The sequence below is a fragment of the Shewanella sp. SG44-2 genome, from assembly GCF_014164215.1.
Classification (GTDB): domain Bacteria; phylum Pseudomonadota; class Gammaproteobacteria; order Enterobacterales; family Shewanellaceae; genus Shewanella; species Shewanella frigidimarina.
Window position 1 is genome coordinate 1 of record NZ_JACJEU010000023.1, and the last position, 57,671, is coordinate 57,671.

The following is a 57,671-nucleotide window of genomic DNA, read 5'->3' on the forward strand; positions in this document are numbered from 1 at the left end:
AGCCAACGAATGCATTCATACCTTGACTACCAAAGTCCCAATGAATTTGAGCGTATGGATAAGCAGATAAAAGAAGTCGCTTAACGAACTTAACTAGGGTGACCTAATTCAGTTGACCAGGTCAATATCTAACCTTAACGCTTGTTTTGTTTTGTTTTGAGGTTAGTTAGCAAAACAGTAGGCGGTTTGATAATCGTTTATTATGCGGAGTAAAGGTTAAATGGACTTGAGCCCTAATATTGTCGATTTCAGCACGATAATTAGAATCTATATTGTTATATTTCAATAATATGCAGCACACTTCAAAGTTGAATCTTGCATGCATTATTTGATTGTCACAATAGATCTTTTTATACTTGCCCATATTTACATACAGTATGGTTAACCGTATGTAATAAGAGTATATTGCTTGGTCGGCGTCATCAACATTATCAATGGCGTATATGGATATAGATGGTAGCTAAGGAATGCTCATGTCGATTGAAATCGTTGGATTATTAATTTTCATTTTGTTGTTAGCTATCGCTTTGTTGCTGTTTGTTAACTTAAACCGATACCGTCAGCAGCAAACTAAAAAGATGATGTTAGATACCTATGAGCTTATCCTTGATCAAGTTGATGCTTATATTTATTTAAAAGACACTCAATGCAAATATGTTTATGCGAATCAACTGACGCTAGATTACTTTGGCGTGACGCTTGAAAAGCTAAAGGGCACTTCCGATAGGGATTACTTTCCCGCGAATGTTGTAGATATATTGCACGTGAATGACACTAAAGTGCTTAATTCTCAAAGCAAACTATCTGACGATATTATTGTTGATACCCCAGCCTCGCTAATTGTATATCACGAAGTTAAACAACCCTTATATAACCACAAAGGCACATTAATTGGCCTTATTGGTATTTCTACCGATATTACTGCTGCTTATCATTTACGTTCAAAATTAGAGCGGCTTGCTAATACCGATCCGTTAACAGGTTTGTTTAATCGTCGTTCATTTACGTCTTTTTGCGAACATGAGTTTTTTCGTGCTACTCGCTATTTTCAACCATTCTCGTTAATGATTATTGATATTGATTTATTCAAAAAAGTGAATGATACCTATGGCCATTTAGTGGGGGATGAGGTGATTAAGCGTGTTGCCAATATATGCAATGAACATGTTAGGGAGGCAGATGTATTGGCTCGGATTGGCGGTGAAGAGTTTGCTATTTTATTACCCGATACTGATATTGACTCTGCTTATGTTCTGGCTGAACGGTTAAGAGAAGCTCAGCAACAGTACGAAGAACAAAAAACTCCTTCGATAACCATTAGTATTGGCGTTGCAACCTTACGTTCTCAGGATAAAGCATTCTTAGAGATATTTAAGCGGGCAGATAAAGCGTTGTATTCATCAAAAAATGTCGGTCGCAATAGTGTCAATGTCGCGTAATGGCAAGTTCTTGATGACCATTTCAGTCAGCTGGCAAAGCGGGATTTAATAGCGTTTTATTTTTTTCAAACAATGCGGCGGCATCACGTAATCGGTTATTGACCTTAAAAATTGTTAATTTAAGTTGCGCGCAATTAGTTATCGTGATTATCATGTAGTTAAGCAAAACAAATTGAATCCAAATTTTTGCAACATTTTGTGCGTTAGAACTCAATATAGTTAGGCAGTTTTCGTCTAAATTGATCCAGTTGTTGTTTTAGATCGTCGAGTTCAGACATTTCAATACCGCATTGTTCAAGAATACATAGATGGATTTTTTCTGCCTGGGGCTGAAGTTGATGACCTTTTTCGGTTAATTGCATGCACAAGGTCCGTTCATCTAAGGGCTCGCGAATGCGCTTTAGCAGGCCATCGGTTTCGAGCCGTTTTATGACCGGTGTTAATGCACCAGATTGCTGCCCAAGCTTGCTGGCTAAGGTTTTTAAACTTAACCCATCTTGCTCCCAGAGGACTAACATCACCAAATACTGGGTGTAAGTTAGCCCGATAGAGTCGAGTAATGGTTTGTACAGTTGGGTAATCGCCAATGACGTTGAATAAACAGCAAAACAGAACTGATTTTCGAGTAATAGATGTTTGTTTTTATTCATATCAGTCGCTTAGCTCGCAAAGTTGTTGATCATATTTGAATTGATCAACTTAAGTAAAAAGAACGTATTATTTGGCCTTGGTTGGTTATGGTAACAGTGTTTGGCTTATATCAGTATTACAGCTATCAATAGCTTTTAACAACCGAGGTCATATTGTCTTCTCCAGCACCATTTTATGGTGCCTATGTTATTTCAAGGACACAAGATGAACACTCAAAATCGTCGTATAGTACTCGCTAGCCGCCCTCAAGGTGAGCCAGTTGCTAATAATTTTCGCTTAGAAACCGTCAACAAACCAGTACCAGCTGAAGGTGAGGTGTTATTGCGCGCAGTGTATTTATCACTTGATCCTTACATGCGTGGCCGTATGAATGACGCTAAATCATATGCTGATCCTGTTGCTATTGATGATGTGATGGTGGGCGCATCGGTATCTCAAGTGGAAGTGTCTAATCATCCTGACTACAAAGTGGGTGAGTGGGTATTATCATTTGGTGGCTGGCAAGATTACGTAGTATCCAATGGTGAAGGGCTGATGAAATTGGGCGATAACCCAAGCCATCCTTCTTATGCGTTGGGTATTATGGGCATGCCAGGTTTTACTGCCTATATGGGATTATTAGATATTGGCGTGCCTAAAGCGGGCGAAACCATTGTGGTTGCCGCGGCTACTGGGCCTGTTGGCGCAACGGTTGGCCAAATTGCTAAGTTGAAAGGTTGTCGAGTTGTTGGTATTGCTGGTGGTGAAGAAAAATGTCGCTACGCAAAAGAAGTATTAGGCTTTGATGAATGTATTGACCATAAAGCGGCTGATTTTGCGCAGCAACTGACAGCCCATTGTGATAACGGCATTGATGTGTATTTTGAAAACGTTGGCGGCAAAGTGTTTGATGCGGTTTTACCGTTATTAAATACCGGTGCTCGAGTGCCAGTGTGTGGATTAATTTCGCAGTATAACGCGACTTCGTTACCGGATGGTCCTGATCGTTTGTCATTACTGATGGGCACTTTGCTGGTTAAGCGCATTAAGATGCAAGGCTTTATTATTTTTGACGATTATGGCGACCGCTATCCAGAGTTTGCCAAAGATATGGGCCAATGGCTTGGCGAAGGTAAGATTCAATATCGTGAACAAATTGTCGATGGTCTTGAAAATATGGCCGCAGCCTTTATTGGGCTACTAAAGGGCGAAAATTTCGGCAAGGTTGTGATTAAAGTAAACAATCCTCTGTAATCTAATTGATTACAGTTAAACAAACAGTATTTAAGGAATCATCATGAAAGTATTAATGGTATTAACGTCACACGATAAATTAGGCGACACAGGTGAGAAAACCGGTTTTTGGTTGGAAGAATTAGCGGCGCCATACTACACATTTACTGATAAAGGTGTTGAGGTTGTTTTGGCTTCACCTAAAGGTGGTTTACCACCATTAGATCCGAAAAGTGATGAAGCTGATTTTCAAACTGACTCAACACGCCGTTTTGCCACCGATGCTACAGCGCAGGCGTTACTAGCCAATACTCATACTTTGGCATCAGTTAATGTAGCAGATTATAACGCGGTATTTTATCCAGGCGGTCATGGTCCATTATGGGATTTAACTAATGATAAAGACTCTATTGCGTTAATTGAGCAGTGCTACAAAACAGATAAACTTTTAGGTTTAGTATGTCATGCACCAGCTGCACTTAAGTACCCTAAAAAGCCAGACGGAACCCCACTTGTTGCGGGTAAAAATGTCACTGGTTTTACTAATGGTGAAGAAGAAGCAGTACAGTTAACTAACGTTGTACCGTTTTTGGTTGAAGATATGCTACAGCAAAATGGTGCAACCTACTCTAAGGGTGACGACTGGCATCCGTATGCGGTAGTTGACGGTAAACTCGTTACCGGTCAAAACCCTGCATCGTCTGAGCTAGTGGCTGAGAAAATGTTAGCTTTATTAAGCTAATAAGCTGCTTGGTTAAGTGGTTGCACTTAACGTTAACTCGAAATAACAGAATAAGTTGATTGATAAAAGCAAACCCAGTGAGTTGTTGATTGGGTTTGTTTTTTATTCACTAACAGTACCAGGATGGCTTAATGATTAAACTACATCATTTAAATAAATCACGTTCAAAACGCATAATTTGGTTATTAGAAGAATTGGGAGTGGACTATGAGCTGGTTGCGTATCAGCGTGATGCAACCACATTTTTAGCGCCAGAATCGTTAAAAGCGGTTCATCCATTAGGTAAATCACCAGTATTAGAAGCGAGCGGTTATACCATTGCTGAGTCGGGCGCGATTACCGAGTATTTAATTCAAACCTATGGCGCTGATAAACTGATGCCAGCAATAGGCACAGCAGATTATATCGATTACTTACAATGGATGCATTTTGCTGAAAGCTCGGCTGCTTTGCCATTATTACTGAAAATCTTTGTTAAAATGGATGGTGCAGAAACTCGCTTTATCGGTGGATATGCCGATGCAGAAACGGCAAAAGTCATCAGCTATGTTAATGACCGTTTAGACGGTAAGTCATATTTAGTCGGTAACCGTCTTAGCGGTGCAGATATTATGATGTCGTTTATTGCAGAGCTTGTTGGCCAAAATGGTGAGTTTGACAAGTATCCTAATATTGCGAAGTACTATCAACAGCTAATGAGCCATGCATCATTTAAAAAAGCCATGCAGATAGAAGCTGAACACGATCGATAATGATTAGATTGTATTAGCCTTAAAAAGACGAACTGAGTTCGTCTTTTTTCATTTAGGTGTGAGTATAGATAATCATCTCAAGTCTATTCTTTGTGATGTATTTTTTGTTAATTAATAAGACTTTTATATCATAATGAATGGCTGTATTTGGTTAAAGTTTGTTCGCCATCATACTAAGGTGTTAGTATGGAGATCGTGTTAGTGTGTAAAAAAAGGCTAGATTATGTCTACTTTATCTGATGAAGAGCTCGCTTATTTTAGCGGTGTATTCTCGCCGGAAGATGACAGTACCGATAATACTTTATCGAGACATTCATTAAGTGTTGCGACCGAAATACCCCAAGTGCTTGCTCATATTTTGGGGAATGCCAAATTAACCCTATTAGCTGAAATTAGTTATTACCGTTTATGGTTTCCATTAATCTTAAAGCAAGATGAGCTTGGGCAATTTTTGCCAGAGTTGGGCATTCCTGAAGTCATTGATATGCGCGGCGGTGAACGTAGCTGGCGGCTCAATAATGTCAAAAATATAAAAGTCATTGATAACGATACGGCTAAATTTGTTGAGGTACTCTCTTTATCGAGTTCAGGCATGACTATTAAAGTACCGCAAGAACTTAACGCCAAAGTGCCACGCTTAACACAGCTTATTTTACCTAATGGTGTGCATCTCGATATGGTGTTTGAACCGGTACGAACTGAAAACGGGGTCATGGCAGCAAAAATTAGTGCAGAAGGTGAGTCTCGTGAAATATTGCGCCAATTTTTGTTTAGCGAACACAAAGCAAAGTATGCACACCTTTACAAAAAAATTAACTGTTAACCATAAAGTCTTTGGCCAACATGGTTTTAACGGCATTGATAAATTCATCATCACTTTTTGCCTGTATTAGTTGGCACAACTCATCGCCTACAGTGGTAAATCGATAATAAGTAAATAATAAGTGCTGATGTTTAGGTTTTAGCGACAAAGTTGCATTACACATGGTTAACTGAATATGTTCATTACTGTTTAAGAGTCCGGTTTCAAACTCGCTTTTATGTAAAATCCCCGCATCAACTAAGGTTAAAATGCTCGAATAAGGTAAGCCGAATTGAGACAGGCCGAAGTTTGTTTGAGTATGCTTACGAAAATATTGTTTCATCCCACCGTTAATACGATAACTACTGAGTAATTTAAATCTGGGCTCGGTATTGATTTTAACCGACATACCTAAGGCTTTTTCAAATATCAGTGCTTCTCGAAACGTCAGTTGCAGTAATACCGCTAAAGTCCGCAGGCTAAAATTACCTGGATTGACAATTTCACTGGCTAAAATTCTGGCCCACAAATCTTGCATCTTACGGTTATGAATTTGTTCAGCCATTTGAAAAAATTGGTAACGCCAATCAGGATCTAATTCGACACCTGTTACATCAGATGGCGTGTAATTAATAGCTAATGCAAAAATGCTTTCAAGGTTGGTCTGATACTGGCTGAGTTGCTTGCGTTGACGGTATTCTGCACGCTCTGCAACGGATGCTGTTGAAGGACGATAATCCTCTTCGCTGGCTAAACCGATAATGCGCCCAAGTAATAAGGTTTTTTTGCGCGCGGACACTTGAGTATTGTCATCTTGCGTTGTCGTCACATCAATATCAGTCATCAGTACCCCCTTTTTGCATTACACTTGCACCATGTTTGTATGGTATGACATCTGTGCTAAATCGTTTAGCGTTTTGTCATTAACGGTGACCATAGAGCTTCTTTACCGGGCTCTGGATGACGCGGCACATTGAACGCTAATGCGAGTGAACATATCGCAAATCCAGTGCCTATGAAGAATACTGCTTTAGGCGAACTGAGCCATAAAATGCCTAATAAAACAGGGATAATTACCGCAGCAATATGGTTAATGGTAAAGCTGACCGACATGGTTGATGCAATATCTTGTTTATCAGCAATTTTTTGAAAATAGGTTTTCATCGCAATCGCCATAGCAAAAAGCAGGTGATCAATCACATACAGTCCAGCCGCAATATTGGCGTCGCTGACATAAGCGTAACTACTAAAAATAATCACTAAGCCAACGTATTCGATAATTAATGCGTTACGTTCACCCATTTTTCCAATAAAGCGACCAATGGTAGGGGCAAAGAGTAAGTTAACGACATAGTTAATTAAGAATAAAGCGGTGATTTCAGACACCGAATAGCCAAATTTTTCAACCATCATGAAGCCAGCAAACACCATAAAAATTTGCCTGCGCGCTCCAGAGAAAAAGGTTAGCAAGTAATAAAGCCAGTAGCGTTTTCTCAGAATTAAGTGTTTGTGCTGAATGGAGCCTATGGCAAAACGAGGAAAATACACTGCCATAATGAACACCATGACTAATCCACATCCGCCAATAATGCTATACATCCAAATGTAGTCCAGGCTCAACCAACTCATTATTAACCAAATTGAACCATAGCCAACAAGTGCTGCAGCGGAGCGCCACGCTAACGCTTTGCCCATAAAGCCAGGTGCATCGGCTTTATCTACCCACTGTAACGTAAGCGATTGATTGATTGTTTCAAAATAATGAAACCCAATCGACATGAGTATCGTTGTTAAATACAACCCGATGACATCAGGAAACCAGCCGGTAATCCCCACTCCAATGCACAATAGTGCCAAGGATGTTAAGGCAAAGGTTTGCTCTTTGATTAGCAGCAATACAAACACCGCGGTAAAAGCTAAAAATCCAGGTACCTCTCTTAAACTCTGCAGTAATCCAATTTCAGCGCCCGTGAATGCGGCGCGTTCAATAACAAAGTTATTTAACAAGGCCTGCCAAACCGCAAACACCATGGACATTACAAAAGTCATCCATAGCAGCAGATGTTGTGGGTTAGTGCGTTCAATAAAGGCGGATTTACCACTGAATAAGGCCGTATCACTGCTGTTTGGCATTGAAAATACTCGGTTTATAGGAAGTTTTTAGATTGTTGTTTTCCATAGTGACATAAAACGGTTTGTTAAGTGAAATGTAATTTAGTGTAAATTAAATTGCTAATCTTAATGTAAATTATAATGCGAATCGTTATCAATTATTATATGGTTGTTGCGTTTTTAGAGGGAGCATTAACGTGACGTGTCGGAGAAACAGATGAATAGAAAGTTAACCTTGTTGGCAGTATCTGTGGCAAGTGTATTGGGTTTGAGCGTAATACCTAATGCTCAAGCTGCAACGAATACAGAAACATTAGCCAAAGCCATTGCTAAGCAAGAAGCTGAAATTACGATATTAAAACAGCAGCTTGCCACATTGGCCGCCGAGCAAAAACAACAACAGCAGCAAAACAAACAAGTGGCGACTCAAGTTGACACTGTGGTGCAACAAACCACTAAAGCGCAAGACCGTTTAAGCCGTTTTAGCTTTAACTCATATGGCAGCGCTGTTTACACCAGTGATGAATATTTCGATAACGTACAAGATACATCCGCAGAGCGACGTAGTCGTACTGATTTAGAGCGGATTGTGACCGAGTTTGGTTATCAGTTCACTGATGATTGGAGTATGGAAGTTGAAATTGAGTATGAGCACGGTGGCACTGGCACCTCACTAGAATATGACGGCTTTGATGAATTTGGTGAGTTTGAATCCGAAGTTGAAGCGGGTGGCGAAGTGGTGGTTGAAAAAGCGGAAATTCGTTACCGTCCATCAAAAGCCTTTGGGGTGAAATTCGGTAACATTCACTTGCCTATTGGCTTGTCGAGCATGTTACACAAACCTAATCAATATCTAACAGTGCAACGTCACAAGAGTGAAGCAGCGATGATGCCGACCGTTTGGAACGAAAACGGTATTGGTGTTTACGGAGAGATTGCCGATTTTCATTATCAGGCACAAGTTGTCAGTGGGTTAAACTCTGAGTATTTCCGCACTTATGATTGGGTGGCATCAGGCCATCAAAAACGCTTTGAAGAAGTGAATGCTGACGACCTAGCATTTGCTGGTCGTATTGATTATGGGAATTTCAAAACCGGCAGTGCAGTCGGCGTGGCTTATTACTACGGTAATACCAGTGGTAATCGCCATAAGAGTAACAAACTCGATGTTGATGGTGCTCTTAGCATTGTGTCTGTTGCCGGAGCCTTTGTTGAAGGTCCATGGATCCTCCGCGGTCAATATTTATATGGCTCGTTAGACAATGCTGACGCTATTACCCAGGCTAACAAAACCACCCCAGGTTTACGTCCAGGTAATTTTGCCCAACTGGGTTCAGAGTCGCAGTCGTTCTTTGTCGAGGCGGGCGTCAAACTTGATGAATGGTTTGATATTCCGATGACCGTGTTTGCCAATATCGATTATTCCAATCCACTTATGGCCGTTGAAACGGGCACCGCAACCAAGCGTTATGAAAATACTTGGAGCAGTGTAGGTATTAACTATTTCCCGATACCTGAGATTGTGATTAAAGCCGAAGGTGGTCTTCATCAAGTGGCTGTTGCCAGTATTCCTGACACCAATTTCTTTGCTTTAGGTGTGGGATATCAGTTCTCGCTATAAGCGAATTTAATTTTTTGACTTATTTTTTACATGGAGTTTTATTATGCGTTTTAACTACACTGCAATCTCACTAGCACTAGTGGCAACATTATCCGCGTGTGGCGGTTCAGGCTCGGATGACACTAGCACCCCGACAACCCCAACTACACCTACAACCGGTTTTAGTTTTGTCGCGACAGAAATGATCACTAACTTAACCGATGATGTGATTGTGGCTGGTTATGCTGATTTAGCGGCAAAAGGTGATGCCTTATTATTGGCAACCCAAACCTTACTTACTTCAACGGTACAAGCCGATTTAGTGGCGGCACAAAATGCGTGGAAGTCGGCTCGTCAACCTTGGGAACAAGGGGAGTCGCATATCTTTGGCCCAGTAGACTCATTGAGTATCGACCCGCATTTAGACAGCTGGCCGTTAAACACCACTGACTTACAAACCCAGTTAGCCAACAGTAATGGTTTTGATGCCGACACCATTAAAGGTTGGAATGATGACGTTCAAGGTTTTCATACAATGGAATATCTGTTGTTTGGCGATGGTGTTAACAGCAACACAAAGTTGATTGCAGATCTTAGCACCAAAGAACGTGAGTATTTAATCGCCTTAGCGGAAGTGTTCCGCGAATACACCACTCAATTAGACGATGCTTGGCAAGTGAGCCATAACCCACAAGATGCTAACGCCAAACCTTATGCCGAGTTGCTTAAAACTCCTGGCGATGCCACTAACACTATTTACTCTTCTCAGTTGGCGGTTATTGAAGAATTGATCAACGGCATGATTGGTATTGTCGATGAAGTGGGTAACGGTAAAATTGCCGATCCATTCGGAGAGTCATTAACTACGGCAGACACCTCTAAGGTGGAGTCGCAGTATTCGTGGAACTCACTAACCGACTTTTCAAATAACATCATTGGCGTGCGTAACGTTTATCAAGGTGAGTTTACGGGTGGTGCCGATAAGCAAGGCTTAATTGATTTTGTAACAGCAGCTGATGCGACTTTAGCTACGCGTGTCGCCAGCGAAATTGATGATGCCATTTTAAAAATCCAAGCCATTTCGGGTAGCACTAGCATGCCGTTCCGCCAAGCGATTCTCGATGCTGATGGCCGTGCTAGAACCCAAGTCGCCGTGGATGCATTAACAAAGTTACAAACGACGCTGCAGTCAGATGTGCTGCCTTTATTATCTGATTGGAACTCATAATTTAGCTGTTACCGTCTCAATAAGGCCATGGAACGACCTTATTGAGAGGGTTAGTGTGACCCAAAAAATAGAGACTCAACTCATAACAAGGTCGCATTACTGCTACATAAACTCAATTTCAGTGTGAATGTGTGAGACAAAGATGAACAAATTATTACGACAACCTTATTGGTTTGTAGCATTACTGGGGCTTAGCCTTAGTGCTTGTGGTGGCAGCGGCGATGATGAAACCTCGCCAGCACCCATTGATCCGGTAGTGACTTATCCTAGCTATACCTCAATTGTTGCTTTAGGTGGTGACACCACGACATTCGATGCCAGTAACTCTGGCCATGGCTTTTCAACGCCATCGTTAAATTTAACGGCAGATGAACTCGCGTTACATTTACGAGGTGATACCAACTTTGAAGTCTCGTTTACTACAGCGCCGAATGATCAACACCCTGAGCTTGATGGTTTAGGCCCTGTATTTAATAACGCTGACTGTAATTCTTGCCATCAACGCGATGGTCGAAATTCCACTCCCTTTTTGGCCGCAGATGAAACTCGGGTAAAACTGGGTTCGGCAGCGGGTATTTTCTTACGTATCAGCAAAGCTCCTGCTGAACCTTGTACGGTAGGAACTGCAGATAATAATTACTGTGCGCCGATTAAAGTGCCAGATTTTGGTGACCAGCTATTTCATCGCGGAGTGTTAAAAGCGCGCCCTGATTGGCAAGACAATGCATTTGTTGGTCAAGCAGATGTGTATTTGTCTTATGAGCGCCATGATGAAGTGTATGCAGATGGACGTACCATTAGTTTGAAGAAGCCGATTTTTGCGGTCGAAAATCCATATGATGCACCAGGCGAAACCAAACAAAGTGCCAATATAACTTCAAATCTATTACAAGATGATGTGTTAATGGGTTGGCGTAACGGCATGCCTGTGTTTGGTTTAGGGTTGCTAGAAGCAATACCTGAGGCAAGTATTCTCGCCAATGTTGATGCTGATGACAGCAATAAGGATGATATTTCTGGACGGGCTAATTGGGTATTTGATGCCATAAAAGCACAAAATGGTGACAGTACACCCGTGTCTTTAGGTCGCTTTGGTTGGAAAGCCAACACTCCAAGTGTGCGGGTACAATCGTTAGGTGCATTACGTGGTGATATTGGTATTACTAACTCGTTATTTCCTGATGAAAGTATTGTTGGCACCAGTTTACATGATTCATATTTAACACGAACTGGGTTTGTTGATACTGGTGAAGATGTTAATGGTGCGCCTGAGGCCAGTGCAGAGTTCAGTGATTCAGTGGTATTTTATGCCGAAACATTAGCGGTGCCAGCCAGACGTAATGTTGATAAAACTGCAGTGCGTGAAGGCGCTCGGTTATTTGAGCAACTTAATTGCAGCAGTTGTCATACGCCGTCGTTTGTGACCAAAACCTCAGGTGATATTGGCGGATTACCGATGAGCGAAAGCTTAAAAGGCCAAACTATTTATCCATTTAGTGACATGTTGTTGCACGATATGGGTGAAGGACTGGCAGATGGTCGTCCAGACTTTTTAGCCGACGGTAACGAATGGCGTACTCGACCATTGTGGGGCATAGGCTTAACCCAAACGGTTAATCCCCAAGCCGGATTTTTACATGACGGCCGCGCAGCAACCTTGGAAGAAGCCATTTTGTGGCATGACGGAGAATCTAAAACGTCTAAACAAGACTTTATGGCATTAACTCAAACAGAGCGTGATCAAGTTATCGCCTTTTTACAGTCGTTGTAAATTGCTGTAAAGCTCAATAGACCCTAGCCATTTATGGCTAGGGTATTTTTTTGCGCGGCAGTTCACATTGCATTACGGTAGTTCATATTGCGGTAATTATGGATGATGATGACGTGATCTGTTTCATGTAAATTTTCGCGCCAGTGGTCTAAGATACTGTATTACTTTTAAATGATTTCATTCGAGGTCAGCATGAGCCAAATTTTACTGATCCATTCAAGTGTCCATGGTTACACTCAAAAAATATGTGAATATTTACAGCGTCAACTGATTGAGCAAGATCAACTGGTCACGGTAGCATCCTTAGCGGAAGCTCCCGATTTGGCCCTATTTGATAAAGTGTACATTGGCGCCAGCATTCGTCATGGCAAACATCGCCCAGCCCTGTATCAATTTATTGAAGATCATCGTGCGGAATTGGACAGCAAACCCAGTGGTTTTTTCTCGGTGAGTTTAGTGGCGCGCAAACCCAATAAAAACACGCCGAAAACTAACAGCTATATGCAACAGTTTTTAAGTCAAAGCCCTTGGCAGCCAACGTTATTACAGGTGTTTGGCGGTAATTTAGATTACCAAGGTTATGGTGCCATGGATCGGAATATTATTCGGTTTATTATGTGGCTAACCAAAGGGCCGACAGACCCTAATACCAAAGTTGAGTTTACCGATTGGCAAAAAGTTGATGAGTTTGCTCAGCAAATAATAGAGGCATAATTAATGGTACTAAAGCCGTTGTGGCAGCGTATTGAAGCAGTATTGCATCCATTGATGATATTGATGTCGTTGTTATTAATTTGCACCAGCCCATGGATATTAATTGGACGTCAATTAAGTCCTCGCGCCAGTGTTTGGGATGTATTTCATGTTTATGGTGGCTTGTTTACTGCACTGTTAGCATTGATGTTTGCTTATAAAGTGTGTGCGGCCGGGCAGTGGCGTCAGTTTTTTCCTTGGCTTACCTTTGAATTAACGCCATTGCTTGCAGATGTGCGAGGGTTAATGCACGGTCAATTGCCACACTCTGGGGGTAAAGGTTTAATCAGTGTGATTGAAGGCATTGGAGTTATTTTATTACTGCTAGTGGTGGTTAGCGGAGCTGGTTGGTACATAGCAGACCCTAGTAATGCTTTAGCATGGCGCAGTTATCATATTGTGTTTGCTCAGGGGTTTATTGGCTTTCTTGTGGTTCATTGTTTATTGGCTCTTTTACATCTTCGGGATTTTTTTAATTAACTATAACCTTAACGGTTTACTCGCAAATCGGCATTGTCATCAGTAGAGTGGCTTAGTTCAAATCGACTCGTTATTGGGCATTCAATTGCTGAAACCAATTTAACGTAAACTGAATAAAACTGCTTAGCCTTGCTGATTGCTGTACCAACTGTGGGTGAATTAAATAGGCGGTCGATGCGTTCATGGTTTCTGTGGTTAAGATGGCTTGTAATGTGCCTGCTTGTATTTCTTTATCGACTAAATACTCTGGCCCGACAATAATCCCTCGACCCAATAATGCCAACTGTTTAAGCATATGATTATCGTTAACACTCAAGCAGCTATTGATTAATATCGGCTGAGCATTGAAGGTCCAGTGTGTTTGTTCTGTTGCGGTTAAGCATTGGTGATGGTGCAAATCCTCAATCGAATCAGGTGTGCCGTGTTGTTGAAGATAAGCTGGGGCCGCACAACAGATTTGCTGATAATCAAATAGCTTTTTAGCGACCATGTTTTGCGGTGGTGTTGCGGTAGCCCTAAATGCGAGATCAAAATCGTTACGGGTTAAGTCGTGCAGGGTATAGCTGCAATCAATACTAAAATGTACCTGCGGATGTAATTGAGTAAACTCATGGCAAATATTAAGCAAATGTCGTTGAGTTAGTTGGCTAGGCGCTGTAATGCTTATCCGCCCTGAGATATCGTCGTTGTCGTGACGAATTCTTTTGTCTAGCATGAGTAAGTCGGCTTTTACTTGTCCCATGCTCGATAAAATCATCTCACCTTGTGGCGTTAACCTTACACTGCGTGTTGTGCGTATGAGTAATGGCCGGCCTACTTCTTTTTCGAGTTGCCTAATCTGTTCAGATAAATATCCTCTCGATATCCCTAATGAGGCAGCCGCTTCGGTAAAGCTAAGTTGTTTGGCGACTTCGCTGAATAAGAATAATCGCTCAAATTTTTTGTGTTCACGGCTCATGATTATAACCATCAATAATATTTTATAGAGAACTGTAATCTGTTATTGGTAGATATACCAAATAATGATTTTGGTTTTTACGGTTCATTTTTATGCAGGATCCAATACACTCATATTCATTACCATTATAAAAAGAGCATCAATATGACGGGTTTACCCTTAACAGAATTTTTACCCAACGTTAGCCCTATCGTTTATGGCTGTATGGGGCTGGGTGGCGGTTGGAATAACAATGCCATTACTCAAGCGGATATTCAGCAAGCCCATGACGTCATTGATACTGCGCTGGATAACCAAATAAACTATTTTGATCACGCAGATATTTATACTTTTGGTAAAGCTGAATCAGTTTTTGGCAAAGTATTGGCTCAGCGCCCTGAGTTGCGTGAAAAAATGTACCTGCAAACCAAGTGCGGTATTCGATTTGAAGACAGCAAGGGCCCTAAGCGTTACGACTTATCAGCAGAGTGGATTAAGTATTCTGTTGATAACAGCCTTAAGCAACTCAATGCCGAATACCTTGATGTATTAGTGCTTCATCGCCCCGATCCGTTAATGCGACCAGCAGAAATTGCCGAAACATTTCAACAGCTAAAAGCTGCTGGTAAGGTACGTTTTCTGGGTGTTTCGAATATGCAGCAACATCAAATTAGCGCGCTGCAGCGTATGCTTGGAGAGCCATTAGTGGTAAACCAAATTGAAATGAGCCTACAAAAACACGCATGGGTAGACGAAACCGTTTATGCGGGTAATCAAGACGGTAAAGACATTAACTTTACCCCTGGTACGCTCGAGTACTGCAATCAACATAATATACAAATTCAGGCGTGGGGCAGCTTATGCCAAGGGATTTACAGTGGCATCGCAACAACGGAACAGTCTACAGCCGTGCAGCAAACCAGTCAGCTTGTTGCTACGTTAGCCGCTGAATATCACACTAGCCCAGAAGCCGTGTTATTAAGTTGGTTAATGCAGCATCCTAGCCAAATTCAACCTGTTATTGGCACTACCAACCTAGAGCGTATTAAGGCTTGTGCAAAAGCCACTAACGTCTCGTTAAGCCGTGAGCACTGGTATGCATTGTATGTCAGCGCTAAAGGACATGAGTTACCTTAAACATTACGACAACATGTTTGATCAATACCCGAGCATTTATCGATGCCATTCAATTAAAGGATTCTAAGACAATATGAACAAGACAACATGGGCACTATTGAGTGCAGCATTGGTGTTAAGTGGATGTCAGCAGGCAGAAACAGAAGTGGTAGCGTCGGCCGTTCAGCCTTTGCCACAACCAAGCGTACAAGCTGATATATACCAAGATTACTTACATCGTGATGTTCGGGACGATATTTTCTATTTTGTATTGCCAGACCGTTTTTATAACGGCGATAGCAGTAATGACAACGGCTCAGCAACCAAGCCCATTTCAGCTGGTGGTTTTGATACTAGCAGCAGTCGCGGTTTTCATGGTGGTGATATTTTAGGTATTGAACAAAAGTTAGATTATCTACAAAACCTTGGTATTACCGCGATTTGGATGACGCCATTATTGCGAAATAAAGCCATTCAATCAGATGGCATTGCGCATCATGGTTATTGGATTGTCGACTTTACCGAAATAGACCCGCATTTTGGCTCTAACGCAGACTTAAAGCAGCTTATAGACTCTGCACATCAACGCGGTATAAAAGTCTTTTTTGATATTATTACTAACCACACTGCCGATGTCATCAAGTATCAAGAGTGTCATCAAGCGTCGGGTGAGTTTATTGCGCCGCAAACCCATTGCGAATACAAGTCGTTAGCTCAAGTTGAAAAGGGCGACAGTTACACGCCGTTTGTGTCTCAAGATCAAGCGAGTGTAAAAGTGCCTGATTGGTTAAATGACCCACGTTTTTATCACAATCAAGGTGATAGCACATTTAAAGGTGAAAGCTCGTTAAATGGCGACTTTAGTGGCTTAGATGATCTTAATACCGCAGATCCTGAAGTGGTATCTGGCATGGTTGATATTTACCAACATCTGATTAAAGAATTTAAGCCAGATGGATTTAGGATCGACACAGTTAAACATGTGGACTTGTCATTTTGGCAAACGTTTAGCCCTGAAATCGTTAACTTTGCCAAGGCACAAGGCATTCCTCAGTTTCATGTGTTTGGTGAAGTGTACGATACCAACCCTAACAACCTCAGTGTTTTTACCACCCAAGGCAAGTTACCTTCTGTATTGGACTTTGCGTTTCAACAAACTGCGGCAGATATTTTTTATCGCGGCAAGAGTCCTGTATTAGCCCAGCAATTATTTGCCCAAGATTCGTTATATCAAGATGACGACAGCCAGGCTGATTTATTGATGACTTTTTTAGGTAATCATGACATGGGACGCACTGGTTATTTTATTAATCAAGCCTATCCTGATGTGAGCTCAGCCGATAAATTGCAACGCAGTATTTTGTCTCATGCGTTTATGTTTTTATCTCGTGGTATTCCTGTGATTTATTATGGTGATGAGCAAGGGTTTACGGGTGATGGTAATGACATTGACGCACGAGAGGATATGTTTGTATCTCACGTTGCTAGCTACAATGACAACATTTTACTGGGCACAAAAGCGACGACCGTAGATGATAACTTTGACCCTAAGCACCCTTTGTATCAAGCAATAGCGCAACTGAGTGAACTGCGTAAGCAATATCCTATTTTGCGTCGTGGTCAATATCGAGACCGCTTTTACCAAGCAGACAAAGATATGTTTGCATTCGCTCGGGTAGACCCTGAAACAGGGGTAGAATTTTTGATAGTGTTTAATAGCGGTGAGCAAGCGCAGACTATTAATGTCACTCAAGAGGGTAAGCATTATCGCTTAATGACCACATGGCCAGATGTTGTCGTGCCATCAATTGAAGATGCCGCACAGACCGCATCAGCAGAGTTAACGGTGACCTTACCGCGATTAAGTTATGCAATTTATACCACTGCAAGTTAAGCAATAGAGATAAAAAAATGGCTATCCAGTGGATAGCCATTTTTGTATCGGTTAGCAGCACTACTGTTTTAATGCTAAGTAGTTAATGACCCCAATGATGTCGTCCAAACTGCGCATTTCATTTAAATTGATGGCGTATTTATCGTTAACAATAAATGCCGGTACACTTTGTACTGCATACGTTACTTGCTGTTGACGCCACATGGTTAACTTTTTATTGGTGTCTGCACTGTCTGCTACTGTGTCATATTGCTCTGCATCGACACCAAACTGAGCAAAAACATTTTTAATATCAGCACGGTTATTAATCTGTGATTTGTGCTCATGTCCAGCTGCAGCGTGGTCGTGTCCACCGGTATTATCTTTACCTTGGATTGCGCTAAACATAGCTATTTTTAACGCTTCTTTATTATCGAGTTTATGAATAACCGCTAATGCGCGCATGACTTCTGTACCCAAGTCGCTATTCATAAAGTCGACATGTTTACTGTCGAAAGCTATTTTTTTGTCTAAACCGGCCTTGATTTCAGGCAAGTACTGGCTTTCCATATTGAAACAGTTATGGCAATAGAACGAGAAGAATTCAGTGACTTTAGGTTCACTTGGAACCATGTTGTTAGATATTTGGGTGTAATGTTTGCCTGCAACAAATGGCGTAGCAAATGTGCTAAACGAGGCCGTGATGAGCGTTAGTACAATGGCGAAATATTTAATCATGTAAACCTCAAATCTATGTTAATAGCAAATCACTGTTAGTAGTAAATCAGTGTTAATAACGAATTAATGGTAGTAGTAAATCAATATTAGTAGTAAATAGTCACTAGGATTCGATTAATCTACTTTAGCTAAATAGGGTAAGTTTGTTAGCTGAATTATGGCTTAAATCATCAATCAAAAAGACGCTAATTTCGTGATCGGTGCGTGTTTTATGAAGATAATCCTTTAATAAAGTTCAGATATTGATGTGAGGGCAACGATTTCTGCCAATGTCACCATTAAGTGCTCATGGGTTGTTCATTGTTGATGGGTTATGTGGAAAGGCCGATATGGCATGGTGAATAAGCAGGGCAAATATTGAAGTGTTAATGTAGAGCAGTCATCTTAATCATCTTCATGCTGACAATGATAACGGCTGTGGATGAAGGTTGTTCAACCACGATAGTTTACTGACCAACGTTAATCTCTCAGTGTCTGCCATGCTTCGCACACTTCTCGAAAACGTTCAGCATTACCTTGTTCACGATCGGGATGCCATTTTAGCGCTAACTTACGCCACTGTTTACGAATGTCTCTATCGCTTGCGGTTTCATCAAGTTCAAACACTTTTAACGCATGACCTTTGTGCATCAACTGTGTATTAACACCAATATACTCTTGAAAGCTCGACCAAAATGACTCAAGCATTTCACGTACAACGTTAACGCTGGAGTCATAATTGTTCCAATCGAGATAATAGTCACGTAATGCACCATCGCGAATATGTTGTATATCAGCACTGGCTGGAATGATCCGAAATATTTGGATTTCCATCGCCTTCACTTGCAACCACTGTTTAGGCATGAGTATGTCTTGTAATTCATACAAGGCGTTCATTAGTAGAAAGTTGCGTTTGAATAGGTCTTTTTCGGGTAATGGGTCAAGGTTATGCATTAAACCTTTAGTTTGTAATTCACTGGCTAAATGATGCACTTTCCAACTTTGATTTGACGATTGTAATAAACTCAGCACAGGCCATATGAGCGGGTTGTCACCTTTGGGCACATTGAGTTCGTTGCTGTCCGTGGTGTTTGCCAGTCCAGTACCGTAATTATTGTGTAAGGTTTTATTGAGCAGCATAGTGGCGTATTCATCCTGAATTGGCGATTAATCTACTTGTCATTAAACCCACTATGCCATAGTCGTTTTTAATGACAAGTAGATTTATCTCCATTGATAAGCTCGCTCGGTCACTTGGCTCGTGCAGTGAACTAGAGATTTGTTGATAGGACTTCTATTGATGCTGAAGTGATTTAACGTACGCAAATGCTTGATGTGAACATGCATCAAATAAGTAGGAATCAATATTGAGTCATATATTATTTGACCAACATGTCTTATTTTTTATGGGTATTGATCAATTAATTCCTATTCTTACAGGCAAGAAAGCTTTATTTGGTATAAAATTCTCCGCAATAAAATAATCGGGGGCTTAACCAATGACAGATAAACATTATATTAGTGCGCAACAACTGCTGGAAGATTCATTTAGACTCGCTGCGCAAGTATATGACAGTGGCTTTCGACCACAGTTTATCGTGGGTATTTGGCGCGGTGGTGCTCCAATCGGTATTGCAGTCCAAGAGTATTTTGATTTTAAAAAAGTTGAAACCGATCATATAGCCGTTAGAACGTCTTCTTATTATGGTATCGGCACTGACAAACAAGATAAAAATATCAAAGTACACGGTTTGCATTACATTATTGAAAACGCCAATGCTAGCGATGGTTTGTTGATTGTTGATGACGTTTTTGACTCTGGCCGCAGTATTGATGCGCTGATTGGTAAATTAAGAAAGTTCATGCGTTTAAACATGCCTACAGATATCCGGATCGCATGTCCTTATTACAAGCCAAAAAACACTAAAGTAGAGCTAAAACCAGATTATTTTATTCATTCATCTGAAGATTGGTTAGTGTTTCCCCATGAAGTGTCTGGGCTTAATCCGCAAGAAATTGCTGAAGGCAAAGCTGACTTTAAAAACATCCAAGAATTATTTTTATAAGCTCTATTCGACCGTTTTTTAGGCGGTCATTAGCAACGAATTTACTTAGAACTTTGTTCAAAGTTTGCTAAAGTATAAAGCTATGTGAGTGCGTCAACATACTTATGTCAATGCGACAATATTAGTATGTTGGCGCACTTTTTTATCCGAATTAATGCGAAATTTAGTTAACATTATGGTTTCTGTAGAATTGTTCACCCCTGAGGCGCCTGTAAAGCGCCAACTTGAACTGTTAGCACCGGCTAAAAATGCTGATTATGGCATTGAGGCTATTCGTCATGGCGCTGATGCCGTTTATATTGGCGGTCCAGCATTTGGCGCGCGTCATAATGCTGGCAACAGCGTTGAAGACATCGCTCGCTTAGCTGAATTTGCTCATCGTTATCATGCCCAAGTGTTTGTGGCGCTTAATACCATTTTAATGGATGACGAGATTGATAAAGCGCAAAAGCTTATTTGGCAACTTTATGAAGCCGGTGTCGATGCCTTGATTGTTCAAGACATGGGGGTTTTACAATTAGATCTTCCACCTATAGCGTTACATGCGAGTACTCAAACTGATAACCGCAGCCCAGAAAAAACAGTCTTTTTCGAACAAGTCGGTTTTTCACAAGTCGTGTTAGCTCGTGAGTTGAATATTCCACAAATTCGCGACATTGCTGCTAGCACAAAGATGAAGTTAGAGTTCTTTATTCATGGTGCGTTATGTGTCAGTTATAGCGGTTTATGTAATTTAAGCCATGCGTATTCTAATCGCAGTGCTAATCGCGGTGAATGTTCACAGATGTGTCGATTGCCGTGTAATTTAACTACGCGTGAAGGTGAAGTATTAGCTGAAAATAAGCATTTATTATCACTAAAAGACAATAACCAAACAGATAATTTAGAAGCCTTAATTGATGCGGGCATTAGCTCATTTAAAATTGAGGGCCGCTTAAAAGACATTACTTACCTTAAGAATGTTACCGCACATTACCGCCAACAACTGGATGCCATTATTGCTAAACGAAATGATTTGGAATCTATTTCTCATGGTCGTTGCGAGTTTAATTTTACGCCCGATCCTGATAAAAGTTTTAACCGCGGTAAAACAGATTATTTTGTCAATGAACGTACTGAGGCCATTGAGCATTTTAGTTCGCCTAAGTTTATTGGTGAGAAAGTGGGTCGTATCACCCAAGTAGGTAAAGACTTTATTAAAATCGATACCAGTGAAAGTGGCAAAGACATTCATTTTAACAATGGTGATGGCTTATGTTTTTTTGTTGAGCATTATGAAACCCAGCGGTTGTCTGACGATAAGCTCTCCGGCGTGCGCATTAACCGCGCCGACGGTAATACCTTGTATTTAACTGAGGTACCTAAAGATCTTAAAATTGGCGTGATGATGTTCCGTAACTTTGATCATAAGTTTGAAGCTATCCTGAATAAAGATTCTGCCACGCGTAAAATTGCTGTTGATATGCAATTTTTTGATAGCGATGACGGCGTTGGGTTAACCATTACAGATATACACGGTATAAGTGCAACCGTTACCTTAGCTTGCGATAAAGCTCCTGCAAATGATCAAGCTAAAACGGCAGAAAACCTCAAAAAGCAACTCAGCAAACTTGGCAGTAGTGATTTTGTATTGAACAAGATTAATTTACTGACTGAGCAAATGTGGTTTTTACCTGCATCGGTGGTTAACGAGCTGCGCCGCGATGCGGTTAGTGCATTAATGGCCACAAGGGTGACGAGCTACCAACGACCAGAGCGTTGGGTACATGATAAAACTGCGCGTTTCCCACAAAAAGCATTGAGCTTTTTATCTAACGTGGCGAACGAAAAAGCGAAATCGTTTTATCATCAGCATGGGGTGATTCAAATTGAAGATACCTATGAGAAAAATAACGTGTTGCATGATGCACCGTTAATGGTGACCAAACATTGTTTACGTTACAGCTTTAACTTATGCCCGAAAGAAGTTGAAGGGATTAAAGCCGACCCAATGTTTTTAGATGTTGGTAAAGATAAATTGAAGTTGGTGTTTGATTGCCATAAATGTGAAATGATGATTGTTGGTTCTAACCAATTAGTGAAACAATAACCTCAGCGCAGCGAGATTTTATTCATCATATTATTATCAGTGGCAGCATTACGCTTGCCACTGAGTTAGTTTTTCAAATAAGCTGCAAAAATAACCATTAAATAGCTGCCCAAACTCGTGCGTTTCGAGTACACTGCGCGGCTGAAATTTCATGGGTTTTAGCCTGTGATACCTTAAGTAGGAAAGAATAGATTATGAGCGATAGCAAAAAATATGGTTTACGTGTTATTCAAATCGAAAACACTTGGAAAACCGAAATCACTCGTCGTATGACAGCGACAAAAACCATAGTATCAAAAAGCCAAGATGGTTTTGCTTCAGAAGCAGAAGCAACAGCATGGGGCGAACAAGCTCTACAAGGTTTTTTATCTAAGCAAGCTGATCGTAACAAGCGTAAAACTGAAAAGCATCTTAAGGCTAAAAGCTTAGCTGCCGCTATTGCTGCAGAATCTGCCGTTGATGAAGAAGAGTTATTCGATGCAGAAGATGAAGACGAAGACGACGAAGAATTAAACTAACATTTACCGACAATGTAAATGTTATCGATAAGTGTCAATTGTTGTATGTTCAGGATAGGATATACATAATTAGAATGATTTTTAGTCAACTTATCTCTTTCTTGACCAAATAAGGATTCATTTGGATGAACAAGATTGCTGCAATTATCGGCTGCTCGGGCTGTCTGGGGATTATGTTCCTGTTCCCGAGCGGTGCATCGGCTATACCTCCTGCACTGATGACATTTGACGACGTTGATAACTCATCAGGTGCTATGGTGATGTCTGAGGATGTCCAAAAGCTCACGGCCTTATCTGCAAAATTTGGTTTTTTACCGCCATTAGATTGGAAGCTTGCATTCAGCGATAAACGTGGCGATATGACAATGGCTGAGTTTATTCCATCCAATGAATCATTAAATGATTGGTCTCGTTTAGTCTGCATGCAGGGGTTTAAAGGCTTAGCAAATGATGTTGAACCGGACCAGTTTTTAGATTCGATGGCAGCGACATATCAAGAAAATTGTGAAGGCAAAATTGTTTATCAACAGCTGGGCAGCTCTAAAGTAGACGGGCTCGAGGCTGTACATGGTTTATTAGGCTGCACCAGTATGCCTAATATTCATCATTCTTCCGCAGTGGTTGAAGCGTCTTATATCTCTCGTCCACAAGGTGAGATGGGCTATTTTACGGTGATAAGTGATGACGAGAATGTCTACCTAATCCATAAATCTATTCGTACAGCTATTTTTACCACCGAGACCGTTCCAATCACAATCGATAATTATCGTGCCTTCATGAGCCAACCCTAACGTCGACATTTATCGCTAACATTGACGACATGTTCATATATTAGCGCCGTGTTAATATAATTAGTGCCGTGTTGATAGCGTTGTTGGCCATTTCTAGTGTCACTTCCCAACATGTTGAATGCCAGACAAGTTGAATAATCTGTGAGTTAAGCTTTTGTTAGTATCAAGTTTACCTTTGAATCCGTTATAATCGCCGCGTGAATATTTTATGATGCCACTCATTCGTCAGACAGTACCAAGGTACTCAATGCTAATGCCGGCATAACAACACATATTTTTCAATCATGAGCTGAATATCAACTCATGATAATTTAATAGTCAATCTTTACGGTGCTTGCTTTGGATCGATAGACCAAAGCAGGATAATCGGGAAACCAGTGTAAATCTGGTACTGCCCCCGCAACGGTGATTGGTGAGAGTCAGGTGCGCAACAGTGTTGCGTTAATCATCTCGGCTCGCGTGCGTTTACCTTTAGTGTAACGCCAAAACCTCAGTCCGGAGACCGGCCTTAAAGGTGATTTCGATGATTTCGGTGGGCAGATCTCGAAATGTAATGTGATACCGCTAGTGACTTATTTTATAGAACTTTTCTGTACAATAGGACGAAAGTGGTGCTCTATATTGCGGCGCTACTGCCCCATTTTTCCTTTCAGGAGTTAAAGGTAAATGGGTACTAAACCAACAAAAATCGCACTGTTATTAAGTGCTGTCTTCAGTGTCGCAAGTGTTAATGCTGTTGCGATTGAATCAGTTGTTACATCCCCCTCGTCTTCGGCTATCAGCATGGATGAAACCATTGTGGTTATTGGCCGTAATGCTGCCAAGCCATTAAATATTGCAGCCAATGTTAATGTCATTGATGCTGCTGATATTCAAATGAGCGGCGCCACCAATTTAACCGATTTATTACGTGGACAATCTGGTATTCAGGTGTCGAATAATAACTCGGGCACCGTATTTTCTATGCGTGGTTTTTCTGCATCACAAGCCGCTAATAACACCTTAATTTTGGTCGATGGACGCAGACTGAATAATATCGATATTTCAGCGCCGAGTATTGAATCGATCCCGATTAACTTAGTTGAGCGTATTGAGATTTTATCGGGTAGCGCAGGGGTATTATATGGTGACCAAGCTGTTGGCGGCGTTATCAATATCATTACCAAAGCACCAACAGAAACTGGTGGTGGCTTACAGGTTAGTGGTGGCAGTTTTGATACCTATGAAGCTAAAGGTGATATTTCAGGGGCTATCAACGATGCATGGCGTTACTTTTTAGCGGCGAGCTATAACGAAAGCGATAATTACCGCGATAATAATGACAATGAAACCAGCTCTATTCTTGGTCGCTTGCAATATCAAACAGATATCGAAGACTTCTTTGTTGAAGTGAATCATTTTGATAACGATCGCCAAGCACCGGGTGCGCTAACGCTGGCGCAATATGAAGCCGATCCTCGCCAAGTAGCATCATTTTCTGAAGGTGAGTTCTCTCATGAAATAACCACAGCATTGCGCAGTGGTTATCAATATCAGCTGAATAAAATCTGGGCCTTAGGTGCAGATTTAACCTACTCAGATACATCAACCTCGAGCTTGTTATTTGGTGGCGCAGGGCGTATTGAGCGCGATCTATTGAGTTTCTCGCCTAAAGCTACTGCTAACTATCATTTAGAACATGGCGATTTAAATTTTGTTGCCGGTATTGATGTGAGTAAAGGTGAAGCAGATTTCGATACGCTCTATACGCAACGAAATAATGAACAGACACAAAAGAGCGCCTATGTGCAAGCATCGGTACCGATCACGCCGACTTTATCTTATGTCGTCGGTGGTCGTTATTCTGAAGTGACAGACGATTTATATGACCAATTACTTTATCCGAATCGTATTGAAATCGATAATGACGCCCATGCGTTGGAGTTGGGGTTAAATTATCGCCCAAGCAGTGAAAATCGTTTTTATGTCCGTGCAAATGATAACTTCCGTTTTGCTAAAGTCGATGAGCAAGCTTACACCCCGCTTGATGTACAAGGTTTGAATCCACAAACAGGTCGTTCTTACGAAGCGGGCTGGGACTTTACCACTACGACTCAGACATTAAAAATCAATGCTTATCAACTTGAGTTAGAAGATGAGATTGTTTACGAAGGCGGTCGTACTGATGGGCCTTATGGTGGTGGAGCTAACGTAAACGCCGATGAGTCTCGCCGTTTTGGTGTGAGCACTGCTTATGATGTACAGTTATCTAATGACTGGCTGCTAGGAGCTTCGTACGACTATATTGATGCTGAGTTCACTCAAGGTGAGAACGACGGTAAAGCGTTATCATGGGTAGCAAAACATTCAGGTAAAGCCTTCGTAAGCTATGATTTTGCTGATAATTGGCAAGCTTTTGTTGAAGGTGTTTACACTGGTGAGCGTTACATGGAAGGCGACAACAGCAATACCGGTGATAAGTTAGACAGTTACGTGCTAACAAACCTTGCGCTTAACTATACCTATTCAGGTTGGAATGGTAGCTTACGTGTAGATAACTTGCTTGATGAAGATTATGTTGGCACCGGTTATTACTCGGCTTATGGCAGTGGTTATTATTCTGGTACTGGTCGCTCAATTAGACTTACCGCGGGTTATCGTTTCTAGATTATCTTTTTTAGCGAATAACCTTTCGAAAGCCAGTAAACTATTACTGGCTTTCGTTTTAATATATCGTTAAATTAATGAATAAAGTGATTTATTCTAAGAAAAGGTAATTGATGAATATGACTAATCTTGAGCAACAAGTCCTTACTCAAGTTCAAGCTATTATTGGCAATGAAGAGCAAGTCATTGGTCGTCGTGGCATATTAATTCCATTAAAAAAATCTCTGATTAACGAAGCTGATATTCGAGTCGTTATCGATATCATTTCAGCGGATCCTGCTTTGGCAGCCCATTTATTGTTACGCAGTAATACCGCGCAAACAGCAGGTGTCATATCAACAAAAAGCCGTAGTGTAAAAGATGCCTTAATCCGATTGGGCCAAGTGAACATTTATCGCTACGCGTTTTCGTTTTACCTTAAAGAAAGACTTGATGAACTTTCAGAGCCTTACAAAAAACTCGTTCAAGGTTATTGGGCATTAAATGAAATCATCGCGATGGATTGCATAGAACTGTTGCGCGAAGACAATGACATTGGTGTTGGTACTAAAATCGATGCGGATGAAATGCAAACGTTAGCGTTGTTTAGTGTGTTTGGGCAGGTGATTGCGTTAACGGCTTTTGCTTATTTAAATGCAGAGTTATCTCGGCCAGTATCGTTAAAAGTATTGAAGTCACTTATTGATAAACAACAGCAGCAGTTATCGCTTGAAGCATTTGCGTCACTAGGACTAGATGAAGATTTACGCGAAGAATTTTTGATTGCACATAATTTACGTCAAACACAAAACCCTGATTCTCCAGGACTTGTGCTTCGACGCGTGCTATCTAAACGAGGCTTATTAATCAACCCGTTGTAGATTTATGCCTTCACTCGCTACCAGTTCGAGCCACTTTTGGATTAAATTTGCATTAGTGGCGTCGCGACGATAAGCCCCAAATAATGGACGTTTCAGGCCTTCCGATCCTAATTTAACCGCAGTAAGACTGAGCCCCTGACTCTCTCGGATAGACCAAGTTGGTAGGGTTGCTACGCCGTCATTACAGGCAACTCGTTGCAATAACATTGAGGTTAAATCACACTGTTTTTGCTCGCCAGGTTCAATACCAGCAGGCTCTAAAAAGTGTTTGTATATGTCTAAACGCGCTAAAGGCACGGGGTAACTAATTAAGGTTTGCTTTGCCAATTGCGCTGGCGTGACAAACGCTTGTGTCGCTAATTCGTTATCACTGGCAACAATTAATTTTACTTCAAAATCAAATAAATGCTGATAAGCGACGCTATGTCCTGGCACAGGGTCTGATGTTAGCACTATGTCTAAACTGCCTGTTTCCAATGCATTGAGTGAATCAAATAAATGACGACTCGAAATGTCAATTTGAGCTGCTGGTGCATGTTGTTTAAATTGCTCAATAACAGGCATTAACCAACGAAAACAACTGTGGCATTCAATGCCAAGCTTAAGTTGTTGGCTTTCACTCTCTAAACCGCGTTTAAGATCCGACTCGGTTGCAATCACTTTCGGTAAGATTTCTTCCGCTAAATTCAGCAGACGTGAACCTTCGTGAGTAAACGTCAATGGTTTGCTCTTACGCACAAAAATAGTTGAGTTTATCCGTGTTTCTAACTCTTTTATTTGATGAGAAAGCGCCGACTGGGTTACAAACCTTTTTTTAGCTGCACCCGCTAAACTGCCACTTTCCTTTAACGCCATCAAGGTGCGAAGGTGTCTAAGCTCTATCATTTTCTCTCCACATGAATCTTGCTCAACTAGCTGATGAAATCAATTCGATTGCTTGACAGCAGAGTAACACAATAAACTTCTAGACGTCCAGACGCCTATGCGGTTTTTCTGCATAAATAGCCATATTTTTTGCTCAACGAAAAGTAAAGCAGTATGAAAATTTCAAGTTTAGGGTTTCCCCGTATAGGACGTCTGCGTGAATTGAAGTTTATTTTAGAGCGTTATTGGCGCGGTGAAGCAACATTAACGGATTTGAAAAACGTGCCAGTGAATTAAAACCACTCATTGGCTGGCAAGAGATGCAGGTGTTGAACTACTGTCATGCGGGCGTTACGCAGTCGCTAGCGAAAGATGAATCAATGCCGTGATTACAGCTTGAGCAAGTCACTCAAGACACTATTTCATGTCAGCTTAAATTGGGTATCGACATGCTAGTTCACGGCGAAGCTGAGCGAAATGACATGGTGGAGTATTTTTGTGAATAATTAGAGGGCGTTAGGTTTACTCAATTTGGTTGGGTGAACGTTATGGTTCTCGCTGCATTAAGCCTCCGTTGACTTATGGCGATGTTTCTCGTCCAAAATCTATGGCGGTCGACTGGGCTAACGATGTGCAAAGCTTAACCAACTTACGTTAGCAGTACGTGACGAAGTGATCAATTTAGAAAAAGCAGCTATTGGCATTATTCAAATTGATTAACTTGCAGAAATCAACTGAGTTAGATTGGTTCTGCTACTCCATTTTACTGGTTATTACGCAGTGATTTTGCGGTGAACTGTACTATTGTTTACTACACTAAAACTAAAGATGTGCAGTTAACAATAGGAGCTATTATGAGTCACACTTATAAAGTCATTGAACTTGTTGGTTCATCACCAATCAGTTCAGATGAGGCTGTTAAAAATGCGATTGCAGAAGCCAATAAAAGTTTACTACATTTGCGCTGGTTTCAAGTTATCGAAACTCGTGGCCACTTAGAAGAAGGTCTTATTGCCCACTGGCAAGTAACTATTAAAGTGGGTTTTACCTTAGACTCTAATGCTTAGGACCTAGTTGTCGCTTTTCGTTTATGCGTCTCTTGGTAAACCCTTTTGTATTGATCTAATCACTCGTTGAGTTTTCCGTGAAAGCGCCGACTGTGGCGCTTTTTGTATTTGTTGCACTAATGCCCATTCAATATGTTCAAGTACCATATCATCCACTTCTTCACTGTGTTTACGTTGCTCCAATGCCTCAATAATGGCCGGATTAGCGGGAGCATTACCTAATGCAATCGCGATATTACGTAACCAACGTTTGTGACCAATTCGACGAATCGCACTACCTTCTGTTTGGTTGAGAAAATAAGTTTCAGACCAAGCAAATAAAGTCAGTAAATCGGGTTGAATAAGCGCAGTGCGAGTATGGAAATCAGTCTCTTTAGTCAGTGGTGCTTTAGCGTTTACCGGACACACTAGCTGACAGTCATCACAACCATAAATACGATTTCCTATAAGCGGGCGAAACTCTTCTGGAATAGCACCCTGTAATTCAATGGTCAAGTAAGAAATACAGCGTCTTGCATCGACAACATAGGGTTCGACAATCGCATCAGTTGGGCATGATTTTATGCAGGCTACGCAAGTGTTGCAGCCTTCTTCAATCGGGATATCTAACGGCAATGGTAAGTTAATGAGTAACTCGCCGAGGAAAAACCAACTGCCTGCATCAGGGTGTAAAATTAACGAGTGTTTGCCAGTCCAGCCTAGTCCGGCTTTGTCGGCTAATGGACGTTCCAAAATAGGTGCAGAATCCACAAATGGTCTAAAATCAGTCGCATCAAAGTCTAGTTGTTGGCAATACTGGTTGATTTTATCGCCGAGCTTTTTAAGCCGTTGTCGGATGAGTTTATGATAGTCACGTCCACCCGCATAACGAGAGATATAACCAAGATTTGGGTCAGTTAAATTACTGGCAAAGCCGGCGTCAGGTGGTAAATAGTCCATCCGAGCACAAATCACTCTAATGGCTCCTGGATGTAACTCTGCAGGTCTAGCGCGCATCATTCCGTGATTAGCCATATAACCCATCTCACCGTGATACCCCTTATCTAACCAATCTTGTAATGCTGCTTCATGTTGGCTTAAGTCGACATCAGCAACACCAATATGAGCAAAGCCAAGTTCTTTACCCCAAAGCTTGATTTGTCTATTGAGCACATCAAGTTGAGCCGCGGTCAATGGACAGGGCTCAGTTGTTAGATTGGTTCCTAGATCAGGAATAGGATTTGGAGTTAATGCTGCGGTCGTTGTTGTCATAACACTATCATTGAGTAAACACGCTAAAATTATACGCGTTTTACTCAGCTTTGACACAATTTCGACCTGCAGCTTTGGCAGAATAGAGCGCTTTGTCGGCTTTTAGTAACAATGGTGACAAGTCTTCTTCATTACTATAGCTGGCAACCCCGGCACTGACGGTTTGATGTAAGTTCGGCGCAATCTGAGTCCAATCGTAATCAGCAATGGTTTCAATTAAACGATTAGCGATTTCAATGGCTTTAGTTTTGTCGATATTAGGCAGTAAAATCAAAAATTCTTCACCGCCAACACGTCCAACAACATCGGTATCGCGCATCATGCTTGCGCTAATTGACGCTAGCTTTACTAGCACTTTATCGCCCATATCATGGCCTAATGTATCGTTGACCATTTTAAAATGATCAGCATCAAAAGAGATAATGGAAAACGGCTTACCTGATAGTTTGGATGATTTTAAGAAGTAATGCCCTTGAGAATAGGTATCACGTCTATTGGCCAATTTAGTCAGCTCATCGGTTAGGGCTAAACGCCTAAAGAGTTGTTTTCGTATAACTTGCTTGTAAGCAAACATTGATACGATAATTAAAATAATCGCAACTAAGATAATAATGATAATTTGCATGCTTTCGTTACGCTGTAAAATCTGTAACTGCTGCTCTTTATCTTTGTCGCGTAGTATTAACCATTCGTTTTCGGTTTGAATTTTGTTGGTATTAAAGCGCGCTTGCATTTCTGAGTTGCGATCAGACATATTTTGCTTATCAAGTGCCATGTGCATTTTAATAAATTTTTGTAATGTTTTTAATGCATTTTCAATATCACCTTTAGCTTGGTAGATATCGCTTTTGAGATAGATGTTTTCATTTTCACCGCGTTGATTGCCACCACGGTTAAAATCAATTGATGCAAGCTGACTGTATTCAAGGGCTTTATCTAATTCATTTTTAGCTAAATATACTTGTGCTAGGTATAACATTAATGAACTATGCGGCCCATCATTACTGACTGGGATTTCTTTTTCTGCTTCCTTTAACAGCACTAGTGCTTCATCTATTTTATCTAGTTTAATCAGGTTTCCTGCAATATTGGTTTTGGCATCTGCAATAGCAATGTTATCTTTTTGGGTTTTCCAGAAGGTAAGCGACTGTTTAAATCGTGCAGTAGACTCGTCAATACGCCCAAGCTCTAGAAGTGAAAACGCGATCTGATTATTGATATTATCAGCTTCTATTTGTTGATTGGCCTTAAGGTAAGCTTGTTCAAGTTTTATTTGGTATTTCAGAGCGGTTTCAGCATCACCAAAACGCCGATAACTTGCAGCAAGTTCACTTAAGTTATCATTTGCCCAATAAGTTAAATTAAGATTTTCATACAATTGTTGCGATGTAATTAAATCTTCTAATGCAGATGAATAGTTGCCTTGATATGACAGCATTGCCCCTCGAATGCTTCGGCCGTCAGCGATAAGTCGAGGATCTTCAAGTTCGTATGCGTTATTTATTGCATTAGAAAGATCGTCAAGAGCTTCGTCTAATTGACCTGAAAACTGTTTGTAATAACCTAAACATAATAATAAATCAGTATGAATTGCTGATGGATAGGGTACTGAATATATCAGCAGTTGTTGCTCTGCATACTTAATGGCGCTGGCAAGTTCACTATCTGTAGTAGAAGGCTGGTTCCAGCAGTATAAACGGACATAGAGTTTTTGACGGATCTCATCGTCAGAGGCAATGAGCCGCTTATATTCGTTGAGTAACTCTTCACCTGAAACCTGATCAACATAATCAGCTAAATCTATTTTTTTATAGATAGCATCAGCTTTGACGTTGTCGTAATAAGCGGCAAAGACTGATGTGGGTAAAAAAAATATTGCTATAAAAATGGCAATAAAAAAGTGAATCTGAAGTGATGTTTTCAAGTTAATAAGCTGCTTATTTATAGTTTTTTTGTTGGCAACAATAATTATTGTGTGAGCGTTGTTGTAATACTTTTGTATGTATCTTTACTATCGATGAGCAATTATTGTGCACAACAGGCCTTTTATCAAGGATAAATTGATGTGACCTGCAGATTAAAGTCCAATTTTAAAGGAGTATCTGCCCATCAGGTTGATATATCGGCGGAGTATTACTTTAAAAACTGATAATACAAACAGTAAAAAATCATGTCATAATTGAACCAGCTTGTTTTAATTTACATGAGAAAAAGACATATCACTGCATTGATATGACATAAGAATGCGTTTGATCTGGCCTAATTTCACTAAATAGTTTGATTATTGTGCCATCAAACATTCTGATGCGGATCTATGTGGAGAATTTTAATTGAGAGATAACCATGACAAAAGTTGACCCGCAGTATCAAGAAGTAGCAAAACAAATTTCGTATAACGTAGCAAACAAAGTGCTGCCGATGGATAAGTTACCAGAAACATTGCTTGAGGCCTATGAAGGCTTGTTTACCGAACTTATTGAAGATAAAGCCAATACGTATACTCATGCTTGGGATGCATTGCCAGCGAGTGCGCAAAAGTTAATGACTAAAGCAGAGTTTCATGGCTTTTATATTGCCAATGCGTGGATGCAGTTAAGCCGTGTTGCGCAAGAAATTGCTGACAGTGCGGACTCTGAAGAAGAGATGAATAATAATGAATATGATGGTGTATTCGGTCGCTTAGCGGAGCAGTCGTTGAAAGAGTGTTTACGTAAGCTTAAAAAAGCGCGCACCGACCGTCCATTGTTAAATAGTTTTAAGCTAGTGATGTCGGCATAAATTTACTGTTATAGCGGACATAAAAAATCCCAACTTAGGTTGGGATTTTTTATGGTTACAAAACGCATAACCATTTCTATTAATGAGTTTTGCTATCACAGTAATGATGATCAGCGCTTTATCATTCTAAAGCGCTGAGTCGTACTTAATCATTGTTAGAATGAGGTACGTTTGTAACGACGATATTCAGGTTCCCAGAAGTTAGCCTCAATCGATTGTTGCAGTAACTCATCGGTACAAGGTAATGCTAAACCTTGATCAATAGCTGCTTTAGCAACAGCAAAAGCAATATATTTACTAACAGTTTGAATATCTTCAAGGCGAGGTAATAGCGAGCCAACACCGTCTTTACCTAATGGTGAACACTCCGCTAAAGCACGACTTGAAGCCATTAACATTTCATCAGATACACGTCTTGCACCACAAGATAATACGCCTAAGCCAATACCTGGGAAGATAAAGCTATTATTACACTGCGCTATCTCAAAAGTTTCGCCATTGACTATTACTGGTTCAAATGGACTGCCCGTTGCCACGAGTGCTTGGCCCGATGTCCAATTAAGGATGTCCTTAGGAGTCGCTTCTACACGGCTTGTTGGATTCGATAATGGGAATACTATCGGACGTTTACAATGGCTGTGCATTGCTTTAATGATTTCTTCAGTAAATAACCCTGGAGAGCCTGATACTCCGATAAGTACCGTTGGTTTAGCATTGTTAACTACATCAAGTAACGAGATATTGTCACTGTAATTGTCCCAAGCTTCTATCGTGGCACAAGGTTGAGCTAGCTTCTGTTGGAAAGGGAGTAGGTTAGGCATATTATCGAGTAATAAGCCCCAACGATCGACCATAAACACTTGTGAGCGAGCTTGTTGATCGCTAATGCCCTCAGATACCATTGTCGCCACAATCGCTTCGGCAATACCGCAACCTGCGCTACCCGCACCTAAGAAGGTGATGCGTTGTTCGCTGAGTTTACTATTAGCGGCTTTACAAGCAGCCAATAGTGAGCCAACCGTAACAGCTGCCGTGCCCTGGATATCATCATTGAAACTGCAATATTGATCTTTATAACGCTCAAGTAATGGCATGGCATTTTTTTGTGCAAAATCTTCGAACTGAATTAATGCATCAGGCCAGCGACGGCTGACGGCTTGCATAAATTCTTCAACAAATTCAGCATATTCATCGCCGCCAATACGTTGATGACGCCAGCCCATATACATAGGGTCTTCAAGAAGTTGTGGGTTATCAGTACCAACATCTAACGTCACAGCAAGACAATACGCCGGGCTTATGCCACCACAACTAGTGTATAGCGATAATTTACCAATTGGGATCCCCATACCGCCTATGCCTTGGTCGCCTAAACCGAGAATACGTTCTCCGTCTGTCACCACGATGACTTTGACTTTATGGCGAGTCGAGTTATTTAAAATATCATCAATGCGATCTTTGTTAGGATACGAAATGAATAAGCCACGATTACGACGGTAATTTTTAGAGAAGCGTTCACAGGCTAAGCCGACTGTAGGCGTGTAGATAATCGGCATCATTTCACTGATGTTATTACGCACTAAACGATAAAATAAGGTTTCGTTAGTATCCTGAATATTGCGCAAATAAATGTGCTTATCGAGATCATTGGTGAAGTTTTTAAATTGTGCGTAAGCGCGAGCGGCTTGCTCATCAATGGTTTCAATTACCCAAGGAATGAGGCCTTCGAGGTTGAAATAAATTCGTTCTTCTTCACTAAATGCACTGCCTTTATTAAGCAGAGGTGATTCAAGAATCGCTGGGCCGGCAAAAGGAAGATAGAGGGGGCGTTTGTTATCGTCCATGGGGAACCTTAATGTGTTAGATCCAGTTAGATCGTTATTAGAATAGGGCTGGTTTTTTTTATGATTGTAGATTATCACGTCTGATCTTTTTTGTGGTCTGTTAAGTGAGTAAAATCACATTATTGTTAGGTACTTCTACTCATCACTTACTATTGTGTCATTACTATGTGAACAATCGCATGGTGTAAATGCAAAATTATTATTGTTTAAATGTAAACGCCACAAACAAAAATGCGCAGCCTAAGCTACGCATTAATAAAGTATTATCTCAAAATCCTAACGAATATTACTTACCGCGATGTTTGATTGATAAACCTTTAACGAAGTTTCTTAACACCTGGTCGCCACAAGGTTTATAGTTTTTATGGTCAGGGTTACGGAATAGCGCACCTAGTTCAGATTTAGTCATTGAAAAATCTGCTAAAGCTAATGCGGCAATAATATCTTCTTCACGCATTTCTAGCGCTACGCGTAATTTTTTGAATATAAGATTATTAGTAAGTTGCTTTAAAGGCACTGGTACTTCAGCTCCAGGCTTTAAACCACGATTTTGAATGATCAAACCATCTAAGAATTGGCACATTAATGTGTCATTACACGCTTGATAACCTTCTTCTTCCTCTTTTTTCAACAGCGCAATAATTTGCTCTGAAGACATGTCTACTTTGGCTTGGCTGAAAATGTTAATCATTTTGGCATTTGAATAGTCAAACACAAAGCGAATACGGCGAAGAATATCATTGTTAATCATAAGGTTCTCTGGCGCGGCTGCGCATAAATGGTTTAGGTCAGTTGACGAAACACTATTATAGCGGGTAATCACTGATTAGTCAGATTAATCCTGCTTGAGCTGCAATCGATTTCTAACGCTGCTAGGGACTGCTTAAAAAATGATAACAAGCGATAACAAGCGAACGCTGCGCTTACGGATAGAAGGGTCTAGCCTCTAGGCTCTTGCTTGTCATTGCTTGATATCGCTCGTCACCGCTTGTCATCTCAGGAACAGCTTAAAAAATGATAACAAGCGAAGGCAGCGCTTACGGATAGAAGGGTCTAGCCTCTAGGCTTTTAGTGAGATTATTTTGTGAAATACCAATAAATAAACAAGATAGCGAAGCTAACTAAATACAATAAACCAATCCAAGACAACCCAACCATCACACGGCCATAACGATGTTTTTTAGCCAAGGTGTTACTTGTCATTAAACGGAAGTTAAGCCATGCAAAAATAACGGTAGTCATAAAGGCAAGGATCATCACAAATTCAAGCAGCGGTAATAAGGCGCCTTTAAAGAATAAAATGAGTAATAAACCAAGCGCGCTGATCCCGAGCATCACCTGGGTTAAATAACTGCGTGGTGACGTGTTGTGAGACAGTAATCGCCAGCCCATATCAAGTGTGCGACTGTAGCCATCTATCACAGTAACCGTGGTACTAAATATACATAAAAATGCAACAATCCCAATTAGATAGCGGCTTTCATTTCCCATGACTTGGCTATAAAGGGTGATCAATTGTGAGGCAAATACCGCACCTGAGTCTGAAAAACGCTCGCCACTGCCGTGCATCACTAATGCGCCTAACGCTAAAAATACAATCGCCAGTAATGCCGTGGTGACATAGCCTAGATTAAAATCAAAAATAGCCTGCTTGGCAGTTACCGTTTGGGTTTTACGTTTTTCTATTAACCATAACGAGTTCCAAGTACTTACCTCTATCGGAGCTGGCATCCAACCCATCATCGCTACTAAAAAACCGACGTATGCCCATTGCCAAGGAGATTCACTGACCACTGGAGTGCCGAATCCGCTATAACGATTAAAGGCTAATGCCACGGCTACCAAGGTGGTTAGCGTAAGAGCCAACATGATAATTTTAGTCATTTTATCAAGCAGTTTGTAGTGGCCGAAAATTAATAATGCTAATGAGCTGGCCAATACAATCAGCGCTAATACGTCAATTGATAGCGGAATAAACTGGGTTAACATTGCCGCCGTTAACATACATACCCCAGCCGTACTGGCAATGGCGGCAATAACATTAAGCCCAGTAAACAGCATCAAATACCCGCGCCCTTGCTTTTGATAACCGTGCAATAAACTCTCATCAGTTGCTGCGGTGTAGCGAGCGCCAGCCGCGAAGAAAGGATACTTAACGATATTGACTAATAAAATGAGCCACGCCAGTTGCCAACCAAATTCGGCACCTGCTCGAGTTGAGGCCACTAGGTGAGAAGCGCCAATTGCGGCGGCGGCCATTAAGATTCCTGGTCCTGTGGCTTTAAACAGTGTGCTAACACGAGAGACCCACGGTAAGGCTGATGCAGTTTGTTGATTAAGCATGTTAAAAAAGACCTAGTTTGATTGTTTAGCGGTTAATGATCGTTCTATTCGCAATAAGGTGGCGTTCATTTGTTGTAGATTGTCGAGGATTAATACATCGGTATTTGGACGAGCTGATGCGCTGTTTTGCCGTTCACTGAGTTGTGTTTTTTGTGCCAGTACTTGTGCTCTAAAATCGACTACATTTATGACGCCAATTAAGCTAATTAACGCCCCTGCGCCAGATTGCCCGGCGGTTTCTACGGTAAGTTTATGAATGCCAAATATGCGCATAATGGGACCTTGGATAAGTGCCATATCGGTGATTTTATCCAATGGAACGGTATTTTCTGTTCGAGTAAACAACCCTTTGCGGACGATGAGTTTTTGCTCGGTTAATTCAGCACTCATGTTATTGATGTAACGCTTTGTCGCCAGTAATCCTAGGGGAAACCATAATAATAACAATGGAATACCAACGACACTTAGGAAAATGAATACGCTGCCAGACAATAACCAGTACAGACCTAGGTTTGCATGAAAGTGGGCACTAACTAGGGTTTTGTCACTCATTTGATCTCCATATCAAAAGCTTTTAAATTCACTTTTTTTAAGTATTTATTCTTGTGTAAGTAACTAGTTACATTTACATTACTGGCTTGTGTTGACTTTGTTAATAAATAACTTAACTTGGTTACGTAAAAATAAATCCGTACGAGTTGCACGTCGTTATAGTTTTAAACGGCAGTGTGCAGCAGTCAAGGATGTAAAACAATAAATTAACGTTAAGGATGATCATGAAAAAAACTAACCTATTGCGTAGTGCTTGCGCCATCGCCGTTTCACTGTCCCTTGCCCCTATCGCACTCGTTTCTCAAGCTGCCGAAGCAGGTGCACAATCAAAAGTTGAACGAATTGAAGTGACCGGTTCTCGTATCAAACGGACTGATATTGAAGGACCATCGCCAGTTCAATCGTTGAATAAAGACGATATTGCCAACATGGGTTTTGATAACCTACAACAATTGCTTGAACGTATGCCTGCAAACGGTTCTGGCGCATTTTCTACTCGTGGTAACAGCCAAGATTCTACCGCTAACGGTGGCGCATCAATCAGTTTACGTGGCTTAGGGCCAGATGCCACTTTGGTACTTATCAATGGTCGCCGAGTGGGATCGAGTGCCTTTGCTGAAGGGATTTCGAATTCATTTGTTGATATCAACAACATCCCTGTATCAGCAATTGAGCGCATTGATATTCTTAAAGACGGTGCTTCAGCTATTTATGGTTCTGATGCTATTGCTGGTGTGGTTAACATCATATTAAGAAAAGACATCGAAGGGCTTGAAATTAACCTAGGTTATGGCGACGACAGCGGTACGGGTTATGACGAAACCACAGCCAGCTTAGTGTGGGGCGTAAAAGCCGACAAAGGCAGTGCGTCAGTTATTCTTGATTACTTTACTAATGGCACTTTGTCAGCAAGCGATATGGGCCGTTTTGGCACTGCTAACCAATCACCTTATGGCGGTGAAGATTACCGTTCATCGCGAGGCTTTCCAGGGTATTTTTATGTTAATGGTGTGAAAACCATCGATCCTGATTGCCCCGCTGAGAATGCCACAGCAAGTGGCAGTTGTTTGTTTGATTACGGTCCATACAATTTAACCATTCCAACGTCTGAGCGTGTTGGTGCTATTGGCCAATTTGATTACATGCTCGGTGAAGATTTAACTGCATTTTTAGAGTTATCTGTACAACATAACACCTCTGAAGCGGGTGGTGCACCAACGCCATTAGATGAAGATGCTGGTTTAACCGTGCCTGGTTCTCATCCTAACAATCCATTTGGACAAGACATTGATATCGGTCGTTACCGTACAGTTGATGCTGGCGCACGTCGTTGGGATATCGAATCAGATACCATGCGTATTGTTGCTGGTCTTCGTGGCGTTATCAATGATTGGGACTGGGAAGTATCAGCGCAACGTGGCCGCAGTGAATCTACTCAAACCGGTGACCGCTCACAAGGTTGGGTAAGAACTGATTACTTACAAGCCGAAATTGATGCCGGTAACTACAACCCGTTTGGCGGCACTATGAACTCGCAAGATGTGATTGATCGCATCACAACAAGTCTAGTAAGACAAGGTAAGTCGAGCATCACAGCTTATGATGCGAGTATTTCGGGCCATGCATTTACCATCGCAGATCGCGATATCATGATGGCTGCAGGTGCAGAATACCGCGAAGAAAGCGTTAGTGACATTCCAGATGAGCAGTTCCAACGCGGTCTTATTTTTGGTACTGAAGCGGTGTCAGCATTTGGTTCGCGTGATCAACATGCTGCCTATGTAGAATTATCAATTCCTATTGCAGATAACTTTGAATTACAACTTGCCGGTCGTTATGACAGCTACAGTGACTTTGGTTCAACCACTAACCCTAAAATTGCTTTCCAGTGGGGTATTAGTGACGAGATAACTGCACGTGGTTCTTGGTCCACAGGTTTCCGTGCACCATCATTAGCGCAAATTGGTTTAGGCCCTTCTGAAAAAAGTGACTTTTTAACCGATAGCTATCGTTGTGCAGCAGATAACGTCGACTGTGAATTGCTTGACTACAACTTTATATTTGCTGGCAACCCGAATCTTAAAGCGGAAGAGTCTGAGACTTGGAACGTCGGTATGATTTGGGCACCAAGTCAGCAGTTTGATATTGGTTTTGATTTATACAATATTCTCCAAGATCACAAAATTGACTCATTGCAAAACCAAGATCTTTACGACGAAAACTGTAATGATCAAAACAGCACTATTTGTTTACGTAATGCACCGCAAGCGGGCGAAACATTTGGCTCAATTGACGTAATCAAGTCAGCATTTGTCAATATTGGCTCACAAGAAGTACAAGGTATCGATTTATCTAGCCATTACGGTCTTGAGTTAAACAGCTATGGTGATATTAAGTTTGGTTTAGAGTACAGCTACTTAATCAGCTTTGAAAAAGAAGTTGATGGAACAACGATTGACTACACCGGTGAGTACGAGTATCCACAACACCGTTGGTTGGCAACAACCAACTGGAACATGGACGACTTTACGGCTAACGTTAACTTAAGCTATATCGGTGAGTTTGAAGACTACAACAAAACTCGTACTGTTGATGCACAGTTGTTAGTTGATATGTCTGGTTCATATCGTTTCAACGATACTGTTAAGTTATCTGTAGGTGTAAATAACGTGTTTGATGAAGAGCCATCATTTGCGATTGGTGATGGCGATGCTGACCTTTATGGTTACGCAATGGGCGTACATAACCCACTAGGCCGTTATATTTATACTAAAGTCACAATGAAGTTCTAATGGCAACGTCATAAGATATCGATAGCCACATTCACTTAAGGTGCAATGTGGCTTTTTTTATTGTACGAATTGATTGGATTACCCCAAAAGGATTCAACATGATTACGTTATATGGAACTCAAAAAAGTCGAGCACTCCGAGTATCTTGGCTTTTAGAAGAATTAGGCGTTGAATGGCAATTTCATTTTATTGATTTTGCCAAAGGTGAAAATAAACGTGACGCATTTTTAGCCCTTAACCCTAGTGGCAAAATGCCAGTACTCACCGATGGTGACTTTGTGTTAACTGAATCCGCGGCCATTATGCGTTATTTAGCTGAAAAGTACGGCCAAGGTAAATGGTTACCAAAACCGGGTACTCAAACGTCGGGTATTCATGAGCGCTGGATGAGCTTTGTGATTAGCGAACTTGAACAACCACTGTGGAGCATGGGTAAACATCGTTTTGCGTTGCCAAAAGAATTGCGCGTAGATGCCATGTTTGCTGTGGCTAAATGGGAGTTTGATCAAGCAGCTGCTATTGCAGAAACTTGGATACCAGAGTCTGGGTTTGTATGTGGTAGCTCGCCTATGGTTGCCGATATTTTACTCGCACAAACCTTAGGTTGGGCTTTGGGATTCGAGCAACATCTGCCGCCTAAGTTGTCCGCTTATCGCGATCGATTAAAGCAACGTCCTGCTTTGGCCGCAGCACTCGCCAAAACAGCACCACTTGTTAATGCAACGAAATAACAGTCATTAAAAAGGAAGCACAAGGCTTCCTTTTGATTATTTACTGGCAATATGCAGACTTTTTATAATTGAGTAGCAGCCCATTTCGCACGGCTTTCACGGCTTTCGCTCATGCCGTTATCAGCGCGATAAGCTTTGTATGCTTCAGCATCTAGTGCCACCAAACTCACATCCACTTCAAGTACAAGTTTGCATTCTTTTTTAATACGCCAAGCTGCGGCATTGTATAATTCAGTTAATGGCAAAGTGCTTAAAAATTCTGGATTGTATTGGGTATATAGCGCTTGAGTCGGATACACCACAAACGCTAACCGACGCTTAGGCTCTTTTTTAAAAAGCTCTTCAATACCGTCAGAGGTGTTGAGCACTTGCATTTCGATAATATCATCGATTTCTAGTAACTTTTTTTGAGCCGGAATAGGCGCTTCTTGCTCGCCAGATTCCCATGCCATCACGTCTTCATTACTGGCTTTAGTGATGCTAGCAACCTGTTCAGTTGTTAGGCCTAAAGACTGACGTAAACATTGAATTTCAATTGCATTTAAACCGGTATTTTTCGACATGATCGTTCTCATTGTTAGTGATAATTTGTTTAATAAGCGCTTATTATCTCGCGTTGGGTTAGTTAACTCCAACCTAGGCTAGTAGATAGGATTATCGATTAAGCCACACGTCTTCGGCCCAATGCCAAAATGATTCCCATACTTTGTCGCTAAATCGGCCTTTTTTCCAAAACAACACTTGGCTTTCTTCATCAATACAATAAAAGCTATCACCGATTTGGCAAATGGCAATTTGTTCGCGAGGTAATCCAATAGACCAAGCATAACAAGCTACTTCAGGTAAGTAGGTATGTGAAGATGGATCGGCAGCGGTAACAGGTTCAAGCGTGCCATAAATAACATCGCTGCCATACAGTAAGAATTCTTTTAAATCATTGGGTAAACCAATTAAGATCTGTTCTTCAACTTCTACAAGTTGCTCAAAAGTTGGCAATTCTAACGGCACCGGTACGGTTTCGCTTAATTCTTGTAGTTGTTCAATAATGTCATTCATCGCATTGTCCAGCAGATCGTTTCGTAATGGGCGCGAGTATAGCAGATGTGATTGTTGCGGATCTTGTTTGGCAAAAAAAAAGCGCTCATATGAGCGCTAAAGGGTGGTGTGGATACTATGCAACTTGGCGTTGTGAACTGTATAAACTTTGACGTTTGTAGCTTAACCACGCTTTGTGATACTGCTTGTGAGAGTCTTGACGCAGTTTAGCGATAGTGGCTTGCTCTATGTCATTTAAGCGTCTTGATGTGGCTTTAGCCTGAGACTCAATCTGCTGGATTTGCTCATAAACATGATGTTCAGGGCCACTTTTAATGTCGGCAATATCATTTAAATGAAATTGTACTTCAACCACCATTTGGCTTACGGGTAATTTCACTAATACATTTAAATCACGATAACCTGATACTTTAGGGTGAGCAAAACGATTTTTCAATTGCACAATTTCGGTGTATTGGCTCAACTGTTGGTAACTTGATAGCAAGCTTTTTACGTCATAGGCCACCACACTTGCCCGTGCTATATCGGTTAGTTGGCTGGCATCGCCATTAAATTTAGTTTGCACTTTTTGAGCTGCACGCTGATAACTTTTGGTAGCAGGAAGAATGGTTTTGGTATTACTTGATTGGTCAATGAAGTGAAGTAGGTCAATCAGTTCTTGCTGCGCCGCCGGTGCCCGTGACATCAGAGCATGCAAGTTATCACTATCTTGTGTCACCAAGTCGGTGTTGTGATCATAAAGCGCCATTAGCTGCTCAATATCATTAGATGATTTTTGGCTGAAGTCAGATGGCTGAGCTAGCTTGGTGTATTTAAGCTCGTTAGGCTGGGCAATAGCACCACGTGTAGACAGTAAAATTAAGAATATAAAGAAGGTACGAAACAACTTATTCATTGAATAGCTCCAGCATAATGTCTGTTAATCCAATGTACCGCTTTTTGGCTGAATAGGGGCTGAATGAACAAGGTTTAATGATATATATTAACTTGGCTATGTGTTGTATTCGTTTTTATTATCAAGTGGTTAGTTTTTTTATAATAAAAAAGAGCATCTTTCGATGCCCTTTTTTTTGTGTAAATGTGACCTAAGTCAGTCATTCGCCTTGGTGATTACCAAATTTTTACGCGACTAGCTGGCTCAATGTACATCTTGTCGCCTTCTTTCACGTCATAAGTGCTGTAGAACTCAGGCATGTTAGATAACGCACCTAATGCACGGAAATGACCTGGTGAATGCGGATCAGTTGCTACGCGGTTACGCATTGCTTCTTCTTTCATCTTCACTCGCCAAATTTGAGTGAAGCCCATGAAGAAACGTTGATCGCCTGTTAAGCCATCAATAACCGGTGCTTCTTTACCATCAAGTGACATTTTGTAAGCTTTATAGGCGATAGTCACACCTGATAAGTCACCAATGTTCTCACCTAATGTTAGGCTGCCGTTTACGTGTAGGTCGTCAAATACTTGATAACCATTGTACTGAGCGATTAATGCATTGCCTTTTGACTCGAATGCTTTTAAGTCAGCTTCGGTCCACCAGTCACGCATGTTACCTTCGCCATCAAATTTAGCACCTTGGTCATCAAAACCATGGCCCATTTCGTGGCCAATAACCGCACCAATACCACCATAGTTAACCGCATCATCAGCTTCTAAGTTGAAGAATGGTGGTTGTAAAATCGCAGCAGGGAACACGATTTCGTTCATGGTTGGGTTGTAGTAAGCGTTAACGGTTTGTGGCGTCATGTGCCACTCGTCTTTATCGATTGGTTGGCCTAACTTAGCTAAGCCTTTGTTATGCTCAACAATCGCCGCACGTTTAGCGTTACCCACTAAGTCATCTGCTTTAATGGTCAGTTTGCTGTAGTCATCCCATTTGTTCGGGTAACCAATTTTAGGATTAAATTTAGCCAGTTTGTCTTTTGCAGCAACTTTAGTATCAGCACTCATCCAATCTAGTGAGTCAATGCTTGAACTATAAGCGCCACGTAAGTTTTCAACTAACTGTTCCATACGGGTTTTAGCTTCAGGTGCAAAGTGACGTTTCACATACACTTTACCCACAACTTCGCCTAGCGTGTCACTTACCGTGCTCACGCCACGCTTCCAGCGAGTTTCTTGCTCTTCTTGACCATTAAGTGTCTTAGAGAAAAACTCAAAGTTTTCGTTATCTAATGCTTCAGATAAATTGCTGGCATTATGTGTCAATGCCATCCAAGTCATGTAGTTTTTCCAAGTATCAAGGTCGTTATTTTTAAGCACCTCGTTTAAACCTTGGATATAACTTGGTTGGTTGATAATAATATCAGTTTGCTTGTCGCCGCCAAGCGCTGCTAAATAACCATCCCAGTTAATTTCTGATGCCAATTCTGGCAAGTTCTTAACTTGGTATAGGTTGTATGTTTTAGTACTGTCGCGCGTTTCAACAACGTCCCAATGCTTTTCTGCAATTTGAGTTTCAAGTGCAAGAATGGCTTCAGCATTTGCTTTTGCATTAGGTAAGCCAGCAAGATTGTACATTTTTTCAATGTGTTCAACATAGGCTTTACGGATGTTGACGAAGCGTTCTTCTTGATTAAAGTAGTAATCTTTTTCTGGCAGGCTTAAACCATATTGCCAAATGTGTGTGGCGTAACGGCTTGAATCTTTAGCATCAATTTCAACATAGAATGCTAAAGGTGTACCACCACCGTTTGCTTGGTTTTCACCAAAAAACGCGGTTAATTCTTTTTTATCTTTTAGTGCGGCAATTTTATCTAAATCAGCTTGAATTGGCGCAATACCTAATTTATTTAGCGTTTCAACGTCCATAAATGAACGATATAAATCAGCTACTTTCTGTTCATCAGTGCCATCGGCTAGGTTTGGCGTCGCGCTTAAGTCTTCAATGATGGCTTTAACGTCATCACGTGCATTTTCACGTAGGTCGTAAAATGCACCAATGTTGGTACGGTCGCCAGGGATTTCAGCATTTTTCATCCATGCGCCGTTAACATACATGTAAAAATCGTCTTGTGGGCGCACTGACTTGTCGATGTTGTCAAACGTGATGCCAGATGTAAGTGCTTTTTCTACTGCAGCTGCAGTAGCTGTTTTTGCGACATCTGCAGCAGGCGTAACGACTGCCTTGTCATCACTACAAGCACTCAAGCCTGCAATTAATGAGGCGCATAGACCGCCAATAACCAATTTTCTCATGTTGTTTCCTTTGCTTGATGTAAAGAGCCCTTCAATGGGGCATTGCGATCAGTGTCGCTTAATTCAGTAATAACCCCTTTATCCAAAGGGAAAAGCTATTACTTTTATTGTGAATTGTATGTTAAAGCCTTATCCGTCTATAAAACAAGCCGCAAAGGGGCATTTTTAGCGTGTTTTTTGTGAGGATGTGTAACCAAAAATTACCTTAGCAGTGAAAAATGTTGGTGATTGATTTCTATTTGAGCGTGTAAGCAGCATAATAGCGCCAATATTTTTAGATTGAGTAATCATTGTGCGTTTAGACAAATTTATCTGTGAAAGTACCGAACTAACTCGGTCATTGGCCAAGAGAGCCTTGCACCGTGGTGATGTTACCTGTGATGGTGTTGTGGTAAAAAATTCAGGTTTTAAAGTACTACCACAAATGGCAGTGCATTTAGACGGTACGTTAATTAGCGTGATTGGCGAACGTTACATCATGTTAAATAAACCGGTAGACACCATCTGTTCAACCATTGATGAAGAATACCCATCAGTATTGAGTTTGATTGATATTGAGAAAATGGATACTTTGCACATTGCTGGCCGATTAGATGTCGACACCACAGGCTTAGTGTTAATTACTAGTGATGGTCAATGGTCGCATAAAATCACTTCGCCAAAGAAAGATTGTGGCAAACGCTATTGGGTGGAATTAGCCGAACCTATTGATGACAGTTTAATCCAGGTATTTGCCGATGGCGTTGAGCTGCGCAATGAAGACGGACTGACTAAGCCTGCTTTGCTGGATATTATTGACTCAACTCATGTGCGATTGACGATTAGTGAAGGTAAGTACCATCAAGTTAAGCGTATGTTTGCCGCTGTGGGTAATAGAGTGGTTAATTTACATCGTGAAGCGGTTGGTGCTATCGAGTTAAATGCTGACTTAGCCGCAGGTGAATGGCGCTTTTTAACCGATGCTGAAGTCAAGTCTGTGTAGTTATCATTTGAATATAGAAAAATGCCCGGTTGTCACCATATAATGATTACCGGGCCTTTTTTTATCTGCTCATTGCAAAGCACTTTCTACTCAATACAAAATCACTTTCTGAATACAGAATCAATTGCGAGGACATTGCTCTTTTATAAGCATCGCTTACCTCGAGCTAATGTTATTTACACTTATTGAGTTAGGCTAATTTTGCCACTAATGGTATTGATGTTGACTTGACCTGTGCCAGCTTGAGTTTTGAACTGCAACGTTTTGGCTGGTGAGTACTTTTGTTTTAGCGGTTTATCATCGGTTAATTGATTGTCAATTTTTCCACCAGGGCCGCCATCAATCATAAAACTGATGTTAGGCATAGCCGTAAACGTTAGTGCCATATCTCCACTTATGGTTTCGAGTTGAGCTTTGTTTAAATCGGCCCCTAAGGTTATTTGTGCATCACCACTGATGGTAACAATGTTTAACTCAGTGACTTGGCTAACTGTTGCGGTGATATCACCAGACACTTGGTCAACAGACAATTGTGTAAAGGCACTTTGACTTTTCAGTTCGCCACTCACTAAGCGCAGCTCAGCTTCGCCGTGGCTATTGTTGTCAGTGATATCGCCCGATACCGTTTCTAGGTTAATTTTCCCCGCTAACTCAGAGGTATTAATATTGCCTGACACCGTGGTGAGTTTAGTATTGCCACTAAGTTGTTGGGCGTTAATGTTGCCGCTAACTAACGCTAACGATATTTGGCCATTTAGCTGTGATAATTGATAACTGGCTGATACTCCCTCGGCATCTAAACCAAGTTTTTTAGGCAGGTAAATGGTCAGTTGTGATCCTTGTTTATTACTGCCTTGATAACTGCGGGGTAATTTATCTTCAACAATAACGCTATTGCCTTTAACTTCAAATATTAAGCCTTGGCTTAACTCATCAAGTTCACCTTTTACTTGAATGCTATTTTTATCCCAACTGACTAGCTCAACATTACCGCGTTGTATTTTCATGCTGACAGAAGGGTTATCAGAAACACTTAATTGCTGGTCAACGGCTTCTTTGGCCATTGAAATAAAACTGATACCGATTAACGGCACGATTAACATGTATTTAAGAATGCTCATATTGTATTTCCTTGTGATGTCCGTTTAGACGTAAATGGGAGCTTTTGGCCTTGCTGTAATAGGGTTATTTGACGTTGCATGATCCAGCGCCATAATTGCCACATTTGTTGATTAGTCGGTTGTTGCTTCAATGCTGCTTGTACTTGTTTTGAGGCGGTATCCAGCTCGGCTAGTGCTTGGCTAATATCGCTCTGTATCTGTTGTGGAGCATCAGTTGATGATAATTGCCAACTCACGGTGTATTGGTTTTGATTAAAAACATCCAGTTGAGTCTGATGAGTCAAAGCGATTTGATCGACCAACTCGGCTAGTGTTGACTCAGCTAATGTTGCCTCTGTATTGAATGTGGCCCCTGGGACGGTTGTCGTTATTGTGGCTGTTTGCGGCAGTAATGAATTACCATCTGGGCGTTGCCAAAGCAGCATCGCTAGCAAAGACAAAACCGCAACGCTAGCGGCAATAAGCCAAGGTCGAGTCAGATGTATTTTTTGCTGAGATTGAGGCGACAACTGAGCTGTAATCTCTGGCCACAAATCGGTTGTCGGTTGCATCTCTAGCGGCAATGACTTGATTAGACTATCGAGGTCTTGCGGTGACTGGTTCATGCAAGCATCTCCTGCAAAAATTGTTTAGCATTATGGTACTGCGCTTTACTGGTGCCCTCGGCAATGTTGAGTAGGGCGGCAATTTCTTTATGTTGATAACCTTCAATCGCACACAGTACAAATACGATACGAGTCCGTTGAGGTAACTTTGCAATACATTTATCCAATTGGTGATACTCATCAAAGGCAACCGTGGGTATGTCCTGCGGCTCAAGTTGCTCTGTCGGTATAAAACGTCGCCACCACGATTGCTGTACCTTTAGCTCGTTAATCGCTTGACGGACGCACAACCGATGCAGCCAAGTGGTAAATTGGCTGTCGCCTCTGAATTGGTCCAATTTATGCCATAAGCGTATAAAACAGACTTGAGTCATATCGTCAGCAAGATGAGCTTGGCCACTCAATCTAAAGCAAATGGCGTAAACCCGCTTATGATGGCGGCTATAGAGTTGCTGGAATGCCTGCTTGCATCCAGTAACCGCTATTGCGACCAACTGATTATCGTCAAGTGCCGCTAAGTGGCTTAATTGCTCGTTTGTTGACTGATTAATAGCGGCATCCTTAATGTCACAACATGTCCAATATGATGGTGTAGTTATTTGACAGCCTCAAGTCGGCAAAAGGTTTATATGAGTGGTTATAAATAATCACTTTTCTGTAATATGTTTAAGATTTTTTTATATTAGCCGATAACTAGTTGCTATACTTATGTTGCTAGATTGATCTAAAAATCATTATCAGATCATACAATAATAACAGTAACGTTAAATCTTACTTTTAGGTGGTAGAAAATATGCTTATTCGATCGAAACTTATTTTAAGTTCGCTCATTTCAATCTCCTCAGTACTCGCGATGTTCGGGTTACAAAATTATTCTGAATCAGTCCTGTTGGAATTATCAACAGCATCAAACAGTATTGTTGAAATTGAAAAGAAAGTGCTTGAGTTACGTACTGAAGAAAAGGATTTTCTCCATCGTGCAGACACTGTTTATATTGAAAAATTTAAACATAGCATGGATGATATTGTGGTTTATATGGCCGAAGTGCGTGTCGCGCTAGAGCATCAAGGCATGAATGTCGATGCTTTAGATCATTTTAAAAAGAACCTCAACGATTATAAAACGATATTCAACGAGATTATTGCCTTAAAAGTAGAGATAGGGCTAACTCCAGAGTCAGGTTTATATGGTGATTTACGTTCAGCGGTTAAAAAAGTCGAAATTGTGCTGAGTGATAATGCAGAGGATGCTTTGCTGGTGGCGATGCTACAGCTACGTCGAAGTGAGAAAGACTTTATGCTCCGCCGTGACCCTAAATATATACAAGCTTTTGATGACGGAATCGCCCGTTTTTTAACTCAAATACAACAGTCTAATATAATGTTTTCTCAAAAAGAGCTATTGACTGCAGATGTTAAAGATTACCAAGTTAACTTTAAAAAATTAGTTGATAAAGAAGTGCTATTTGGTTTAACGGACGAAGACGGTAAAATGGCCGAGTTACGTGAGAAAATCCATCAAACAGATAATGATACCGTTACCCTACGTGAGGAAACGTTAGCCGAAATAGAGCATGGTAAAAAGCAGGCTTTTATTATTGGTTTAAGTATATTTTTGTTAATCGCTGCAGTGCTGTGTATTTTCACCTATTTAATTATTCGTAGCATTATTAAACCGGTACAAGATATAACCGATGTAATTTCGTCAATTGAAAAAAGTAAGGACTTATCAATGCGTTGCGATGAGTCAGGTAATGATGAATTATCGAAAATCGCCTATCATTTCAACCAAATGGTAATAACGTTCCAAGAATTGATCCAGCAAGTGGACGAGTCGGTTACAGCAATGAATGAGTCGTGCCAAGAGCTGTCTCGAAATGCAATGACAGCTTCGGAAGGTGTGTTACGCCAGCTTAATGAAACTGACATGGTGGCCACAGCCGTTACCGAAATGGGGGCTACCATTGACGAAATTGCCAAGAATACTGAATTGGCGGCCGGTAAAGCCAGTCAAACTCATGATAATGCTCAAGCTGGTCAACAAGGTGTAGAACTTACCGTTCAAAAAATCACCCTGCTAGCAAAGCAATTAGCCGATTCAGCCTCAGTGGTTACCGAGCTTGAACGAGACAGTGTCACGATAGGTAGCGTGCTTGATGTGATTAGAGGCATTGCTGATCAAACAAACTTATTAGCATTAAACGCGGCCATTGAAGCAGCAAGAGCGGGTGAGCAAGGCCGTGGTTTTGCGGTTGTTGCCGATGAGGTTCGTACATTAGCCTTAAGAACACAAACGTCGACTCAAGAAATTTCCAGCATCATTTCAACCTTACAAGCCCGAACTCATTCTATTGTTGAACTTATGCAAGAAAGCCAGCAACAAGGGCGAGAAAGTGCTGAACAAGCTGCCATCGCGGGTGAAGTATTACGCACAATTACTAATGACGTCACCAATATTATGGACATGAGCACTCAAATTGCTGCGGCAATTGAAGAGCAAAGTATGGTAGCGGCAGAGGTGGGTAAAAACGTGGTAGTTATCCGTGATATTGCCGATGAATCATCGCAAGCCGCTGAAGAGAATGCTGCGGCTTCTGAAGATGTAAGAATACGAGCCAAAGCACTGCATGAAGCGGTTAGCCAGTTTAGAGTGTAAGGCTTTGTCATAGTCACAAAACAGATAACAAAATGGCCTAGCATTGCTGCTAGGCCATTTTTTTTAACTAATTAAGCTAACCCTGTATGTTAACTATTTACGCTAAATGTGTTTGCTCAACAATAAGATAAACTAAGCGAATATTTTAGCTTTTACAGTGTGATGGTGTTAACGCCATCAGGGGTGCCTACGAGTAGTACATCGGCGCCGCGGTTCGCAAATAAACCATTAGTCACTACGCCGACGATGGCGTTGATTTTAGTTTCCATCACTTTAGGGTCTAGAATTTTCATATTGTAGACATCTAAAATAACGTTGCCGTTATCGGTTATTACGCCTTGACGGTAAACTGGATCTCCACCTAATTTTACCAACTCACGTGCCACATAAGATCGTGCCATCGGGATGACTTCAACAGGCAATGGAAACTCACCTAAAATTGGCACTTGTTTGGTATTATCTACAATACAAATAAACCGTTTTGCTACCGCCGCGACAATTTTTTCGCGAGTTAATGCAGCTCCGCCGCCTTTAATCATGTCCATGCGGTCGTTAATCTCGTCCGCGCCATCAACATACACATCTATCAAATCAACACTGTTTAAATCAAATACTTCAATGCCAAGTTCAATGAGTTTTTTAGTTGATGCTTCAGAGCTTGATACCGCACCTTCAATATCATCTTTCATGGTGGCAAGTGCATCAATAAAGTGATTAACTGTAGAGCCTGTACCTACACCGACGATGGTGTCTTTTTTGACATACTGCAGTGCTGCCCAACCTGCTGCTTTTTTCATTTCATCTTGTGTCATAATAGTGTTCCCAATGCTAAAAAATCTGTTATTTCTTCTCTAATTGGCTTGATTATAGCGCAAATTAGTGTGTCGGCGTTTGCTGTCCATCATAAAAACGTGCATTTTTAAACGCACTCAATACTCTGATATTAATGTCGCTCATGAACTTTTTCTCTAGACGTACATCCATTACGTAGGCCTTAACAGTAATGGTTTGTAAAAACTCGCCTAAGTCATATTCGTTACCTAAATTGACAATAATGGGCTTATTGAGAAAGGTATAAGGTGAGCACTGCGTGGCTTCGCGGGCAAGGGCAATGGCTTTTTTGTGGTCAACAAGCATAGGCAACGTAAATTTTACCACAACCATTTCGTCTAAAGCGCCACTGTTGGCATTGGATACTGCCGTTTTTAAGGCTTCAGCATTGGGGATCATGACAGTATTGTCATCAAAAGTACGCAACCAGGTAACGCTCCATTCCAGCTTAATGACTTCGCCGTAATGGCCTGACAATGTGACCATGTCGCCAACGCGATATGGCGGGTTAATCATGATAATAAACCCTGCAATCATATTTTTAGCCGGTTCCTGGGTCGCTAACCCCACCACAATACTGATAGACCCGACCACGGCTAGAATGAGATTCTCATGCGGGTCAATAATGCCAACGATCGAATAAACAATGACGCTAAGCCATACAAATAAACGCACAAAAGGGTATGACCGATTCCAAATTAAGCGGTATTTAGGCAACGCTTTATTCAGTTGATTTAAGCAAAATTGGATCAATACCAATAACAGCCACGCCATTAGACACAGCAGTAAAATACTGATTATTCGATCAAACGAAATAATATCTAAAAATGCTTGTAATGCTTTACGTGAATCTTCCATAGTCGCCTCGTTTAATTAAACAACTTATTGTTATTCACCAAATGGTTGGCGATAATTTTGCTTAATGTTGGAGTAATAAAGTAGAAATGCTCGGCAAAATCTTGTTGTGAATATTGTGCAATAATAAGTCCTTGGCGAGCTAAATATTCTAACTGCAAGCTGCTTTGTTCAATCGTAATGGCAAAAATATGCGCATGCTGACTCACACGTAAGCCACCATGAACATAAATTTCAGCGACTGAAAATAGATCATTGTCTTGGCATTGTTGCAGTACAGATGAGTTAATACGGCAAATTTCAATGCCACTATTTGAATGACTATTTGAACTATTATCTGAGCTGATATCGACTTGGTGTGCGAGAGAATACTGCAGTAACAATGATGCTAATTTTGGGTGCCCTTGGCTAATAGTGTACAGCTGTTTTAGTTGGTCTTTATAAGGATTTACAATATCCACTTGCTCAATGTTTGCTTGCTCTGTTTGCTCTTTAGTACTTTTATTGGTGTTGTTAGGGGGTGTGGTAGTCGTTTCTTTGGCCATCACGTCGTTGCTGATTAACCCTAAATCAAGCAGATGTTTTGTTTGTATGGTGGCTAATTCGGTTTCACTGAAATAATCGAGCTGAAAAACATGCTTAATAAAGTGATGAATTTGATACTGTGCGCTTAATCGTTGCCATGCAAATATTTCACAGCCCATGATCCAACAATGATGTTTACGCGTTTCCATCACGATAGTCGCAAAGGTCACCAAGGCTTGATTATTCCCCATCATTCTCAACATTATCTTGTGCATATCATCTATCATAATTAGCTGTGGTGGTTGTTGGTTAATGGCGGCAATTGTCTCTGTGATGGTGTTTGGTGGCGTAATGCCAAAACAATAACAAACATGGGCTATGGCGCCATTTGCGCCTAATGGCGCTTGGTAAAAGCTCATCAGAAGCCACTTGGACGGCAGCGGTTTTACGTCAGGCATCGGTGCTTTTTTAGCGTCATCGGCAATAATGGTTTGCAGTAAAGGTGGCAGTTGGCCTAAAAAAGATGATCCTCCAGATCCCGCTGGCGAGACAATTGCACTGATTTCTCCATGATGATTACGCCATTGGTTTATCACATCGGTAATTTGGTTGAGTTGTTTTTCTCGGCCAACAAAATCATCACTCGCATACAGTGACTGATATAGCATCACCTGAGTAATTGGGCCACGACGGGCTTGAAGCGGATATTGGTTGGCTATGGTCTTGAGCGACATCTGCCCTTGTTGTGCTTCATCTATCTCTGTTTTTAGGGTAGCTTTAGAGGTAAATAAGCTATTGAGCCATGGATTTAATCGACTAAAAAAACGCAAGTTAATGTCCATCTATACTCTCTTTTTAAACGATTTATTTAATCTTAACATGAAGTAAACAAAAAGCGGTATTGGTGCCAGACGCATACATTAACGAATACGATGGATAATGATAGATTCAATGCAAGGTGATGACAGTGGTAATCAAAACGAGTGAATATTAGTCATAACTAATGTTTTTGGTTTGATCTATGATAAAAAGTTACTAAAAACTTACTAATTATGACTATTTATCTATTGTCGCTCTAATCCTTTATCGTATACTCAGTGGATTATCCGGTCTATCTTTTCAAGTGAGAGTGATGAAATTTCGTTTCTTGTTTGCCTGTGCCTTATTATGTTCAACTTCGTTGAGCAGCCCAATGTCTTTTGCAGCACAAGCCGTGCAAAACAAACCTCAGCAAGAGTTAGCCTCCGGTAGTGCTATGTTGGTCGACTTAACCACCAATGAAGTTTTATATTCAAGTAATCCAAATCAACCAGTGCCTATAGCGTCAGTGACCAAGTTAATGGCTGCCATGGTGACATTGGATACCAAGCTTGCATTAGATGAAAAAATCGCAGTAAAAATTACTGACTCACCTGTGATGCGCAATATTTATTCACGTGTGCGTTTAGGCAGCGTGGTGACCCGTGAAACCATGTTGTTATTAACATTAATGTCGTCAGAAAATCGTGCAGCAACCTCACTTGCACATAATTATCCAGGTGGATTTAAGGCTTTTGTGCGAGCAATGAACGACAAAGCGACCGCACTGGGCATGAGCCAAACACGTTATGTTGAACCAACAGGCTTGTCACCTGACAATGTATCTAGCGCTAACGATCTCATATTATTGCTTAAAGCCAGCCAAACATATCCGTTATTAGGCAAGCTGAGCTCGACTACTAAAAAGCACGTTAACTTTGAATCACCACGTTATGCCTTAGATTTTCAAAACACTAATAAACTGGTATTTAAAAACAATTGGAATATTGCATTAACCAAAACGGGCTTTACCAATAAAGCGGGCCATTGTTTAGTGATGTTAACTGAAATGAACAAGCGTAAAGTGGCATTTGTGGTACTGGACTCATTTGGTAAATACACCCACATGGCTGATGCTAATCGATTAAAAAACTGGCTAGAAACCGGGCGTACAACACCGATCCCTGCATCGGCTAAAGCCTATAAAAAACAACGCCAAGCGATTCTGAATAACAGTATTTAACTGCTGAATGACCACAATTAACGCCCATTCACTTTTATTGAATGGGCTTTTTTTATCAATATACTTTTGATGTTGGCTTATTCACATCCATAGGTACCATAAAGTACCTGCTGTTTTATCGATTGTTAAAGCCTTACACTAGTGGCAATTAAACGGTTGTAAGGTAGCAATATGTTAAACATGGATCTTAGCCAACGAGTGGTGATAAACACAGCCGATCTTGAATGGCAAAATAGCCCCGCTGCGGGCGTATTACGTAAACGCTTAGCGCGTGAAGAAGCCGAGCGAGGCCATGCGACCAGCATTGTTAAATACCAAGCCGGTGCTCAATTTAACTCACACCCTCATCCATTAGGCGAAGAGATTTTAGTGCTCGACGGGGTGTTTTCTGATGAAACCGGTGACTATCCTGCAGGGACCTATTTGCGTAATCCTGAAGGTTTTGTCCACGCGCCGTTTAGCGTAGAAGGTTGTACGTTGTTGGTTAAACTGCACCAATTTCAACCTACAGACTCACAACAAGTGGCCATTAATACCAATGAAACACAATGGTTGCCGGGTCATGGTCAGTTGCAAGTTATGCCGCTACATCAACATGGTACCGAGTCGACTGCATTAGTGAAGTGGCCCGCGGGGACACACTTTCAACCGCACCGTCATTTTGGCGGTGAAGAAATCTATGTCATTAGCGGAGAGTTTATCGATGAACTTGGTCGTTATCCTGCAGGTACGTGGATCCGCAGTCCGCATTTAAGTCAGCATAATCCGTATGTGGAGCAAGACACGGTGATTTTGGTCAAAGTAGGCCATTTGTAATAATCGCTACAAACCCATAAAACGATGGCATTTAGTCATCACATTCATTATAAGAGGTTATTGATTATTTTAGTGAAGAGTGAATTATGCAAGTGCCTGATAAGTGGGATATGGGGTCTAGGGAGTTAATCCATCAGTTTATTAACCAATATGGTTTTGCGACTGTTGTGTCTAACGATTTAGAGGGCTCGCACTTGCCTTTATTACTCGTTACCTCAGAGGGTGAAAATGGTACCTTGTATGGCCATTTTGCTCGTAGTAATCCGCATTGGAAACACATAGAAAACACAAAAGTGCTGTGTATTTTCAATGGCCCACACTCTTATATCTCACCCACCTGGTATGACTCCCATCCAGCTGTTCCGACTTGGAATTACAGCGTAGTACATGCAAAAGGCATTATTGAATTAATTGATGATGCGACCACCGCCCGAGTACTTGAATCTACCATTCAACAATATGAACCTTCATTGCTAGAAGGTAATGGCTTTATTCCCGATGGTTATCAACAAAAATTAGCCAAGGGTATTGTTGGCTTTAAGATTGTCATTGATGAATTACAAGGAAAGCAAAAATTAGGGCAGCACCGTAACCAGAGTGATCAACAAGGTGTGGCCCAAGGATTATCGCTGTCAAATAGGGCTGATGAAAAACAGCTATTAGCTTATATGATGAAGAATAACATAGGATTAGGTAATCAATAGTGGTTCAATCGTATTCGCCACGTTAGGATTAACTTTAATAATCATGTGATCAATTCAGTCTGTCATAATCTATTTCAGCATCACTCTTTAAGGATAAAAAGTGCATAGCGATATTTCTGTAGCACGCTTTAAGCAATTTCCACGATTAATGTGGATACTGTTATTTGGCTCGTTTATTACCCGCGGCAGTTATTACATGGTGTGGCCATTTTTGGCTGTTATCTTGTATGAAAAATTTGCTTTAAGCGCCACTGAAGTGGGTTTAGTGCTGTCGAGTGCGGCGATTATATCGGTTTTTACCAGTTTTATTGGTAGTGCACTGTCCGACCGAATCGGCCGCCACAAGTTAATGTACTTTACTGGTGTGCTTTATATCATCTCGTTTTCATTGTTGGCACAAGTCGATTCAGTCAAAGGCTATGTGGTCGTGATGACTCTGTGTTCTATTGCTACAGCTATATGGCGACCGCTAACGTCTGCCACCATTGGCGACATTATTGACGATCCCAAAACCCGTGAACTGGCGATGCAATCTCTGTATTTTATCGTTAACGTAGGTTGCGCTGTCGGGCCAATGTTAGGTGTATGGTTAGGCTTAACCGGAAAACAGTCGAGTTTTTACATTACCGCTGCGGCTTTTGCTGCTTTGTTGGGGTTATTATTTTGGGGTTTTAGGCATCAAGCTCGCCAGACTCATTCATCGGCTCCAGAGCTGGTTGCAGATGGACTCATTCCTGTTATGGGTGATGCAACAGCTGCTGTTAAGCGTAAACCTGCCGCAATGAATCGGCGGCAAATAATGTCGATTTTATGGCAAGATAAATTACTGCAAGGTCTTATTTTTGCAAATATTTTGTGTATGTTTATTTATGCGCAAATGGACAGTTCGTTGATCCAATATCTT

The 57,671-nt window shown here is 41.1% G+C and carries 52 protein-coding genes, 1 pseudogene and 1 riboswitch (1 of these 54 running past the window's edge); of the genes and pseudogenes, 30 read left to right on the forward strand and 23 right to left on the reverse strand.

The genetic code is table 11. The features are described 5' to 3' along the window. The first annotated feature begins 473 nt into the window (after window positions 1-473). A complete protein-coding gene (locus H5181_RS15205; RefSeq protein ID WP_182751435.1) occupies window positions 474-1,439 on the forward strand; it encodes a GGDEF domain-containing protein in 966 nt (321 codons plus the stop codon). A 203-nt stretch (window positions 1,440-1,642) separates the two neighbouring features. Here H5181_RS15205 and H5181_RS15210 read toward each other — a convergent pair whose 3' ends face one another. Further along, entirely contained in the window at window positions 1,643-2,089 is a 447-nt protein-coding gene (locus H5181_RS15210; RefSeq protein WP_182751436.1) for a MarR family winged helix-turn-helix transcriptional regulator, read from the reverse strand. A gap of 205 nt (window positions 2,090-2,294) precedes the next feature. Here H5181_RS15210 and H5181_RS15215 point away from each other — a divergent pair, with 205 nt between their 5' ends. The 4 genes from H5181_RS15215 (at window position 2,295) to H5181_RS15230 (ending at window position 5,619) form a co-directional block, all read left to right on the forward strand. Continuing rightward, window positions 2,295-3,323 (forward strand): NADP-dependent oxidoreductase, encoded by a 1,029-nt coding sequence (locus H5181_RS15215; protein ID WP_011636282.1) that lies wholly within the window; start codon window positions 2,295-2,297, stop codon window positions 3,321-3,323. Window positions 3,324-3,366: 43 nt separating this feature from the next. After that, window positions 3,367-4,044, forward strand: a complete 678-nt coding sequence (locus tag H5181_RS15220; RefSeq protein WP_182751437.1) for a type 1 glutamine amidotransferase domain-containing protein — start codon at window positions 3,367-3,369, stop codon at window positions 4,042-4,044. Window positions 4,045-4,175: 131 nt separating this feature from the next. Next, a complete protein-coding gene (locus H5181_RS15225; RefSeq protein WP_011636284.1) occupies window positions 4,176-4,796 on the forward strand; it encodes a glutathione S-transferase family protein in 621 nt (206 codons plus the stop codon). Between the two features lie 223 nt (window positions 4,797-5,019). Beyond that, window positions 5,020-5,619: a hypothetical protein gene (locus tag H5181_RS15230; protein WP_102037656.1), complete on the forward strand. Its 600-nt coding sequence runs from the start codon at window positions 5,020-5,022 to the stop codon at window positions 5,617-5,619. Here H5181_RS15230 and H5181_RS15235 read toward each other — a convergent pair. Beyond that, complete coding sequence (locus tag H5181_RS15235; protein WP_011636286.1) at window positions 5,609-6,442, reverse strand: TIGR03899 family protein; 834 nt, start codon at window positions 6,440-6,442, stop codon at window positions 5,609-5,611. The two genes, H5181_RS15230 and H5181_RS15235, sit on opposite strands and share 11 nt — an antisense overlap. Before the next feature lie 65 nt (window positions 6,443-6,507). Continuing rightward, window positions 6,508-7,647 carry an MFS transporter gene (locus H5181_RS15240; RefSeq protein WP_404948509.1) on the reverse strand — a complete coding sequence of 380 codons (1,140 nt, stop codon included), beginning with the start codon at window positions 7,645-7,647 and terminating at the stop codon, window positions 6,508-6,510. Window positions 7,648-7,927: 280 nt separating this feature from the next. Between H5181_RS15240 and H5181_RS15245 the strand changes: the two genes are divergently transcribed. The 5 genes from H5181_RS15245 (at window position 7,928) to H5181_RS15265 (ending at window position 13,542) form a co-directional block, all read left to right on the forward strand. Continuing rightward, window positions 7,928-9,331, forward strand: coding sequence for a hypothetical protein (locus tag H5181_RS15245; protein WP_102037412.1), 1,404 nt, complete (start codon window positions 7,928-7,930; stop codon window positions 9,329-9,331). A gap of 43 nt (window positions 9,332-9,374) precedes the next feature. Next, a complete protein-coding gene (locus tag H5181_RS15250) occupies window positions 9,375-10,538 on the forward strand; it encodes an imelysin family protein (protein WP_182751438.1) in 1,164 nt (387 codons plus the stop codon). A gap of 142 nt (window positions 10,539-10,680) precedes the next feature. Beyond that, window positions 10,681-12,309, forward strand: a complete 1,629-nt coding sequence (locus H5181_RS15255) for a di-heme oxidoredictase family protein (protein WP_182751439.1) — start codon at window positions 10,681-10,683, stop codon at window positions 12,307-12,309. A 192-nt stretch (window positions 12,310-12,501) separates the two neighbouring features. Continuing rightward, window positions 12,502-13,023 (forward strand): menaquinone-dependent protoporphyrinogen IX dehydrogenase, encoded by a 522-nt coding sequence (gene hemG / locus H5181_RS15260; RefSeq protein WP_182751440.1) that lies wholly within the window; start codon window positions 12,502-12,504, stop codon window positions 13,021-13,023. A 3-nt stretch (window positions 13,024-13,026) separates the two neighbouring features. Beyond that, window positions 13,027-13,542: a cytochrome b/b6 domain-containing protein gene (locus H5181_RS15265; protein WP_182751441.1), complete on the forward strand. Its 516-nt coding sequence runs from the start codon at window positions 13,027-13,029 to the stop codon at window positions 13,540-13,542. Between the two features lie 70 nt (window positions 13,543-13,612). Here H5181_RS15265 and H5181_RS15270 read toward each other — a convergent pair whose 3' ends face one another. After that, window positions 13,613-14,500, reverse strand: a complete 888-nt coding sequence (locus H5181_RS15270; RefSeq protein ID WP_041412794.1) for a LysR family transcriptional regulator — start codon at window positions 14,498-14,500, stop codon at window positions 13,613-13,615. A 144-nt stretch (window positions 14,501-14,644) separates the two neighbouring features. Here H5181_RS15270 and H5181_RS15275 point away from each other — a divergent pair, with 144 nt between their 5' ends. Then, window positions 14,645-15,616 carry an aldo/keto reductase family oxidoreductase gene (locus H5181_RS15275; RefSeq protein WP_182751442.1) on the forward strand — a complete coding sequence of 324 codons (972 nt, stop codon included), beginning with the start codon at window positions 14,645-14,647 and terminating at the stop codon, window positions 15,614-15,616. A gap of 73 nt (window positions 15,617-15,689) precedes the next feature. Next, a complete protein-coding gene (locus H5181_RS15280; RefSeq protein WP_182751443.1) occupies window positions 15,690-17,489 on the forward strand; it encodes an alpha-amylase family glycosyl hydrolase in 1,800 nt (599 codons plus the stop codon). A gap of 60 nt (window positions 17,490-17,549) precedes the next feature. Here H5181_RS15280 and H5181_RS15285 read toward each other — a convergent pair whose 3' ends face one another. Next, window positions 17,550-18,206, reverse strand: a complete 657-nt coding sequence (locus H5181_RS15285) for a thiol:disulfide interchange protein DsbA/DsbL (RefSeq protein WP_182751444.1) — start codon at window positions 18,204-18,206, stop codon at window positions 17,550-17,552. Window positions 18,207-18,665: 459 nt separating this feature from the next. Further along, on the reverse strand, window positions 18,666-19,325 hold the full coding sequence (locus tag H5181_RS15290) for a DNA-J related domain-containing protein (protein WP_123777270.1): 660 nt from the start codon (window positions 19,323-19,325) through the stop codon (window positions 18,666-18,668). Window positions 19,326-19,684: 359 nt separating this feature from the next. On the opposite strand from H5181_RS15290, the gene H5181_RS15295 reads away from it, so the two are divergent. The 6 genes from H5181_RS15295 (at window position 19,685) to H5181_RS15320 (ending at window position 27,155) form a co-directional block, all read left to right on the forward strand. Next, complete coding sequence (locus H5181_RS15295) at window positions 19,685-20,251, forward strand: phosphoribosyltransferase (protein WP_011636298.1); 567 nt, start codon at window positions 19,685-19,687, stop codon at window positions 20,249-20,251. 175 nt (window positions 20,252-20,426) lie between these two features. After that, entirely contained in the window at window positions 20,427-22,340 is a 1,914-nt protein-coding gene (locus H5181_RS15300; RefSeq protein WP_041413389.1) for a U32 family peptidase, read from the forward strand. Between the two features lie 194 nt (window positions 22,341-22,534). Next, window positions 22,535-22,858 carry a DUF3622 domain-containing protein gene (locus H5181_RS15305; protein ID WP_123777269.1) on the forward strand — a complete coding sequence of 108 codons (324 nt, stop codon included), beginning with the start codon at window positions 22,535-22,537 and terminating at the stop codon, window positions 22,856-22,858. Window positions 22,859-22,983: 125 nt separating this feature from the next. Beyond that, window positions 22,984-23,649 carry a hypothetical protein gene (locus H5181_RS15310; RefSeq protein WP_011636301.1) on the forward strand — a complete coding sequence of 222 codons (666 nt, stop codon included), beginning with the start codon at window positions 22,984-22,986 and terminating at the stop codon, window positions 23,647-23,649. 311 nt (window positions 23,650-23,960) lie between these two features. Continuing rightward, window positions 23,961-24,175: riboswitch (cobalamin riboswitch) on the forward strand. A 140-nt stretch (window positions 24,176-24,315) separates the two neighbouring features. Beyond that, window positions 24,316-26,295 (forward strand): TonB-dependent receptor, encoded by a 1,980-nt coding sequence (locus H5181_RS15315; protein WP_182751445.1) that lies wholly within the window; start codon window positions 24,316-24,318, stop codon window positions 26,293-26,295. Between the two features lie 119 nt (window positions 26,296-26,414). After that, window positions 26,415-27,155, forward strand: coding sequence for an HDOD domain-containing protein (locus tag H5181_RS15320; RefSeq protein ID WP_041413393.1), 741 nt, complete (start codon window positions 26,415-26,417; stop codon window positions 27,153-27,155). Here the strand turns inward: H5181_RS15320 and H5181_RS15325 are convergent. After that, the gene (locus H5181_RS15325) at window positions 27,138-28,040 is read right to left on the reverse strand and encodes a LysR family transcriptional regulator (RefSeq protein ID WP_182751446.1); all 903 of its coding nucleotides are present in this window, start codon (window positions 28,038-28,040) and stop codon (window positions 27,138-27,140) included. The two genes, H5181_RS15320 and H5181_RS15325, sit on opposite strands and share 18 nt — an antisense overlap. 153 nt (window positions 28,041-28,193) lie before the next feature. Between H5181_RS15325 and H5181_RS15330 the strand changes: the two genes are divergently transcribed. The 3 genes and pseudogenes from H5181_RS15330 to H5181_RS15350 all read left to right on the forward strand — a co-directional run bounded on the left by H5181_RS15330 (window position 28,194) and on the right by H5181_RS15350 (window position 29,086). Then, window positions 28,194-28,316 (forward strand): hypothetical protein, encoded by a 123-nt coding sequence (locus H5181_RS15330; protein ID WP_081430120.1) that lies wholly within the window; start codon window positions 28,194-28,196, stop codon window positions 28,314-28,316. Window positions 28,317-28,411: 95 nt separating this feature from the next. Then, window positions 28,412-28,736 (forward strand): annotated as a pseudogene (locus H5181_RS20800) (5-methyltetrahydropteroyltriglutamate--homocysteine S-methyltransferase); the annotation flags it as partial. A gap of 137 nt (window positions 28,737-28,873) precedes the next feature. After that, window positions 28,874-29,086 (forward strand): dodecin, encoded by a 213-nt coding sequence (locus H5181_RS15350; RefSeq protein ID WP_041412796.1) that lies wholly within the window; start codon window positions 28,874-28,876, stop codon window positions 29,084-29,086. Window positions 29,087-29,107: 21 nt separating this feature from the next. Here H5181_RS15350 and queG read toward each other — a convergent pair whose 3' ends face one another. After that, entirely contained in the window at window positions 29,108-30,337 is a 1,230-nt protein-coding gene (gene queG, locus H5181_RS15355) for a tRNA epoxyqueuosine(34) reductase QueG (RefSeq protein WP_182751448.1), read from the reverse strand. Between the two features lie 40 nt (window positions 30,338-30,377). Further along, on the reverse strand, window positions 30,378-32,261 hold the full coding sequence (locus H5181_RS15360) for a GGDEF domain-containing protein (RefSeq protein ID WP_182751449.1): 1,884 nt from the start codon (window positions 32,259-32,261) through the stop codon (window positions 30,378-30,380). 419 nt (window positions 32,262-32,680) lie between these two features. Here H5181_RS15360 and H5181_RS15365 point away from each other — a divergent pair, with 419 nt between their 5' ends. Continuing rightward, complete coding sequence (locus H5181_RS15365) at window positions 32,681-33,115, forward strand: DUF3069 domain-containing protein (RefSeq protein WP_182751450.1); 435 nt, start codon at window positions 32,681-32,683, stop codon at window positions 33,113-33,115. 155 nt (window positions 33,116-33,270) lie between these two features. Here H5181_RS15365 and H5181_RS15370 read toward each other — a convergent pair whose 3' ends face one another. The 4 genes from H5181_RS15370 to H5181_RS15385 all read right to left on the reverse strand — a co-directional run bounded on the left by H5181_RS15370 (window position 33,271) and on the right by H5181_RS15385 (window position 37,854). After that, on the reverse strand, window positions 33,271-34,959 hold the full coding sequence (locus tag H5181_RS15370; RefSeq protein WP_011636309.1) for an NAD-dependent malic enzyme: 1,689 nt from the start codon (window positions 34,957-34,959) through the stop codon (window positions 33,271-33,273). Between the two features lie 286 nt (window positions 34,960-35,245). Continuing rightward, window positions 35,246-35,710: a DUF1456 family protein gene (locus H5181_RS15375; protein ID WP_011636310.1), complete on the reverse strand. Its 465-nt coding sequence runs from the start codon at window positions 35,708-35,710 to the stop codon at window positions 35,246-35,248. Between the two features lie 326 nt (window positions 35,711-36,036). Then, complete coding sequence (locus H5181_RS15380) at window positions 36,037-37,302, reverse strand: Nramp family divalent metal transporter (RefSeq protein WP_011636311.1); 1,266 nt, start codon at window positions 37,300-37,302, stop codon at window positions 36,037-36,039. A gap of 12 nt (window positions 37,303-37,314) precedes the next feature. Further along, entirely contained in the window at window positions 37,315-37,854 is a 540-nt protein-coding gene (locus H5181_RS15385) for a PH domain-containing protein (RefSeq protein ID WP_182751451.1), read from the reverse strand. Window positions 37,855-38,078: 224 nt separating this feature from the next. On the opposite strand from H5181_RS15385, the gene H5181_RS15390 reads away from it, so the two are divergent. Both H5181_RS15390 and H5181_RS15395 read left to right on the forward strand, forming a co-directional pair. Next, window positions 38,079-40,646: a TonB-dependent receptor gene (locus H5181_RS15390; RefSeq protein ID WP_123777263.1), complete on the forward strand. Its 2,568-nt coding sequence runs from the start codon at window positions 38,079-38,081 to the stop codon at window positions 40,644-40,646. 98 nt (window positions 40,647-40,744) lie between these two features. Next, the gene (locus H5181_RS15395) at window positions 40,745-41,377 is read left to right on the forward strand and encodes a glutathione S-transferase family protein (protein ID WP_182751452.1); all 633 of its coding nucleotides are present in this window, start codon (window positions 40,745-40,747) and stop codon (window positions 41,375-41,377) included. Between the two features lie 62 nt (window positions 41,378-41,439). On the opposite strand, the gene H5181_RS15400 is transcribed toward H5181_RS15395, so the two are convergent. The 4 genes from H5181_RS15400 to H5181_RS15415 all read right to left on the reverse strand — a co-directional run bounded on the left by H5181_RS15400 (window position 41,440) and on the right by H5181_RS15415 (window position 45,631). After that, window positions 41,440-41,940, reverse strand: coding sequence for a DUF4447 family protein (locus H5181_RS15400; protein WP_041412800.1), 501 nt, complete (start codon window positions 41,938-41,940; stop codon window positions 41,440-41,442). Window positions 41,941-42,031: 91 nt separating this feature from the next. After that, window positions 42,032-42,433, reverse strand: a complete 402-nt coding sequence (locus H5181_RS15405) for an SMI1/KNR4 family protein (protein WP_011636316.1) — start codon at window positions 42,431-42,433, stop codon at window positions 42,032-42,034. 115 nt (window positions 42,434-42,548) lie between these two features. Beyond that, on the reverse strand, window positions 42,549-43,328 hold the full coding sequence (locus H5181_RS15410) for a GTP pyrophosphokinase (protein ID WP_011636317.1): 780 nt from the start codon (window positions 43,326-43,328) through the stop codon (window positions 42,549-42,551). 215 nt (window positions 43,329-43,543) lie between these two features. Beyond that, a complete protein-coding gene (locus H5181_RS15415) occupies window positions 43,544-45,631 on the reverse strand; it encodes a M13 family metallopeptidase (protein ID WP_011636318.1) in 2,088 nt (695 codons plus the stop codon). A gap of 292 nt (window positions 45,632-45,923) precedes the next feature. On the opposite strand from H5181_RS15415, the gene rsuA reads away from it, so the two are divergent. Beyond that, window positions 45,924-46,613, forward strand: a complete 690-nt coding sequence (rsuA, locus tag H5181_RS15420; protein WP_011636319.1) for a 16S rRNA pseudouridine(516) synthase RsuA — start codon at window positions 45,924-45,926, stop codon at window positions 46,611-46,613. Between the two features lie 182 nt (window positions 46,614-46,795). Here the strand turns inward: rsuA and H5181_RS15425 are convergent, their stop codons facing one another. Genes H5181_RS15425 through H5181_RS15435 form a run of 3 tightly spaced genes read right to left on the reverse strand, consistent with a single transcriptional unit; the run spans window position 46,796 to window position 48,833 of the window. Beyond that, the gene (locus H5181_RS15425; protein WP_182751453.1) at window positions 46,796-47,734 is read right to left on the reverse strand and encodes a DUF4097 family beta strand repeat-containing protein; all 939 of its coding nucleotides are present in this window, start codon (window positions 47,732-47,734) and stop codon (window positions 46,796-46,798) included. Further along, on the reverse strand, window positions 47,731-48,339 hold the full coding sequence (locus H5181_RS15430; RefSeq protein ID WP_182751454.1) for a hypothetical protein: 609 nt from the start codon (window positions 48,337-48,339) through the stop codon (window positions 47,731-47,733). The genes H5181_RS15425 and H5181_RS15430 overlap by 4 nt, the downstream gene beginning before the upstream one ends. Further along, on the reverse strand, window positions 48,336-48,833 hold the full coding sequence (locus tag H5181_RS15435; RefSeq protein ID WP_011636322.1) for an RNA polymerase sigma factor: 498 nt from the start codon (window positions 48,831-48,833) through the stop codon (window positions 48,336-48,338). The genes H5181_RS15430 and H5181_RS15435 overlap by 4 nt, the downstream gene beginning before the upstream one ends. A gap of 299 nt (window positions 48,834-49,132) precedes the next feature. On the opposite strand from H5181_RS15435, the gene H5181_RS15440 reads away from it, so the two are divergent. After that, window positions 49,133-50,995: a methyl-accepting chemotaxis protein gene (locus tag H5181_RS15440; protein WP_182751455.1), complete on the forward strand. Its 1,863-nt coding sequence runs from the start codon at window positions 49,133-49,135 to the stop codon at window positions 50,993-50,995. A 152-nt stretch (window positions 50,996-51,147) separates the two neighbouring features. Here the strand turns inward: H5181_RS15440 and rpiA are convergent, their stop codons facing one another. The 3 genes from rpiA to H5181_RS15455 form a co-directional block, all read right to left on the reverse strand. Then, the gene (rpiA, locus tag H5181_RS15445; protein ID WP_011636324.1) at window positions 51,148-51,807 is read right to left on the reverse strand and encodes a ribose-5-phosphate isomerase RpiA; all 660 of its coding nucleotides are present in this window, start codon (window positions 51,805-51,807) and stop codon (window positions 51,148-51,150) included. Window positions 51,808-51,871: 64 nt separating this feature from the next. Beyond that, entirely contained in the window at window positions 51,872-52,684 is an 813-nt protein-coding gene (locus H5181_RS15450; RefSeq protein WP_182751456.1) for a mechanosensitive ion channel family protein, read from the reverse strand. Between the two features lie 11 nt (window positions 52,685-52,695). Beyond that, window positions 52,696-54,048 (reverse strand): ATP-binding protein, encoded by a 1,353-nt coding sequence (locus H5181_RS15455; protein WP_182751457.1) that lies wholly within the window; start codon window positions 54,046-54,048, stop codon window positions 52,696-52,698. 290 nt (window positions 54,049-54,338) lie between these two features. On the opposite strand from H5181_RS15455, the gene pbpG reads away from it, so the two are divergent. The 4 genes from pbpG to H5181_RS15475 all read left to right on the forward strand — a co-directional run. Beyond that, window positions 54,339-55,247: a D-alanyl-D-alanine endopeptidase gene (gene pbpG, locus H5181_RS15460; protein ID WP_182751458.1), complete on the forward strand. Its 909-nt coding sequence runs from the start codon at window positions 54,339-54,341 to the stop codon at window positions 55,245-55,247. Between the two features lie 171 nt (window positions 55,248-55,418). Beyond that, window positions 55,419-56,063 (forward strand): cupin domain-containing protein, encoded by a 645-nt coding sequence (locus H5181_RS15465; protein WP_182751459.1) that lies wholly within the window; start codon window positions 55,419-55,421, stop codon window positions 56,061-56,063. An 86-nt stretch (window positions 56,064-56,149) separates the two neighbouring features. Continuing rightward, window positions 56,150-56,767: an FMN-binding negative transcriptional regulator gene (locus H5181_RS15470; protein ID WP_182751460.1), complete on the forward strand. Its 618-nt coding sequence runs from the start codon at window positions 56,150-56,152 to the stop codon at window positions 56,765-56,767. Window positions 56,768-56,867: 100 nt separating this feature from the next. Next, window positions 56,868-57,671: the 5' portion of an MFS transporter gene (locus H5181_RS15475; protein WP_182751461.1), read on the forward strand. 495 nt of this gene lie beyond the right edge of the window; the window shows 804 of its 1,299 coding nt (coding positions 1-804); its start codon is at window positions 56,868-56,870; its stop codon lies off the right edge, out of view.

Coding starts and splice junctions, on each gene's coding strand:
- H5181_RS15205 (WP_182751435.1), top strand. CDS start 474: ATGTCGATTGAAATCGTTGGATTATTAATTTTCATTTTGTTGTTAGCT.
- H5181_RS15210 (WP_182751436.1), bottom strand. CDS start 2,089: ATGAATAAAAACAAACATCTATTACTCGAAAATCAGTTCTGTTTTGCT.
- H5181_RS15215 (WP_011636282.1), top strand. CDS start 2,295: ATGAACACTCAAAATCGTCGTATAGTACTCGCTAGCCGCCCTCAAGGT.
- H5181_RS15220 (WP_182751437.1), top strand. CDS start 3,367: ATGAAAGTATTAATGGTATTAACGTCACACGATAAATTAGGCGACACA.
- H5181_RS15225 (WP_011636284.1), top strand. CDS start 4,176: ATGATTAAACTACATCATTTAAATAAATCACGTTCAAAACGCATAATT.
- H5181_RS15230 (WP_102037656.1), top strand. CDS start 5,020: ATGTCTACTTTATCTGATGAAGAGCTCGCTTATTTTAGCGGTGTATTC.
- H5181_RS15235 (WP_011636286.1), bottom strand. CDS start 6,442: ATGACTGATATTGATGTGACGACAACGCAAGATGACAATACTCAAGTG.
- H5181_RS15240 (WP_404948509.1), bottom strand. CDS start 7,647: ATGACTTTTGTAATGTCCATGGTGTTTGCGGTTTGGCAGGCCTTGTTA.
- H5181_RS15245 (WP_102037412.1), top strand. CDS start 7,928: ATGAATAGAAAGTTAACCTTGTTGGCAGTATCTGTGGCAAGTGTATTG.
- H5181_RS15250 (WP_182751438.1), top strand. CDS start 9,375: ATGCGTTTTAACTACACTGCAATCTCACTAGCACTAGTGGCAACATTA.
- H5181_RS15255 (WP_182751439.1), top strand. CDS start 10,681: ATGAACAAATTATTACGACAACCTTATTGGTTTGTAGCATTACTGGGG.
- hemG (WP_182751440.1), top strand. CDS start 12,502: ATGAGCCAAATTTTACTGATCCATTCAAGTGTCCATGGTTACACTCAA.
- H5181_RS15265 (WP_182751441.1), top strand. CDS start 13,027: ATGGTACTAAAGCCGTTGTGGCAGCGTATTGAAGCAGTATTGCATCCA.
- H5181_RS15270 (WP_041412794.1), bottom strand. CDS start 14,500: ATGAGCCGTGAACACAAAAAATTTGAGCGATTATTCTTATTCAGCGAA.
- H5181_RS15275 (WP_182751442.1), top strand. CDS start 14,645: ATGACGGGTTTACCCTTAACAGAATTTTTACCCAACGTTAGCCCTATC.
- H5181_RS15280 (WP_182751443.1), top strand. CDS start 15,690: ATGAACAAGACAACATGGGCACTATTGAGTGCAGCATTGGTGTTAAGT.
- H5181_RS15285 (WP_182751444.1), bottom strand. CDS start 18,206: ATGATTAAATATTTCGCCATTGTACTAACGCTCATCACGGCCTCGTTT.
- H5181_RS15290 (WP_123777270.1), bottom strand. CDS start 19,325: ATGCTGCTCAATAAAACCTTACACAATAATTACGGTACTGGACTGGCA.
- H5181_RS15295 (WP_011636298.1), top strand. CDS start 19,685: ATGACAGATAAACATTATATTAGTGCGCAACAACTGCTGGAAGATTCA.
- H5181_RS15300 (WP_041413389.1), top strand. CDS start 20,427: ATGGTTTCTGTAGAATTGTTCACCCCTGAGGCGCCTGTAAAGCGCCAA.
- H5181_RS15305 (WP_123777269.1), top strand. CDS start 22,535: ATGAGCGATAGCAAAAAATATGGTTTACGTGTTATTCAAATCGAAAAC.
- H5181_RS15310 (WP_011636301.1), top strand. CDS start 22,984: ATGAACAAGATTGCTGCAATTATCGGCTGCTCGGGCTGTCTGGGGATT.
- H5181_RS15315 (WP_182751445.1), top strand. CDS start 24,316: ATGGGTACTAAACCAACAAAAATCGCACTGTTATTAAGTGCTGTCTTC.
- H5181_RS15320 (WP_041413393.1), top strand. CDS start 26,415: ATGACTAATCTTGAGCAACAAGTCCTTACTCAAGTTCAAGCTATTATT.
- H5181_RS15325 (WP_182751446.1), bottom strand. CDS start 28,040: ATGATAGAGCTTAGACACCTTCGCACCTTGATGGCGTTAAAGGAAAGT.
- H5181_RS15330 (WP_081430120.1), top strand. CDS start 28,194: ATGAAAATTTCAAGTTTAGGGTTTCCCCGTATAGGACGTCTGCGTGAA.
- H5181_RS15350 (WP_041412796.1), top strand. CDS start 28,874: ATGAGTCACACTTATAAAGTCATTGAACTTGTTGGTTCATCACCAATC.
- queG (WP_182751448.1), bottom strand. CDS start 30,337: ATGACAACAACGACCGCAGCATTAACTCCAAATCCTATTCCTGATCTA.
- H5181_RS15365 (WP_182751450.1), top strand. CDS start 32,681: ATGACAAAAGTTGACCCGCAGTATCAAGAAGTAGCAAAACAAATTTCG.
- H5181_RS15370 (WP_011636309.1), bottom strand. CDS start 34,959: ATGGACGATAACAAACGCCCCCTCTATCTTCCTTTTGCCGGCCCAGCG.
- H5181_RS15375 (WP_011636310.1), bottom strand. CDS start 35,710: ATGATTAACAATGATATTCTTCGCCGTATTCGCTTTGTGTTTGACTAT.
- H5181_RS15380 (WP_011636311.1), bottom strand. CDS start 37,302: ATGCTTAATCAACAAACTGCATCAGCCTTACCGTGGGTCTCTCGTGTT.
- H5181_RS15385 (WP_182751451.1), bottom strand. CDS start 37,854: ATGAGTGACAAAACCCTAGTTAGTGCCCACTTTCATGCAAACCTAGGT.
- H5181_RS15390 (WP_123777263.1), top strand. CDS start 38,079: ATGAAAAAAACTAACCTATTGCGTAGTGCTTGCGCCATCGCCGTTTCA.
- H5181_RS15395 (WP_182751452.1), top strand. CDS start 40,745: ATGATTACGTTATATGGAACTCAAAAAAGTCGAGCACTCCGAGTATCT.
- H5181_RS15400 (WP_041412800.1), bottom strand. CDS start 41,940: ATGTCGAAAAATACCGGTTTAAATGCAATTGAAATTCAATGTTTACGT.
- H5181_RS15405 (WP_011636316.1), bottom strand. CDS start 42,433: ATGAATGACATTATTGAACAACTACAAGAATTAAGCGAAACCGTACCG.
- H5181_RS15410 (WP_011636317.1), bottom strand. CDS start 43,328: ATGAATAAGTTGTTTCGTACCTTCTTTATATTCTTAATTTTACTGTCT.
- H5181_RS15415 (WP_011636318.1), bottom strand. CDS start 45,631: ATGAGAAAATTGGTTATTGGCGGTCTATGCGCCTCATTAATTGCAGGC.
- H5181_RS15425 (WP_182751453.1), bottom strand. CDS start 47,734: ATGAGCATTCTTAAATACATGTTAATCGTGCCGTTAATCGGTATCAGT.
- H5181_RS15430 (WP_182751454.1), bottom strand. CDS start 48,339: ATGAACCAGTCACCGCAAGACCTCGATAGTCTAATCAAGTCATTGCCG.
- H5181_RS15440 (WP_182751455.1), top strand. CDS start 49,133: ATGCTTATTCGATCGAAACTTATTTTAAGTTCGCTCATTTCAATCTCC.
- rpiA (WP_011636324.1), bottom strand. CDS start 51,807: ATGACACAAGATGAAATGAAAAAAGCAGCAGGTTGGGCAGCACTGCAG.
- H5181_RS15450 (WP_182751456.1), bottom strand. CDS start 52,684: ATGGAAGATTCACGTAAAGCATTACAAGCATTTTTAGATATTATTTCG.
- H5181_RS15455 (WP_182751457.1), bottom strand. CDS start 54,048: ATGGACATTAACTTGCGTTTTTTTAGTCGATTAAATCCATGGCTCAAT.
- pbpG (WP_182751458.1), top strand. CDS start 54,339: ATGAAATTTCGTTTCTTGTTTGCCTGTGCCTTATTATGTTCAACTTCG.
- H5181_RS15465 (WP_182751459.1), top strand. CDS start 55,419: ATGTTAAACATGGATCTTAGCCAACGAGTGGTGATAAACACAGCCGAT.
- H5181_RS15470 (WP_182751460.1), top strand. CDS start 56,150: ATGCAAGTGCCTGATAAGTGGGATATGGGGTCTAGGGAGTTAATCCAT.